The following is a 57,671-nucleotide window of genomic DNA, read 5'->3' as shown; positions in this document are numbered from 1 at the left end:
CCATCCTTTGGGTGGCGCAGTCCGGTGCCTCGGTGCCGTCGGCGACCTGGCAGTGGCAGGCTGACCTGTTGCCGCTCATCGTGCTCACCGGCTGTGTGCTGTTGTCGGCTTTCGCGTTGGCGCGGGTGCTACGCAGCCCATGGGGTGGGGCCGGGTTCATCGTGGTGCTGGTTGTTGCCGGTGTGGCACGTCCTGTGCCCCTTGGGTGGCCGGGCCAGTGGAGCGTGGCGTTCTGCGATGTGGGCCAGGGGGACGCGACCGTGGTGCGCGCCGGTCCGGGAGCCGCGATTCTGGTGGATGCGGGCCCCGAGCCAGGGCCGACCATCGACTGCCTGGCAGGCCTTGGCGTCCGAGCAGTTCCCATGGTGGTGTTGACGCACTATCACGCGGATCACGTCGGGGGAGCAGCCACGGTCATAGCGAGGTTCAAGCCGAAGCTGGTGCTCGTGCGCGGAGGCGAGATTCCGACCTGGCTGCTCGATGCGGTGGGGGAGGTCGGCGGTGAAGTGCGGTCGGCGGCGCCGGGCGAGGTGCTGCAGGCGGGTCTGGCGAGTTGGACGACGGTCTCGGCGCCGACGACCTCCACGGTCGATTCGGAGAACGCCGATGCCGAGGGCCCTGCCGAGAACAACGCTTCGGTGGTAGGGGTGGCGACCTCGGGCGGGATCGGTGTCCTCTTGGCAGGCGATGCGGAGCCGTCCGGCCAGTCGGCTGCCCTGCGTTCAGCCGTCGGGTTGGGGCTCTCGTTGGAGGTGGATGTGCTGAAGCTGCCGCATCACGGGTCATCGAAGCAGGAGAGCCGGTTCTTCGACGCGTCAGGAGCATCGCTTGCCGTTGCCAGTGCCGGGTTGGACAACGACTACGGACATCCGGCGAGGGCGACGCTCGAGTTAGCCGAAAGCTTGGGTATGGCAATGGCCCGAACCGACCTGCAGGGCACGATCGCGGTTTCGCGGACCGGGGAGGGGATCGCGGTGCGGACCCAGCGCTGATTCGGCGCCTCGCTCTACTCAGCTTCCACATGGGCGTGATGCGACTACAAGCCCTTCTGCGCCAGGGCGGCGGTGGCGTCGCCGTCTGGGACGTAGGCTGCTGCCATGCCGCGCCACGGACGACTCAACGAGCTTGCCTTGCTCCGCAGAGCCCGAGATGCGATGGATCGCCGATTCGCCGAGCCGCTCGACATCGGAGCCGTGGCCGCCCAGGCTTACATGTCGAAGGCCCACTTCACTCGTCGTTTCAAGGCTGCCTACGGGGAGACGCCCTACTCGTACCTGATGACGCGGCGCATCGAGCGTGCGCAGTGGCTGCTGCGTGGCGGCGGCCTTACCGTCACCGAGGTGTGCATGGCGGTGGGTTGTACGTCGCTGGGGTCGTTCAGCGCGCGGTTCACCGAACTGGTAGGCAGCACGCCTACTGCCTACCGGGCTGGGGATCACGCGGCGCTGATCGGCGTCCCAAGTTGCGTGGCGCGGTTGGCCACCCGACCGAGCAGGAATCGAGAAGCGCATCGGGGATCGCTCGTTTAGCGTTGCGGACATGGACATCAGACTCTCCACCTGTCTCATCACCGTCAACGACCCCGATGCCGCCTTGGCCTTCTACCGAGATGTGTTGGGCCTCGAGGTTCGAATGGACGTACCCAACGGCGAGTTTCGCTGGATCACGATCGGTTCCCCGGCACAGCCCGACGTCGGGATCGTGCTGTCGAATTACGTCGACGGCTCCCCCGAGGACGTCGAGTTCATCCGCGCGCTCGTCGCCAAAGGCGGCATGAACGCCGCCCATTTCACCGCCGACAACGTCGATGCGGTGTTCGCCAGCGTCAAGGAGGCCGGGGCGGAGATCGTGTCGGAGGTTGCCGACCAGCCCTGGGGCGTTCGGGACTGCGCCTTCCGCGACCCCTCCGGCAACCTCGTGCGTGTGGACGGCGGCACAGCCTCGCAATAGTCAGCCTCCGATCCGCTGACCCGGGTCGGGCTGCGCGATGCGGTGGGATCGGCACCGCCGTCGATCAGGTCCCGCGTGCCAAGGTCCTCGGCGGTCGCCTCCTCATACGGTGGTTCGCGCCGGCGATCCCCTCTGGAACCGGCCTCACAAGGCCATCAATGCTTCCGACCAACTGATCCATGCCCTGGATCTGTGGGAGGCAAGGGGGTTGCCCAGGGCCAGGAATCTGTGGCAGGCTGGTCGGCGGCGCCATGGATGGCGCCGCATCCGAGAGGCACAGACCATGACCGCACAGCCACGTCGCCAAGCGACGCCACCGCTGTGCCCGTCGGTCGCCGTCGAGCCCAGCTTTGCGCATCAGCGCTGAAGCTGCGGGGTACCTGACTCCTTTCGCTAACCAGACACATCCGCCCATCGCCCGTTGACCGGGAGGGCCGTCGGTTACCCCTGTCACCCATCCACACAGGAGGAACCACCATGTCCATCTACCCGGTGCCGCTGACCGGCACCGACAACACCCTCATGTGGGCCGACGAGGCCGGCATCGAGGAGCAGGCCCGCGGCCAGCTCCGGAATGTGGCGAGGCTGCCGTGGACCCACGGCGTGCGCGTCATGCCCGACGTCCACTATGGGCTCGGCGCCACCGTCGGCTCCGTCATCGCCATGAGCCAGGCGGTCGCCCCGGCGGCCGTCGGCGTCGACATCGGCTGCGGCATGACCGCCGTGCGCACCACGTTGCGGCCCGACCAGCTGCCCGACGACCTGGCCGCCATCCGGCACGGCATCGAGCGGGCGGTCCCCGTCGGCTTCGCCTCACACAACGACGAGCCTCGCACCTTGACCAGGCACGACGACCTGGCCCGGCGGTACCGCGACACCATGAGCGGGTTCGGTCAACTGCGCGCGGCCGAGCTGACCCCGTCGGCGAGGTCGGCGAAGGCGGAGCGGAAGGCTTCGGTGCAGGTGGGGACGCTGGGCGGCGGCAACCACTTCATCGAACTGTGCGTCGGCGACGACGACCGGGCCTGGGTGACGCTGCACTCCGGGTCGCGGGGGACCGGCAATCAGCTGGCGCAGGTGCACATGCGGGCGGCGCAGGCGCTGCCCCACAACCAGGGCCTGGTCGACAAGGACCTTGCGGTGTTCCTGGCCGGCACGGCGCAGATGGACGCCTACCTGCACGACCTCTGGTGGGCGCAGGCGTATGCGCTGCTCAACCGCGACGTGATGCTCGCGGCAATCTGTGATGAGCTCTCGCACCGCATTCCGGGAATCGGGTTCGAGGCGCCGATCCGCTGCCACCACAACTACGTGGCGGTGGAGGCCTACGACGACGTCGAGTTGATCGTCACCCGCAAGGGTGCGATCCGGGCCGGGCTGGGGGATCTGGGTGTGATCCCGGGCTCCATGGGCACAGGCTCCTACATCGTGCGCGGCCTGGGCAACCCGGCGTCTTACCAGTCGGCGTCACACGGCGCAGGACGGCGGATGTCGCGCAACGCGGCACGGCGTCAGTTCACCGCGGCCGACCTCGCCGAGCAGACGGCGGGCATCGAGTGTCGCAAGGACGAGGGCGTGGTCGACGAGATCCCGGCGGCGTACAAGGACATCAACGAGGTCATCGCCGCCCAGTGTGACCTCGTCGACGTCGTCGCGCGGCTGCAGACGCTGCTCTGCGTGAAGGGATGACGCGGCGGTGGGAAGGCCAGCCAATCGGGCGACTGACTTCCTTGTAGTTGTAGTGATCGACGCAGCGCCTCCGCCATCGCCGAGCCCCAGGTGGAGATGGCTAAACTGCCCGCAGCGACACAGCGAGGAGGACGGAAGATGACTGCGGTGGAACTGGTCCAGGCATCGGCCCCCGTGACGCTGGTGGTGATCTACGCGATGCTCGGCTGGGTCGCCGAGGTCGTCTTCTCCGCCGTCACCGAAGGCGAGGTCACAAACCGTGGGTTCCTCGCCGGGCCATACTGCCCGATCTACGGGTTCGGGGCGCTCGCGATGACCGCGCTCCTGCTCCCCGTCGCAGACAACCCGATCCTCGTGTTCCTCGGAGCCGCCCTGTTGGCCTCGCTCTTGGAACTGGTCACGGGGTGGGTCCTTGAAAAGCTCTTCCACCGGAGGTGGTGGGACTACTCAGACCGTCCATTCAACATCGGCGGCTACATCTGCCTCCAGTTCTCGTTGATGTGGGGCATCGTCGGCGTCCTGCTGATCGATGTGCTGCACCCGCTGATCAGCCGCTTCCTCGACTGGCTGAATCCCTGGGTCGTCATCGTCGCCCTCGCGGTCATCGCGACGACGATGCTGGTCGACCTCGCGGCCACCGTCTCCTCCACCTTGAAGCTGGACGATCAGCTCAAGGCCCTGAAGGAGGCCGACGAGAAGCTCAGAGCGTCGACCACCCAGTTGAGCACCTCACTGGGCGAGCACGCGCTGGAGCTCAAGGAAAAGGCCGACGACTCACTTGAACAGCTGAAGGATCGACGCGAGGTGCTCAACGACAGGCTCGAAGCGTTGCCGAAGCTGAGCCTCACCACCCGACGGCAGTTGCGCGCCTTCCCGCAGTTGCGCTCCACCCGATACCCGGAACAGTTCCGGCAACTGGCCCAATCGGCTGGAGACCGGTCCGCCCAACCAAAGAAGCGGGACGGCGCCTGAGTACCGGATTGTCGGCCCGGGCTGGCAAGCTTTACCCATGCCCGCCTTCGGTTCCTCCCTCCTGATCACCGGCCCCGAGACGCTGCTGGCCCAGCGGCTGGTGGCGGCCACGGTCGCGAAAGCACGCAAGGAACAGCCCGACTCCGACCTCAACGAGATCTCTGCGTCGGAGCTGGAAGACACCATGCTGTCTGAAGTGGTGGGCGGTTCGTTGTTTTCCAGCAACATCATCGCCGTCATCGACGACGTCGGCGCCTGCCCCGCCGGGGTGGTCGACCAACTGGTCGAGGTGGCCAGGAACCCGTCGGAAGATCTCTGCCTCATCCTGGTACACGCTGGCGGCAACAAGGGGAAGGGCCTGATCGACAAGCTCAAGAAGGCGAAGGTCCCCACCGAATCAGTGGCGACCGTCAAGACCTGGGAGCTGCCTAAGTTCGTCGTCGAGGAGGCCAAGCGGCAGAAGATGCGGATCTCGCAGGATGCCGCAGGCGAGTTGGTCTCCGCCGTCGGGAATGACCTGCGCGCCCTCGCCGCTGCGGTTTCCCAGCTCGCCGCCGACTCCGATCAGGAACAGATCGACTCAGACCTGATCAGGCGCTACTTCGCCGGCAGGGCTGAGGTGACGTCCTTCGCCGTCGCGGACGCCGTGCTGGCCGTCAACGCCACCGTCGCGATGGAACGGCTCCGATGGGCGTTGAGCACAGGGGTGGCACCGGTGCTGGTGACCAGCGCCATGGCGGGTGCTTTCCGGGGAATGGGAAAGTATATCGACGCGCAGGGGAGCCGCATCAGCAGCAACGACCTGGCGCGCCAACTGGGCCTGCCCCCTTGGAAGATGAAGGACTACGCGCGCACGTCACGCTATTGGGGGCCCGGCTCGGTCGCCGGCGCCATCCAGCTGATCGCCGTGGGTGACGCCCAGGTCAAGGGCGCGGCCACGGACCCGGCGTTCGCGCTCGAGCGGATGGTGCTGGGGGTGTTGGCGTTGGCGCGTCGCTGATTCCAGCGTCAGTCGCGGCCGTAGATGTCGCGCGTGTAAACCTTGTCCGCGACATCGTCCAGGTCGGACGACTGCCGGTTGGTCACGATCACATCGGCGCGGCGCTTGAACTCCTCAAGATCGGCTATCACCTCAGAGCCGGAGAACGTCTCCTCCGTGAGCCCAGGCTCGTAGATGATCAACGTCACCCCCTCGGCACTCAAGCGCCTCATGACCCCCTGCACCGAGGATGAGCGGAAGTTGTCCGAGCCGGTCTTCATGGTCAGACGGTAGATGCCGACGACTTCGGGGTTGCGGGAGAGGATGTCGCCTGCGATGAAATCCTTGCGCGTACGGTTGGCGTCGACGACCGCGACGACCAGGTTCTGCGGCACTTCGGAGTAGTTGGCCAACAGCTGTTTGGTGTCCTTCGGCAGGCAGTACCCCCCGTAGCCGAACGAGGGATTGTTGTAGTGCGACCCGATCCGCGGGTCGAGCCCAACCCCTTCGATGATCTGCGCGGTGTCCAATCCCCGGACCGCAGCGTAGGTGTCCAGTTCGTTGAAATAGGCCACGCGCAGCGCCAGGTAGGTGTTGGCGAACAGCTTGATCGACTCGGCTTCCGTCGAGTCCGTCAGCAGCACGGGCACGACGTCATCGTCGGCGCCTTCGACCATTAGATCGGCGAACCGTCGCCCGACAGCGGAGCGGTCACCGACGACGATGCGCGAAGGGTGGAGGTTGTCGTAGAGCGCGCGCCCCTCGCGGAGGAACTCAGGGGAGAACATGATGGTCGCGCCCGGGTGCCTCTGACGCAATTCCTCGGTGAAACCGACCGGGACCGTGGACTTGATGACGATGTTTGCGCCAGGGCTGTAGGTCAAGGCCGTGGCGACGACGAGCTCAACGGAGCTGGTGTCGAAATAGCTGGTCTGCGGGTCGTAGTCGGTAGGGGTGGCCACCACGACGAGGTCCGCAGCCGTGTAGGCCAGCTCTGGATCCGTCACCGCTTCCAGATGCAGCGGACGGTTGGCGAGATACTCGGTCAGCTCGGGGTCGTCGATCGGCGATACCCGCCTGGTGATGAGTTCGATCTTCGCGGCATCTGTGTCGATGGCGGTGACGTGGTGGTGCTGCGCGAGGATGACCGCGTTTGACAGGCCGACGTACCCTGCTCCGGCGACGACGATCTTCATGTTCTGCTCTCCTGAGGCTGTGACCCACGACGGGGACATTGTGGCACGAGAGGCAGCTTGTCTGTGGTTGCCGTGGGGTGAATCAGGGGTGTGCGCTGCGGCGCTCGGCCCAGGAGTTGGAGCGACTCACCTCAGGGGCGCGACATTCCGGCCGCACCCGCCGTCGATGGAGGGTACGCAAAACAGCGCCTTGATGACCGAGGGCCAAGGCGCTGCTTCGGTAGAACAGTTGGTCTCGGCCGGCTCAGAGAGCGGCGACGGAGAGCGAGATGGCCGACTTGCGGTTCGCGGCCTGGTTCTTGTGGATGACGCCCTTGCTCACGGCCTTGTCGAGAGCGCGGTTGGCGGCCCTTGCGGCCTCATTGGCCTGGACCGAATCGCCGGCCGCAACGGCAACACGCACTGCACGCACGTGGGTGCGGAGGCCCGACTTGACGGCCTTGTTACGCTGACGCGCGATCTCGTTGGTCTTGTTGCGCTTCTTCTGGGACTTGATGTTCGCCACTTGGCAAGCCTCTTTATCACTATGTTGGTTGACTCGGTCATGCGTTTGCACGCGACGATCAACCTTACCTGAGGCCGGCACGCCAGGCCAAATCAACCAGTTAGCCCGCCCCGCCGATCCGTGAGAGACTTGGTGGTCGACATCGTCAGCCACAAGGATATTGATGCCAGCTCCGCGCCCAGGTAAGACCGATCCGGCGATCATCCGCAACTTCTGCATCATCGCCCACATCGATCACGGCAAGTCGACCCTTGCCGACCGCATGCTCCAGCTAACCGAGGTGGTCGATGCGCGTCAGATGCGCGCCCAGTACCTCGACCGGATGGACATCGAACGCGAGCGCGGCATCACCATCAAGTCGCAGGCCGTGCGGATGCCGTGGGCCAAAGACGGCGTCACCCACATCCTCAACATGATCGACACGCCTGGGCACGTCGACTTCACCTACGAGGTGTCCCGCTCGCTCCAGGCCTGCGAAGGGGCCATCCTCCTGGTCGACGCGGCGCAGGGGATCGAGGCCCAGACCTTGGCGAACCTCTACCTGGCGCTCGAGGCCGACCTGCAGATCATCCCCGTGCTGAACAAGATCGACCTGCCGAGCGCGAACCCTGAGAAGTACGCCGAGGAACTGGCCGGCATCATCGGGTGCTCACCAGACGAAGTACTCAAGGTATCCGGCAAGACCGGCGCTGGCGTCCGCGAGCTTCTCGACGCCGTCGTCGAGCTGATCCCGGCGCCGGTCGGCGACCCCGCCGCACCCGCGCGTGCGCTCATCTTCGACTCGGTCTACGACACCTACCGGGGTGTCGTCACCTACGTCCGCGTGGTCGACGGTGAACTCAGTCACCGCGAACGCATCCGGATGATGTCGACCAAGGCGACCCACGAACTGCTGGAGGTCGGCGTCATCTCGCCTGAGCCGGTCAAGTCGGACGCCCTGGGCGTCGGCGAAGTCGGCTACCTCATCACCGGGGTGAAAGACGTGCGTCAATCCCGGGTCGGCGACACCGTCACACTCGAGAACCGGGCTGCGGTACAGGATCTCGGGGGTTACCGGTCGCCCAACCCCATGGTCTACGCCGGCCTCTATCCGATCGACGGTGACGATTTCAACGAACTGCGGGAGGCCCTCGAAAAGCTTCAGCTCAACGACGCCGCGCTGACCTACGAACCGGAGACCTCCGGGGCGCTCGGCTTCGGCTTCCGCATCGGGTTCCTCGGCCTGCTGCACATGGAGATCGTCCGCGAACGGCTGGAGCGCGAGTTCAACCTGGACCTGATCTCCACCGCCCCAAACGTGGTCTACCGCGTCATCATGGAGGACGGTTCCGAGCACGTCGTCACCAACCCGTCGGAGTATCCGGAGGGCAAGATCGCGGAAGTCTACGAGCCGGTCGTGCGCGGCACCATCCTCGCCCCGGCGGAGTACATCGGCACGATCCTGGAGCTGTGCCAGACCCGCCGCGGCATTCAGCGCGGGCTCGACTACCTGAGTGAGGACCGCGTCGAGATCCGCTACACCCTGCCGCTGGCCGAGATCGTCTTCGACTTCTTCGACGCGCTCAAGTCGCGCACCAAGGGCTACGCGTCACTCGACTACGAGCCCGACGGTGAGGAGGCCTCCGACCTGGTGAAGGTCGACATCCTGCTGCACGGCGACCCCGTCGACGCGTTCTCCGCGATCGTGCACAAGGACAAGGCTTACAGCTACGGACTGCAGATGGCCTCGAAGTTGAAGGAACTCATCCCGAGGCAGCAGTTCGAGGTGCCGATCCAGGCCGCGATCGGGTCGCGGGTCATCGCCCGGGAGACGATCCGCGCCATCCGCAAGGACGTGCTGGCCAAGTGCTACGGCGGCGACATCTCGCGTAAGCGGAAGCTGCTCGAGAAGCAGAAGGAAGGCAAGAAGCGGATGAAGATGGTCGGCCGGGTCGAGGTGCCCCAGGAGGCCTTCGTCGCGGCGCTGTCGACGTCTGAGGCGCCGAAGAAGTAGGTCGCCCGGTTGGGGCGCACCAGCGGTTCTCGGCGACACCAGCGCTATTGCGCGACACCAGCGATCCGGACCCGACACCAGCGCTATTGCACGACACCAGCCGTATACCCCTGGTATCCAGCCATTCCCCTGGTAACGCGACCCCTCCCTCGTGACCAGAGAATCCCTCGTGACCGCGATCAACCTCGACGCTTCGTCCGCGCCGTTGCAGGCGCCGTCCACGGGTCTTCGGGCCACGGGTGCCTCGGGTAGCGACCGCGCATCTCCGAGCGCACCTGCGCATACGGCCCCGACCAGAACGACGCGAGGTCCCCGGTGATCGCCAGCGGACGACCGGCGGGGGACAGCAGGTGGAACACCACCTCCACCCGACCGTCGACCAACCTTGGCGACGTCGCCAACCCGAAGCACTCCTGCAACTTGACGGCGACGACGACCGGTCCATCCGCGTCGTGAGGCGGGTACTCGAGCCGGATCCTCGACCCGCTCGGCACCTGGAGTCGCTCCGGTGCCAACTCGTCCAGCCGACCGGCCTCCGGCCAGGGCAGGAGCCTGCGCAGCGGCGTCGTCAGGTCGATCCCTGCCAGCGCCCCGGTGTCGGCCGCGGCCCGCAACTCGGGTGCCAGCCAGTCGTCGAGCCTGGTCAGGAGCGCGTCGTCGCCCACATCCGGCCAGCGTCCGCCGATGCTGCGGTGCAGCAGGGCCATCCTGCGACGCAGCGCATCGGCCGACTGCGACCAGCCGATCACGCCCAACCCGTGAGCCGCCACGACGTCGCGGACGGCGTGGGCCCCGAGTTCCCGGGCGGGCACCGGTGTCGAGGAGAGCTCGATCGCGCCGAGGGCGACCACCCGACGGGCGCGGAGCCTGCCGTCGACCAACTCGCCCCGAGTCTCCTCAACCAGGAGTTGCCCGGCCAGCCGGGCCGTCGGCTCATCTATGGGCGCGGCCGAGCGGATCACCGCACCGGTACCGGCCGCGCTCACCCCACCTGCCCTGGTCACCTCGGCGACGGCCAGCCAAACGTGTCCTGCGAGCTCAGGCGGAGCGGCGGCGCGGGTGCCTGAGGCCAGGAGGTAGGTGCCACCCACCTTCCTCGCCACCCGCTCCGGGAAGGCCAAAACGACGACGGCACCAGGCAGGGCACCCGTCCCGGGGGCGGCGTCGATGAGGCGCGCGAGCCGATCGGCCTCTGCCTTCCACCGCCTCGCCTCGGGGGTTCCACCGCGCCGGAGGGCGATGATCTCCCGGCCCAGGTCGCCAGAGACGCCCGACTCCACCGCGGCGACCGTCTCGGCCGCCGTCCGCGAACCGACCAGGGCAGCACCGTCGACGAGCGCCCTCGCCCAACGCGGTGAGGCGGGGATGGAGGCGAGTCGACGCCCGTCCTCGGTGATGCGGCCAGTCGTATCGACGGCGCCGAGCGAGCGCAGCACGGCCTCATCCTCGGCGACGGAGGCGGCCGGCAGCGGCGAGGGCAGCCGCATCGTCGCACCGCGGGGCGACCCCCAGGCTGCGAGCGTCAGCAGGGCGCCGGTCAGGTCCGTGGTCTGCGATTCCGGGGTCACCTGCGGGCGAAGCCCCGCGTAGGTTTCCTCGTCGTAGCAGCGCCAGACCACACCCGGGCCCTGCCGGGCGGCGCGACCTGCGCGCTGGTCGGCTGACGACCGGGCACACCGGACGGTGACCAGGCCGGACATTCCGCGGGCGGAGTCGCGCCGGGGTTCCCGCGACAGCCCGGCGTCGACGACGACGCGCACCCCTGCGACGGTCAGCGAGGATTCGGCGAGGTTGGTCGAGACCACAATCCGGGGCGGCTCGCCCGGCCGCCTCCCCGAGATCGCCCTGTCCTGTTCCCGGGCCGGGATCTGCCCGTGCAACTCGAGCACCTCTGCCGGGACACTGCCCCTCAGCAGGTCGGCCACGACGCGGACCTCGCGCGCCCCCGGCAGGAAGACCAGGACGTCGCCGTCGCCGGGACGCTCGTCGAACGCGGCCCTGGCAACCGTCGCGACGTGGGCGAGGAACTCCCTGCTCACGCCCCTGGCGTCGAGCGGCAGCGGGCCGGGGCAGTAGCGCGCCGTCAGAGGGTGGAGGACGCCGGGCACGCCGACCACCGGTGCGGGCGCCGTGTCACCGAGCAGCCCGGCCAACGTTTCGGTGTCGGCTGTGGCCGACATCGCGATCACCACCAGATCGGGGCGCAGCTCGCGCACCTCGACCAGCAGCCCGACCAACAGGTCGGTGTCCAGGCCCCGTTCGTGGACCTCGTCAAGGATGACGGCGCCGGTCCCGTCGAGGCCGGGGTCGCGCAGCAGTCGACGTAGCAGCACTCCGGGTGTGAGCATCTCGACTTTGGCGTCGGCGCCAAGCACTCTGTCGCCGCGCACCGTGTAGCCGACCAGTTCACCAACGGGCGTCCCGGTCAGGGCGGCGAGCCGACGGGCGGCCGCGCGCGCCGCGACCCGCCTTGGCTGGGTGACCACCACCCTCCCCTCGACCAGGCCGGAAATGATCGGCGGCGCGAGGGTGGTCTTGCCCGTTCCAGGCGGCGCCTCGACGACGGCCGCGCCGTGCGCCCCGACCGCCTCCCGCAGCGCCTCCGCGGCAGCGGCGAATGGCAGGCCGCAGCCGTCGGAGACGAGTTCGGCGAGGGTGGGCACCAGCCAAGTGTGCCCGATCCGCCCTCTATCGAAGCCCGGAGGTGGTCAGCCCCTGAACCAGGTAGCGCTGCAGGAACAAGAAGACGAACAGCATCGGAAGCACCGCCACCAACGTGCCCATGAACAGCTCCGGATAACGCACCCCCTGGCTGGTCATGAACTGGCTCAGCGCCACCTGGACGGTGCGGGTCGCGTCGCGGCCGATCAGGGTCGGCCACAGGAACGCGTTCCACGAGCCGATCAGGACGATCGTGCCGACCGCGGCGATGATTCCCGTCGAGTTGGGCACCACTATCCGCCAGAAACTGGTCCAAGGGTTGCAGCCGTCGATCAGTGAGGCGTCCTCCAGCTCGACGGGGAAGTCGAGGAAGAACTGCCGGAACAGGTAGGTCGCAAACGCCGAAAACATGCCGGGGATCACCAGGCCCCGGAAGGTGTCGATCCAGCCGAGCTGGGCCGTGATGATGAACATCGGCAGAAACGTGGTCGCCGCGGGCACCATCAGCGTGAACACGGTCAGGCCGAGCAGCACCCTGGCGACCCGGTGGGTGTAGCGGGCCAGCGCGTAGCCGGCCAGGAGGCTGACGGTGACGGTGCCGGCGGTCTGCAGCAGCGACATGACCGCCGAGTTGCCCATCGCGCGGACGATGCCGATCGAGTCGTTGGCCAGCAGCGAGTGCAGGTTGGTCAGGTTCGCCTGGTCAGGCAGCCAGTTCCAGCGGGCCGCGGTGATGTTGGCGTTGGTGGAGAAGGCGTTGCGGACGATGACGTAGAGCGGCAGCAGGAAGAGCAGCGCCAAAGCGGAGGCGACACCGTAGCGCAGCGCGAGACCCACCTTTCCCGTCTTCATCGATCGGCCCGTTCGCCGCGGTTGAGGACCCGGTTCTGCAGGACTCCGAAGGCGACGATGATCGCGGTCAGGATGACGGTGCCCGCTCCGCCGACGCCGAGGTCCTGTTTGCCGCCGCCCAGCGCGATCAGGTAGAGGTGCACCAGCGGGGGCCGGCCGTACGGTGGGTAGGAGCCGATCGAGCCGAGCATGTTGTAGAACTCGTCGAAAGCCTGGAACGCGTTGATCAACAGCAGCATGACCACGGCGACGCTCGTGGCCCGCAGCTGGGGAAGTGTGATCCAGCGCAGCAGCTTCCAGCCGGACGCGCCGTCCAGGGCGGCCGCCTCATACGTCTCGACCGGGATCTTGTTCAGGCCGGCGATGAACAAGATCATGTAGAAGCCCACCTGCAGCCATAGGCGCACGGAGACCAGCGCGATCCAGTACAGGTTGTTGCCGCCGCCCAGCCAGTTGACGGGGTCGAAGCCCCAGGAGCGCAGCCATGAGTTCAGCAGCCCGAACCTGGCGCCGTTGAAGAAGCTGAACCGCCAGATGATCGCGGCGATGACGTATGAGACCGCCGTCGGGATGAAGAACACCGACCGGAAGAATGCCCGGCCCCAGCGGAGCTTGTCGAGCAGAAGCGCCAGGCCGAGCGAACAGGCGTAGGTGAGCGGCACGATGAACACCGCGAATGCGACGAACACCAGCAGCGAGTTGCGGAACAGGTCGTCGCCCAGGAGGTAGAGATAGTTGTCGAACCCGACGAACTTGGTCGGCGTGACGGTGTTGCGCGCCTCGAAGAACGAGAGGTAGGCACTCCACGCGATCGGCACGTAAACGAAGACCAGCAGGCCGATGAAGAAGGGGGCGACGAACAGCGCGAACCAGAGGTTGCGGCCTTGCCGCCCCCGCACGCGGTGCCACAGCCCCCGTCGGGGCTGGGTGGGGGCTGTGGCGCTCGTCATCAGCTTTGCAGCTTGGCCAGCTCGGTCTTGGCGGTCGCCTCGAACGCGGCGAACTCCGTCTTCGGATCCTTGCCGTCCTTGATCACGTTGCTGACCGCGGTGGAGTAGGCGTCGCCCAGGGCGCCCGACCACATGATGTCGTTGGCGAAGCCGTGATCGGAGACGAACTGGGCTGCGTCCTTGCCCGGGCCGTCGGCGAGCTTGTCCGCCTGGGCGACGAGCGACGGCTTGGCCGGGATGTGGGTGCCGTAGGAGTTGGAGAAGTCCACCTGGAACTCTTCCTGGTCGATCCACAGCCACTTCGCGAAGGCCTTCGAGGCGTCGACGTTCGCACCCTTGGCCGCGACGCAGGACCCGAACGCGCCGAAGGGGACCGCTGGGCGCCCGTTGGCCCCGATCGCCGGGAACGGCAGCACCGCGACGTCGTCGCCCCAGGCCTTCTTGATGTCGGGCAGCGACCACAGGCCACCCCACTGCATCGCGGCCTCGCCGTTGACGAAGGCGGCCCCGTCGTACCATTCGGCCGAGGCGGCCTCCAGCACCCCGCCGGATCGCAGGAAGTCGCGGTAGGAGGTCAGCGCGGCGTAGAAGTCGTCGTTGAGGAATGCGACGGCGCTGCGGTCCTCGGTGAGTTGGTCGCTGCCCGAGGCCCAGATCAGGATCGTGCCGAGCACGCCGATGCCGCCGTCGTTGCCGGCGAAGAAGCCGCCGATGTCGGCCGACTTGACGGCATTTGCCGCAGCCACGAGCTGTTCGAAGGTGGTGGGCGGTTCCACGCCCGCGGCTTCGAGCAGCGAGGGCCGGTAGTACAGCAGCTGCATGTCGATCGTCTGCGGAATGCCGTAGATCTTGTCTTCGAACGTGAACCGCTTCATGACGGCGGGGTTGAAGTCTGCGGCCTGGTCGCCGATCAACTCGGTCAGGTCCTCGAGCTGACCGGCGCGGATCATGTCGAGCGAGCCGCCCTGCTCGTATTCGAAGACGTCAGGGATGTCGTTGGTGAGCAGTTGCGCGGCGAGGATCGAGGAGTAGTCGCCGGGGGTCCACTTCACCTCCACCGTCGCGTTCGGGTAAGCGGCCGCATACCTTTCGACCGCCTCCTTCACGCCGGCTTCGCCGTACTCGTGGTACCACTGCTGCAGCGTCACGTCGCTGGCCGAGCCGGAGGCGGAGGTCGAGCCGATCGGCGTCGGGGAGGAAAGGGGATTGTTGTTGCCGCACGCGGCCAGGGTTGCGGCTGCAGCCAGGCTGCCACCCGCGAGCAGAAGGGATCGTCGGGAGATATTCATGGGGCTTACCTTGGCACGGATCGGCCCGCCTGGTGGGCGAGGCTACGACGATTGCGCCGTAAGCTGACGAGGTGGCCCAACTTCCCGAAGGCGATCCGGCTCCGCTGGACGGATCGCTACCCTCCGCCGCGCGGTCATCGTCTGCGCCGTTTTCCATCTACGTCCACGTGCCGTTCTGCCGGGTGCGGTGCGGATACTGCGACTTCAACACCTACACCCCGGGCGAGGCGGGCGACGGCGCGTCGGCGTCCTACCTGGAGGCGGTGCGGGCAGAGCTGGACCTGGCGGCCCGGGAGTTGGGACCGCGCCGGGTCGAGACGGTGTTCTTCGGCGGCGGCACCCCGACGTGGCTGCCCGAGCCGGACCTCTCAGGCATCCTCGGCGCGATCGCCGACCGGTTCGAGCTGGCGCCCGACGCCGAGGTGACGACGGAGGCCAACCCTGAAACCGTCACGCCCGAATACCTGGCGAGGCTGCGGGAACACGGCTTCACCCGCATCTCGCTCGGCCTGCAGTCGGTCGTACCGCACGTGCTCAAGGTGCTGGAGCGCGAGCACAGCCCGGAACGCGGGTTGGCGGCCGCCGGCTGGGCGCGGGAGGCGGGCTTTGAGCACGTGAGCCTCGACCTGATCTACGGCACCCCGGGGGAGAGCCTCGCCGACTGGCGGGCGAGCCTGGACGCCGTCACGGGCACCTCCGTCGACCACGTCAGCGCCTATTCCCTGATCGTGGAGGAGGGCACGAGGCTCGCGATGCAGGTGCGCCGCGGGGAGATTCCGATGCCGGACGATGATGACCTGGCCGACAAGTACCTGCTGGCCGAAGAGGCCCTGGCGGCGCTCGGGTTCGATAACTACGAAGTCAGCAACTGGGCGCTCCCGGGCGGCGAATGCAGGCACAACCTGGCCTACTGGAAGGGCGCCGACTGGTGGGGGACCGGCCCGGGCGCCCACTCCCACATCGCAGGGGTCAGGTTCTGGAACCGCAAACACCCGCGCAGCTACGCCGCGGCCCTGGCCGAGGGGCATTCGCCCGCCTTGGCCAGGGAGGTGCTCGACGCCGACCAGCGCAGGGTCGAGCGGGTGCTGCTCGAGTTGCGGCTCCGCGACGGCCTGCCGGTCGACGTCCTGACGCCTTCCGAGGCGGCACGGCTGCCCGACCTTGAGGATCGGGGCATGGTCGAGCGGGTGGGCGAACGCGTCCGGGTGAGCGCCGGGGCACGCCTCCTGGCCGACGGCGTGATCCGCGACCTGCTCGACTGAGCTTCGGCCAGGATCCCCGGGTTGAGCAGGATCCGCAAGTCAAATCCCTTCCGCTGGCATCGTCAGCAGACAATGCGCCCGAGCCCCCAATGAGCAGTGGATCCTGCTCAAACTCATGCCTCGCCCAGCTTTGAGCAGGGATCCGCAAGTCAAATCCCTTCCGCTGGCATCGTCAGCAGACAACGCACCCAAGCCCCCAATGAGTAGTAAATCCTGCTCAAACTCCTGCCCCGCCCAGCTTTGAGCAGGGATCCGCAAGTCAAATCCCTTCCGCTGGCATCGTCAGCAGACAACGCACCCAAGCCCCCAATGACTAGCAAATCCTGCTCAAACTCCTCACCCAGCCCGCGCCCCCAGCCCTTGACCCGCACACACCTTTGTCCTATTGTATTAAGTACCTAATACAACAACACAAGGCGGTGAGTCGTGGAGTTCGACCCGAGCAGCCCCATCTGGCTGCAACTCGTCGGCGAGTTCACCCGCCGCATCGCCGTCGGGACATGGCCACCGGGCGACCGGATCCCCGGCGTCCGCGAACTGGCCCTCGACCTGAGGGTCAACCCGAACACCGTCCAACGCGCGCTGGCCGAGCTGGACCGACAAGGCCTCAGCCGATCGGAGCGCACCGCCGGACGGTTCGTCACCCTCGACGCCGCAGCAATCGACCAGGCGAGGGTCGACCTTGCCTCGGAGGTCGCCACCGAATACGCCAGACGCGCGCAGGGGCTCGGGATGAGCCTCGACGCAGCCCGGGAACTCCTGGGCGCCCAGTGGCGAGACGCCACGGAAGGAGAACAGTCATGAGCGCCATCTCGATCAGGGGCCTCACCAAGGACTACGGCAAGTTCAGAGCAATCAACGGCCTCGACCTTGAGCTTCCACCCGGACAGATCGTCGGTCTGCTCGGCGAGAACGGCTGCGGCAAGACGACGCTGCTGAAGGTGCTGGCCGGTGCGCTGACCCAGTACGGGGGAGAAGTGTCGATCCACGGCCACCGTCCAGGGCCCGAGAGCAAGGCGATCGTCTCGTTCCTGCCGGACGCCAGCTTCCTGCCCGACTCGGCCACCATCGACTTCTGCATCCGCATGTACGACGATTTCTTCGCCGATTTCAGCCGCGAGCACGCGTCCGACCTCATCGGCTTCTTCGGGCTCGACCCGTCTCGCAAGCTCTCGACGCTGTCGAAGGGCATGCGCGAGAAGGCCCAGATCGCGTTGGCCATGTCGCGGCGGGCGAAGGTGTACCTGCTGGACGAGCCGATCTCCGGCGTCGACCCGGCCGCGCGCGACATCCTCCTCCAGGCCATCATCCGCGACCTGCCGCCCGAGGCTCTGGTGCTCATCTCCACCCACCTCATCCACGACCTCGAACCGATCCTCGACGGCGTCGCGTTCATGCGCTACGGCCAGGTGCTGCTGACCGGGGACGTCGACGACCTACGCACCCAGCACGGCGTCTCCATCGACGCGCTCTTCAGGAAGGTCTACCGATGATCCGCACCTTGTTCAAGCATGAGCTCCTGCGCACCTGGCGCCCGTTCGCCCTGGTCACGCTCGCGGTGACCCTCGTCGTCGCGACCTTCTCGGGAGCGGCCATGCTGCTGCCTGCGCCGCTGAACGTGTTGTTCGCCGTCCTGGCCGTCTTTGCCGCGGCCGGGTACATCGTGGCCGTCCCGCTGTTGATCTCGCTCGACTTCTACCGTTCGACCTACTCGAAGACCGGCTACTTCACCGCAGCCATCCCCGCAGCGGGGTCGACGATATTTACCGTGAAGGCCGCCTACGCCTACCTCGCCACGCTCCTGGCGCTGGCGATCGGGTTCCTCCTCCAGATTCCGGCCAACATCGCCACCGGCGCGACCAGCGGGGTGGCGCCCCGGGAGACGCTGGCGATGCTCGGTCGCGCCCTTGAGGCGATCGGTGAGCTGCCCGCGTGGCTGCTGGCCGTCTTCGTCGTCACGGTGCTGCTCTACCCGCTCGTGATGATCACGCCGTTCTTCTTCGCCGCGACCGTCGGGAGCGAGGCCTGGATCAACCGGTCGGGCTTCGGCGGCGTGGTCCTGACCTGGTTCCTGTACTACGTCGCCACCCAGATCCTCGGCGTCCTCTCCCTGTTCATCCCCCCGTCGCTGGATCTCAGGCGGTTCCCGGACATCGAACTGCTCTGGGACCCAATGGCGATCTTCAAGATCGGCGACAACGCCCCGGTGCTCCCCGTCGCCGTGTTCGTCGTGCTCTTCGGGGTAGCGATCGTCGCAATCGGCTGGGCGAAGGTGTCGTACAGCCGCAGGCTGGAGTTGCGCTGATACCGTCGATGCCCGTGGACCGATACTCGAAAGACGTGCTGACCCCCGGCTGGCAGAAGGCACACCTCAAGAAAACCTCCGACGTGCAGGTCGAGCTCGACCTCGTGGTCGAGTTCGACGACTTCTGCGGCGCCGTCGTCGGCTGGGAGAACGGCATCGTCCTGCTCGAGGACCGTAGGGGCAAGCGGCGGGGCGCCCCGTTCGGCCCCGGATTCCTGCTCGAAGGAAAGCCGGTGGCTCTCCGACCTCCACTCCGGGGCGGTTCGACAAAACCGAAGTACACCGCTTCCGGGTCCCGCGCCTCAACCGAACCGGCCAAGGCGAAGGTGGCGCTGCCGAGCCGGATCTACGTCGAGGGCCGCCACGACGCCGAACTGATCGAGAAGGTCTGGGGCGCGGACCTGCGCCACGTCGGCGTCGTCGTCGAGTACCTCGGAGGCATCGACGACCTGCCTGCCATCGTCGCCGAGTTCGCCCCCGAACCCGGACGGCGCCTCGGGGTCCTCGTGGACCACCTGGTGCCCGGCAGCAAGGAGTCCCGCATCGCAAAGCAGGTCTACCAGGGCGGATACCGCGACACCGTGCTGATCGAAGGGCACGAGTTCATCGACATCTGGCAGGCCGTCAAGCCGCAGCGGATCGGCAGGAAGGCGTGGCCGTCGGTCCCGAGGGACGTCGACTTCAAGCTAGGCACCCTGGAGGCCCTCAACCTCCCACACGCCGACCAGGCCGACATCGCCAGGGGCTGGCAGGCCATCCTCGCCCGCGTCTCGTCATGGCGCGACCTTGAACCACAGCTCAACACCAAGGTCGAGACGCTGATCGATTTCGTCACCCAGGACCACCTGGCCGACGACTGAAGCCCCCGGTCCCCACCACTAAGCTGAAAGACATGGACACCGACGACATCCTCGCGCTTCTCAGGCAGACGGCTGCCGAGGTGATCACCCCGAGGTTCCACCGCCTGCGCGACGGCGAGGTCGAGGAGAAGCGCCCGGGCGACCTGGTCACCGTCGCCGACCTCGAGGCCGAGGCCCACCTCACCCGGGCGCTGAAGGGCGCCTTCCCCGGCGCCGTCGTGATCGGCGAGGAGGCAGTGTTCGCCGACCCCGGCCTCCTCAAGGGCATCGGCAACGCCGACCACGCGTTCCTGATCGACCCGATCGACGGCACCCGCAACTTCGTGCGCGGCAAGGACGAGCATGGCGTGATGCTGGCCGAGGTGCGCGCAGGCGTTACGACCCGAGGCTGGATCTGGCAGCCGATGACGGGCCGCGGCTATGTGGCCGAGCGCGGCGCCGGGGCACGGATGAACGGTGAACCGATCGTCCGGGTGCGGCACCAGCGGCCACCGCTCGGCGCGACCGCCCACCACCGACTGCTCGGCTTCGACGCCGACGGCAGGCTGAGTCCCGTGGTGCGCAGCCACTTCTGCTGCGCCTTCGACTATCCCGCATTGCTCGACGGCGACATCGACTTCATGTTCTACCGCACCACCTACCCGTGGGATCATCTCGCCGGTTCGCTCATGGTGACAGAGAACGGCGGGGTGAGCCGCACGCTCGACGGCCTCGCCTACACGGTGCAGTCCAACTCGAGCGGTCTGCTGGTGGCAGGGGACACGCTGAGCTGGATGACCGCTCAACATCTCTGGCCGGTCGACTGAGATGCCGAAGGCCCACGACAAGCCGTCCATCCGCGATGTCGCGGCCGTCGCCGGGGTGTCCTACCAGACGGTCTCGCGGGTCCTGAACGAACCCTCGCTCGTGCGCAGGGAGACGGCCGAGCGCGTCCATTCCGCCATTGAGGAACTCGGCTACCGTCCGAGCAAGGCGGCCAGGTCGCTGGCGACCAACGATTCGATGACGATCGGGGTGGTCTCGGTGCATGCCGCCCTGTTCGGCCCGAGCCAGACGGCGCTGGCGATCGATGAAGGCGCCCGCAGCAGGGGCTATTCGACGGCGTCGGTGACGGTGCGAAACGACAACCCTGACGTGTTGAACGAAGCGAGGGAGCACCTCCTGGGGCTCGGTGTCGACGGCGTCGTGGTGATCGCATGGTCGGAAGCCTCCCTGGGGTTGGCGGAACGGTTCGCCGGCCACATCCCTACCTCCGTGGTGGCGGAGGGACCCGTACCGCAGGGGTTGGCCCGGGCAAGGGGCGACAATCACGGCGGGGCCGAACAGGCCGTGGCCGCACTACGGGAGTCGGGCCGACGTTGCATCGCCCATCTGGCTGGCCCCGACGAGTGGCTCGAGGCCAGGGCGCGACGCGACGGCTGGGCCGAGGCGGCTCGTGAGGCACCCGGGCCGGTGGTCACGAGCGGCTGGGATCCGGCAGGCGGATACCGCGGCGTCGACGAGTTGCTCGCGTTGGCGCCCGAGCTCGACGCGATCTTTGCAGCCAACGACCACGTCGCGGTCGGGGCGCTCAGGCGTCTTTCCGAACTGGGCTGCGCAGTGCCGGGCGACATCGCGCTGGTCGGCTACGACGACACGGACGTCGCGCCCTTCCTCAGCGTCCCGCTGGCGTCCGTGCGACAGCCGTTCACCGCCGTCGGATCGGCCGCGATCGACCTGCTGTTCGACCTGTTCGACGGTCGCCCGACGGGGGAGCGGCTGCTTCCATCCCGCTTCGTCTGGCGCGAGTCGGCGGGCTCCCCGGTGGTCGCTTGACCCCATGGCCTTGACTCCCAATCTGGCACGCGGTAATCTGACGTGTGACCGGTCACATTGATTTGGTGATTGCTACGGTGCGTGAACCGGGCCGGCCCCCGAAGCATGGAGGATGCGATGACGCTGACGCTTACCGATCTACCAGCCGACGTCCAGGACGAGGTCTCCAAGACCCGCCGGATCGTCGCAGACCTGCATGCGGAGCTGCCGCGCTGGGAACTGGTCGTCTGGACCGCCGGAAACGTGTCCCAGCGGATCAGGTGCGCCGACCAGATCGGCGAGGACCTGTTCGTGATCAAGCCGTCTGGCGTCTCCTACGACCAGCTCGGGCCCACTCAGATGGTGGTGTGCACCCTCGACGGTGCCAAGATCAACGACGGCACGCCTGACCGGCTCCAGCCCTCCAGCGACACCGCTGCCCACGCGTACGTCTACACCCACATGGACCACGTCGGCGGCGTCGTACACACCCACTCCACGTACGCCACGGCCTGGGCAGCGCGCGGCGAGGAGGTCCCCTGCGTGCTGACCATGATGGCCGACGAGTTCGGGGGCCCGATCCCGATCGGCCCCTTCGCGCTGATCGGCGATGACTCCATCGGCCGCGGCATCGTCGATACGCTGAAGGATTCGCGCAGCCGCGCCGTCCTGATGCAGAACCACGGGCCCTTCACGATCGGCAAGGACGGCCGGGATGCGGTCAAGGCCGCCGTGATGTGCGAAGAGGTCGCGCGCACCGTACACATCTCCCGCCAGCTCGGCGAGCCGCTGCCGATCGCCCAGGAGAAGGTCGACTCGCTCTTCGACCGCTACCAGAACGTCTACGGACAGCCCAAGAAGTAAGGATCTGAGAAGCACATGGAATCCCCGTTCGCGAACCGCAAGATCTGGTTCCTCACCGGATCGCAGGACCTCTACGGCCCCGAGGTCCTTGACCAGGTCGAGGCGCAGTCGAAGCAGGTCGTGGCCGACCTGAACGCCGCAGATGAGATCCCCGTCGACATCGAGTGGCGCCCGATCCTGAAGGATCGCGTCTCCATCGAGCGCGCGATGCTCGAAGCCAACGCCGACGAGTCCGTGATCGGCGTCATCGCGTGGATGCACACCTTCTCCCCGGCGAAGATGTGGATCCTCGGCCTCGACGCCCTCGCCAAGCCCATGCTGCACCTCCACACGCAGGCTAACCAGGCGCTGCCGTGGGACTCCATCGACATGGACTTCATGAACCTGAACCAGGCCGCCCACGGCGACCGTGAGTTCGGCTACATCGTCAGCCGCCTCGGCAAGCAGCGCAAGATCGTCGTCGGGCACGCCACCAACGCCGACGTCCGGCACAAGGTCGCCGTTTGGGCACGGGCCACCACGGGCTGGGCCGAGCTGCGCACCCTGCGGCTGACCCGTTTCGGCGACAACATGCGAAACGTCGCCGTCACCGAAGGCGACAAGACCGAGGCCGAGCACAAGCTGGGCGTCTCCGTGAACACGTGGGGCGTAAATGAGCTGGTCGCCGCAGTCGAAGCGGTCTCCGAGGCCGACATCGACGCACTCGTGGCCGAGTACGAGGAGCTCTACGAGGTTGCGGCCGAGCTGCGCGCGGGCGGGGAGCGCCACGAGTCCCTGCGCTACGGCGCCCGCCAGGAACTGGCGCTGCGTTCCTTCCTCGACGAGGTCGGGGCCAAGGCGTTCACCACCACATTCGAGGACCTCGGCGGTCTGAAGCAGCTACCCGGCCTCGCCGTGCAACGGCTGATGGCCGACGGCTACGGCTTCGGCGCGGAAGGCGACTGGAAGACCGCGGTTCTCGTGCGCCTCGCCAAGGTGATGGGCCACGGCCTGCCCGGTGGCGCGTCGCTGATGGAGGACTACACCTACGAACTCACCCCCGGCAAGGAGAAGATCCTTGGCGCCCACATGCTGGAGGTCTGCCCGTCGCTGACCACCTCGAAGCCGACGCTTGAGATCCACGAGCTCGGCATCGGTGGGCGTGAGGATCCGGTGCGTCTGGTGTTCAACACCGATGCCGGCGCCGGCATCGTCGTAGCTCTTTCCGACCTGCGGGACCGGTTCCGGATGACGGCCAACCTGGTCGACATCGTCGAGCCCGATCAGCCGCTGCCGAACCTCCCGGTGGCCCGCGCCGTCTGGGTTCCGCAGCCGAACCTGCCTACCTCGGCGGAGTGCTGGATCGCGGCCGGAGCCGCCCACCACACCGTCATGTCGACCGGTGCCGGCCTTGAGGAGTTCCAGGACTTCGCCGACATCGCCGACATCGAGCTGGCGCTCATCGACGATTCGACCACGACTCGCGGTTTCCTCAACGAACTGCGCTACAACGCGGTCGTACACAAGTTCACCGACGGCCTCCGCTGAGGACGCGTCAGGTGGGCTGAGCAGCGCCCACCACAGGACCCCCGGTGGCCATCCGCCGGGGGTCCTGTGTGTCCGGCCCGCTGAAACCCACCTCGAACCAGCCCCTGGGAAGGGCTGCTAGCGTGGAGGAGAACAGGAAGGTAGGACATGTCCGAACAAAACGTTCACCCCAGCCTCGAGCAGCTGCTCGACCTGGCCCGCCCCCACGAGACGGCCGTCACGATCTATGCGAGCACGAGCCCGGAAGACCGGGACAAGAGCAAACTGGTGGTCAAGGCCGCATTTGACGAGGCCATCCGCGAGTTGCGTGTCGGCGGCGTCTCCCGCTCGACGGAGGAGGAACTGCGAAGGCGCTGGGCGCAATACGAAGACAGCCTCCTCTGGGGCAAGCTCTCATCGTCGATCGTGCTGCTGCTCGCCGACGACGTCGACGAGTTGTTCGTACTGCCGAACCGGTTCGAGGACCGCGTACAGGTCGGGACCTACTTCGACCTGAGCCAACTCGTCCGGGCCGCCACGACGCCCCAGGAGGCGTTCGGGCTCACGCTGTCCCAGAACGGCTGGAACCTGTGGCACGGCACCGCAACCCGACGGGCCGAGGAGATGGTCCTGGCCGGGGAGCACCCGACAGACGTGGCAGACGCGACGAACCGCGCGACCGTCCGCGACCGCGGATATGTCGGCCGCCTCGTCGGGGATGAGGGGCGCACCGTCCTCCTCGAGACCTATGCGTCCCGCGTCGCGGAGTCCGTGGTCTCCGAACTACCCGCAGGCAACGGGTCTGCTCCGCTGTTCGTCTTCGCCACCTCACCGCTGCTCGAGCTCTATCTCTCTGCCGACCGGACCGGTCGCACGCTTGTCGTCTCGGAGGGCTCGCCCGATGCGCTTGGGGCGCACGACGTCGACGCCGCGATGCGCGCCGGGTTGCCCACCGTCAACGCCGACGTCATCAATGACCGGCTCGACCGGCTGGGGGATGGCATCGCGCACGGCACGGTCGCGCGGGACCTGGCAGACATCGCGAAGGCCGCCTCCCTCGGCGCCGTCGAAACCCTGATCTACGACGTCACTTCTGACGTCACCGGCGAGGTGGACCTGGTAACCGGCGCCCTGAGCTACTCCGACGACGGCTACCACGTGCTTTCGCGGCTGGCCCTCCAGGTGTTGGACACGGGTGGGCAGGTCTTCGCCGTCCGTCCCGAAGAGATCCGATCGGCCACCTGGATCGCACCCGCCGTCGCGGGGTTGCGGTTCGCACTGGCCTGAGTCTCGACAAGGTCGGCTGGCCCGTCAGGTCATCGTGACAGACCTGGGCCGGTGCTGTTGCGCGGGCTCACTCCACGTAGAAGGGCATCTCTGCGGCTTCTGCCTGGGTCGCGACGACCGGCCAACCGTCGCGCCAAGCCAGGGTGCGAAGGGCCAGGGTCGGCGCGCCACCTGCCTCGGCGTCATAGAAGTGGAACGCGATCCTGTCGCCCACCACGGACTGCCCTCCCGGGCCGATCTGGTCGCCGACGCTCTCAAGCAGCATGGTGCCCCCGCCGTCGGCCAGGTCATTTCCCGCCTTGTCGAGATAGGGCCCCTCGGGCGTCTCCGAGCGACCGACGTTGATGTTGTAGGTGCTCGACGTGCCGGAACAGCATTTGTCGAAGGAGACGAAAAGGAAGTAGTAGCCGTCGTGGCTGATGAGAGAAGGCGCCTCGATGGCGTTGGTACTGGTGCCGCGGCTCGCGATCGTCACAGGTTGCGCCCCAGCTTCAAGCCCGCCTGACGGGAAGTCGAGCGCGACCAGCTGGACGCCTCCCCAGAACGAGCCGAATGCCAGCCAGCCGTTGCCGTCGGTGTCGAACAGGACCGACGGATCGATCGCATTGAAGTTGTCTTCGCCCGTGCTCTGTACGACCAGGCCGCGATCCACCCAGCCGTCCCCCGGGTTGTGCGGGTCGAAGGCGGTATTGGTCATCAGCGCGATCACGGAGGTGTTCGAGCCGAAGGTCGAGGCCGCATAGTAGAGGTACCAGGTCTCTTCGACCCTGACCAGCTCCGGCGCCCAGAAGTTGGTGACGCCGGGCACGATCTCCCGGATCCATTCTGGTTCGGTGGCCGGTGTCCAGGCCTCACCGGTGTGTTCCCAGGTCGCACCTCCGTCGTCGGAGGTGCGGATCTGGATCGCGCCCAACCCGATGCGTTCGTCGCCGGTGGACGCGATGACCCAGGGGAGGCCCTCGTCGTCGAGGGCCAGGCCGGGGTCGTGCACGTTGATGTCCCCCGAGACCTCGATGGGCTCTGCCCACTCGGGGTCGGCCGAACATCCGACCACCGCAAGCACGGCGGCGAGGGCGAGCGCGATCCAGCGTCTCATCGCGCCGCCAGCCGGACCATGGTCCAGGAGGCGGGTGGGAGGGTGAGCTCCACCAGGGCCCCGTCGAGCTTCACAGACCGGTTTGGCAGCGGGACGACCGTGTCGTCGTCCTCCGCGCTGGCCTGGTAGCGGGGGTCGTCGTTGCTCAGCGTCAGGGCCTCGATCAGGTCGTGCTCCTGACCGCGCAGGTCTAGCGAGGTGGTGACCGACTCGTCGAGGGAGCGGTTGACCAGGAACACCGTGAGGTTGCCGTCGCCGGACGTGGCGACCGCGTCGAGGGCAGGGATCGTGCCGAACTCCGTGGTCGGCAGCTGCGGGGAATCGAGGTGGACGCGGAGGACCTCGCCGGAGGCGTGGCGGGCGGTCAGTGCGAACGGGTGGAAGATCGTCTGCTTCCACGCCTTCCCGCCTGGCACCGTCATGATGGGGGCGATCACGTTGACAAGTTGAGCCAGGTTGGCGGACCAGACGCGGTCGGTGTGTCGCAGAAGGCTGATCAGGAGGTTGCCCACGACGACCGCGTCGGCTACGGAGTAGTTGTCCTCCAGCAGCACCGGCGCAACCGGCCAGTCGTCGCCTGTCGGGGGCTTTGATTCGGCGCGATCCTGGTACCAGACGTTCCACTCGTCGAAGCTGATGCCGATCACCTTTTCCGACTTGTTCGCGGCGCCAACAGCGTCGGCGGTGGCTGCGACCTGTTCGATGAAGCGGTCCATGTCGACGGCGCTGCCGAGGAAGCTCTGGAGGTCATCGCCCCGCTCCCAGTAGTACGCATGCGCCGAGACCATGTCGACGAACTCCCACGCCTGCGTCAGCACGGTGCGCTCCCACTCGCCGAAGGTCGGCATCGCCCGTGACGACGAACCGCAGGCGACGAGCTCGATCGAGGGATCCATCATGCGCATGGCGCGTGCGGTCTCGGCCGCGAGTCGCCCATACTCGTGGGCTGTCTTGTGGCCGATCTGCCAAGGGCCGTCCATCTCGTTGCCGAGGCACCACATCTTGACGCGATAGGGCTCATCGGCGCCGTTGGCGCGGCGGCGTTCGGCGATGGCCGAATCTGCCGGAATGTTGCAGTACTCCAGCAGGTCGAGCGCGGCCTCTGTCCCGCGCGTGCCGAGGTTGACGGCCATCATCGGCTCGATGCCTGCCTTGGCCGCCCATTTCATGAACTCGTCGGTGCCGACGGTGTTCGGGTCCATCGAATGCCAGGCCAGATCGAGGCGGCGGGGACGCTCCGCGACGGGTCCGACCCCGTCCTCCCAGCGGTAGCCCGAGACGAAGTTCCCACCCGGGTAGCGGATGGTGGAGACCCCGAGCTCGCGGGTCAGGGCCAGGACATCCTCGCGGAAGCCGTCCTCATCAGAGGTCGGGTGACCGGGCTCATAGATGCCCGTGTAGACGCACCTTCCAAGATGCTCCACGAACGACCCGAAGGTCCGACGGCGCACGGGGCCGACGGTGAAGGCGGGGTCGACTACTAGTGAGGCTGAACGCATGATCTTCTCCTGCTGGCTACAATGCCTACAACGATGTACAACAATCTTCCCTCACCGATGATCTCCAGTCAATAGCGGATTGACTAGGCTTGCTGCTAGCCTTCTCGCAAACCTGTTGACGAACGCCATTCATCGTAGTAATAATTCTCTGAGGGATGACCTGGAGGCAGAGCAAGGATGCTCACCGGGGATCCACAGAAGGAGACAGAGATGAACATTCGTCGACGCAGCTTCCTCCTCGGAACTGGTGGGATCGCCATGACCGCCGGGTTGAGCGCCTGCGGCAATTCCAGCCAGCCGGGTGGCACGACATCGGACGGGCGCCCGGAACTGACCTACATGTACCGGGGCGGCGAGGACGAGCGCGCCGCCTACAACATCGCCATCAAGGCGTTCGAGGAGGCCAACGACTGTTCCGTCAAGGTGATCGTCACCGACGCGGACCAGTACACGACCAAGCTTCAGGCTGCCATCACCGGCAACCAGGTGCCCGACGTCTTCTACCTTGAGCAGGGTTCGGTGATGGCGTTCGCCACCAACCACGTGGTGCGCGACATCACCGCCGAGGTCGAGGCCTCCGGCGTCGACCTGGACAACGTCTGGGCCTACGGCGTCAACTCATACCGCTTCGACGGTGAACGGGTCGGCCAGGGTGCGATGTACGGCATGCCCAAGGACATCGGCCCGTTCTCGTTCGGCTATAACCGGACCATGTTCGAAGCGGCCGGAATCCCGCTGCCCGATCCCGAAAAGCCCTACACCATGGACGAGTTCCGGGCCGTCGCCAAGCAACTGACCACAGACACCAACGGCGACGGCGAACTGGACCAGTGGGGGACGGGGCTAAACGTGACCTGGAACCTCCAGGCGTTCGTATGGTCCAATGGCGGCGACTGGGTCGATGAGGCGAAGACGACGGTCACCGTCGACAAGCCCGAGTTCGTCGAGGCGCTGCAGACGTTCGCCGACATCCAGAACGTGGACAAGTCCACCCCCTCGATCGCCGAGGCGCAGACCCTCGACACCTATCAGCGCTGGATGAAGGGCGAGATCGGCTTCTTCCCCGTCGGCCCCTGGGACGTGTCGACCTACACCAAGCTCGACTTCGACTGGGACCTGATCCCCTATCCCGTCATGGGCACGGGGGAGACGGCCACCTGGGTCGGGTCGCTCGGTATCGCGGTGGCACAGAGCACCGACCACCCCGACCTTGCGGCAAAGCTCGCCGTGTACCTCTCCACGAACGAGGAGGCCCAGCGGCAACTCTGGAAGGCCGGAGTCCAGGTCCCGAACCTCATCGACATGGCCACGAACGAGTTCGCAACGAGCGAAGGCATGCCGGAGAACAAGGCCGAGTTCCTGAACATCATCCAGGAGACCGGACGGGCGCTTCCGGCCGCTACCACATGGAGCGGTGAGTGGTACGACGAGTTCTGGGTCGGAATCCAGCCCGTGCTGGACGGGAAGAAGAGCGCTGCGGACTACTGCAAGGAAGTCCAGCCGCGCATGCAGGAGAAGTTGGACGCCGCCAACCAGCAGGCTGAACAGAACCGCTGATCGATCGGCCGGTGCGGGTCCACGCGACCTGCACCGGCCCCCGAGCAGGTATCCAGAGGATCCACATGACCACGACCGCCCTGCCGCGCACCAAGAGCCGGCTTTACCGCACCGAGCACCGCGTCGCGCTGCTCTTCGTCGCCCTACCGCTGATCGGGTTCGCGCTGTTCACGGCGTTCCCGCTCGGCTACTCCATCTACGCCTCGCTCACCAACATGAACGGCCTCGGAGTACAGGATTGGGTGGGTTTCGACAACTACACGAGGCTGCTGAAGGACCCCTACTTCTGGCAGGCGATGGGAAACACCTTCTTCTACATGATCGGCATCCCGATCGGTCTGGTTCTCTCGCTCGTTCTGGCTCTGGCCATGAACCGGAAGATGTTCGGAAGAAGCTTCTTCCGGGCCATCTACTATGTTCCTGTGGTCTCGTCGCTCGCCGCGATCGCCATCTTGTGGCAGTGGGCCTTCAACGGTGACTTCGGGCTGGTCAACCAGATGCTCGGGTTCTTCGGGATCGACGGCCCAAACTGGCTGCAGGATGCCGCCTGGTCAAAGCCTGCGATCATCATCATGTCCGTATGGAAGGGCCTCGGCTATTCCATGCTGCTGTACCTGGCCGCCATCCAGTCCGTTCCCCGGAGCCTCTACGAAGCGGCCGCGATCGACGGGGCGAACTCGTGGCGGCAATTCTGGAGCATCACGCTCCCGATGGTCAGGCCCGTCACCTTCTTCCTGGTGGTGACCAACATCATCGGCGGGGCGCAGATCTTCACCGAGATCAACATCATGACGCCTACCGGTGGCCCGGAATGGAGCACGGCCTCGATCGTCTGGTACATCTGGCAGAAGGCCTTCAAGAACCTCCAGATGGGCTACGCATCCTCGATGGCGGTCGTGCTGGGGATCATCATTTTCATCGTGACGTTGATCCAGTTCCGTCTCAATGCCCGCAACCAGGTGGAGGTCGACTGAGATGGCCATGTCACGCAAGTCCAAGTACGCAACTGGCAACATCGTCGTCTCGATCCTGCTGGCGCTTGGCGGCATCATCATGGTCGCGCCGCTGGTGTGGATGCTGTCCACCTCTCTCAAGACCAAGGAATCGGTGTTCGCGCTCCCGCCGGAGTGGATCCCACGACCCGCACAGTGGGAGAACTATCTGCGGGTCTGGGAGGCCGGTCCGCTCGCATCCGGTATCGCAAACTCGATGATCGTGAGCTTCTCCGTCACCATCATCGGCACCATCGCCTCCACCATGGCCGCCTTTGCTTTCGCGAAGCTGCGCCTCCCCGGAAAGAACGCCATCTTCATCGGGTTGCTGGCGGGGTTGATGATCCCCATGCCCACGCTGCTGATTCCGCAGTTCATCATGTTCTCGACCATCGGATGGGTCGATACGCTGCTGCCGCTGATCATTCCCGGGTTGTTCGGAAACATCATGATGATCTTCTTCCTCCGGCAGTACCTGGCCTCAACGCCCGACTCGGTCATCGAGGCTGCCAAGATCGACGGCGCAGGGTACGTGAGGATCTTCACCACGATGATCCTGCCCCTGATCCGGCCGGCCATAGCCGCACAGTTCATCCTGTGGTTCATGGCCGTCTGGAACGACTACATCGGTCCTGTCATCTACCTCAACAGCCCAGAGAAGATGACGTTGCAGCTCGTGATCGCCAACTTCAACGCGGCGTACGCGATCCAGACCGACTACCCGTTGATCATGACCGCATCGGTGATCGCATTGGTGCCGATCTTCGCGATCTTCGTTGCTTTCCAGCGTCAGATCATCGAATCGGTCGCTCTGACCGGGACAAAGGGCTGACATGGAACCCGATTACCTGAGACGCGCCGTCGGCACCGCCCATTGGGTCGATCCTGGCCTGGACGGCGCGCATGATCCGACCATCGTCCGTGACCGGGACGGTGGCTACGTGATGGTCTCGACAGACACGGCCGTCGGTGGGCCGGGCGTCGGCGCGCAGTTGCGGCTCTCCGACGACCTGATCACGTGGCGCTGGGGTGGGCATGCCTTCGACGGCGTGCCCAGGCAGGCCGCCGACTGGAGCGGAGCCGAGGGCCTTTGGGCCCCCGAGGTGGTGCGGCGAGGTGATGAGTTCCGGATGTACCATTCGGCCTCCACCTTCGGGTCGCGGACCTCGGCCATCTCGTTGGCCACGGCCCCGAGCGCCAGGGGACCATGGGTCGATCAGGGGGTGGTGGTGCGGACCGAACACCACACGTCGGAGGTCAACGCCATCGACGCCGCGGTCACCACAGACTCCGAGGGCCGGGACTGGTTGTTCTTCGGGTCCTTCTTCGGCGGTCTGCGGGTACTTCCCCTCGACGCCGACGGCAGGCCGGTGCGCACAGACGATCTCGGCGTACCGGTCGCCCAGCGGGCAGCGTCCATCAACGGCGCCATCGAAGGTGCCCACGCGCTGTGGAACCGGGACCACGGTCACTACTACCTGTTCAGCTCCTTCGACTCGCTCTTCGACACCTACCACGTGCGCGCGGCCAGGAGCCGGGCCATCACCGGCGAGTATCGCGACGCCCAGCAGCGCTCCATGATGCACAGGCAGGAACCACCGGAACCGACCGGAAACCTGCTTATCGGCAGCCATGTTGACGTCGAGGGTCGGACGTGGGTGGCCCCTGGGCACAGTTCGCATCTCCTCGACGGCGAGCGTGCATTCCTGGTTCACCACGTCCGATACGGGGCCGATCCGGATAGCCACTGCGCCCAGATCCGCCAGCTTGCCTGGACGAGAAGCGGCTGGCCGGTCGTCTCTCCCGTGGTCTTCGGCGGGCAGCCCGACTCGCAGGCCGAGCCCCCCGCGAGATGGGTGGCGACCCGGTTCATCGACGGCGTCACCGACCCTGTCGAGCCGACGCCGACCACCGTCGAGCTGGGCGTCATCGATCGACAAGGGCGGGTTCGCGTCGTCGTAGACGGGGTGAGCCTGGTCGGCGTCGCGTTCACCGACCTATCCGCGGAAGGCCCCGTCCTGAGCGTCTCGGCGCTCGACCGGTCGGGGCAGGCCGTCTGGTTACAGGGGGAGCGATGAGCACGGCCGCCAAGTCGGAGGGGGGCGGTTGGGCCGTCACCGTCATGCGGTGGCTCGGTTGGCTGACCGCACCGGTAGAGATCGGCTTGGCGTTCCTGCTCGGCCTGTTGGCGGGGGGAGTGGTCCTCGGTTTCGCCCCCGCGTGCCGCGCGGCCGTGGCCATGTCGAGGGCACAACTGACCCCGGAAGGCGACGGGACTCCCTGGCGCGACGCGGTCACCGCCTGGCGATCATCCTTTTGGAGCTCACAGCGTCGATTGGCCCCTTGGGGCCTGGTCGCGCTGGTCCTGTCCACTGAGATCATCCTCGCATTCCTCGGCGTGTTGCCCGGCGGCTGGGTCGTGTCGGTACCGCTCCTGCTCTTCGGAGGCTACTTCGTCCGTGCCCTCGCGCTGCGGGTCGTGCTGATGGACCCCCCGCGAAACGCACTGCCGGTCGAGGTCCCTTGGCGCGCCGCCATCGTGCTTCCCGCGGTGAAGGTGGGTTCGACCCTGATCCTGTTTCCCGTCTGCGTGGCCGTCCTACTGCTCCTGCTCGCCCAGCCTGCGATCGGTATCACCTTCGGCCCGGGCCTCGTGATGCTCACCGCCACCTGGCTAGCGGTCCGAGACCTGGAGACCCTTGGCCCTCGCATAACTGAACACCACCATAAGTAGGTGGGCAGTCGTTCTTCGGCGAGGCGGTGGTGGGGCTCACTGGTCGTTCGTCCCTTGGGAGCGCGGGGGCTGATGATCCTCGCGGACACCAGCGGTGTTGCTCGATACCAGCGGTATACGCCTGGTGACGAGCTATTCCGTTGGCGTCGACGCCATTTCCCTGGTGTCGAGGCCTTTTCCCTGGTGTCGACGCCACATCGCTGGTGACAAGCCATCCACTTGGTTGCGATGTCATTTGAAGAGTCAACTATCCACGCAGGCCGGGCCTCGTTCTCCATAACGCCGAACACCTCGGGAAACCGACGCGGGACGTCGATGGATCAAGCAGGCAAACCGGTGGACTCCCGGACGATCAACTCGAACTCCGCGTCGACCCTGACAAACCGGTCGGGGTCGTCGGAGCCATCGGCCCGGGCCTCGATCCGCTTGGCTAGCAGGTCGACGGCGCGCTCAGCGATCTGCTCTCGTCCAGGGGAGATCGTGGACAGGGTCGGCGAGGTGTATGCCGCATCCTCGATGTCGTCGAAGCCGATCAGCGCGACGTCCCCTGGGATCGACCGGCCAGCCTCGTGCAGCTCATGCAGGCAGCCGATCGCGAGCGCGTCGTTGAGGGCGAACACGGCGTCGAACGGGGTCCCTGATGCGAGCAGGTCATGCATGGCGGCGGCGCCGGTGGCACGGTGCCAGAGCCCGGTTTCCCGGATCAGTGCCTGATCGACAGGCAGACCGGCCCGGATGAGGGCCTCCATGTAGCCGCGTTGCCGCAGTGCGGCAGATCCGACCACCTCGCCCGCATGGCTCCCGACAAGAGCAATCCGAGTACGCCCCCGGTCGATCAGATGCGTGGTGGCGGCGCGGGCCGCCTCGACGTTGCTCATGGTCACGTGGTCGTTGCCATGGTCGAAGACCCGCTCTCCCAGGACCACCAGCGGGTACTCGACCCGCAGTTGGCGCACATCATCCTGACCGAGCGCCAAGGGCGAGAAGATCAGGCCGTCCAGAAGGTGACGAACCGAGCCGTGCAGCACATCGATCTCGCGTTCCCGCTGCGAGTTCGTCTGCTCGATCAGCACCCGCAGGCCCCGCTTCTCCGCGGCGACGATCACCGAGTCGGCGAGTTCGGCGAAATAGGGCAACTTCAGTTCCGGCAGCGCCAGCCCGATGAGTCCGGTGCGACCGCGACGGAGGTTACGGGCCGTCAGGTTCGGCTCATAGCCGAGTTGCGCGATGGCCTTCTCGACCTTTGCCCTGGTCCCGGCGCTGATGTGCGGATAGTCGTTCACGACGTTCGAAACGGTCTTGATGGACACCCCGGCCAGGCGCGCCACATCCTGCATCGTCGTTGCCACAGGCACTCCTCCAGATCGACTTGCGATGCACCAGACGGTTCATCTTCACCGGGTTCCAACTCGTCGGTGGTCAGGCTATACCCAGGAGGTGCCGAAGGGCCCCGATAGGGTGGCCGGGGGTGGCCCGTGTCCCATCCCGGAACGCGGGCAAGAGAAGCCGAGGCGCGATATGCATCAGGCCGCTGATCGTGGAGGTGTGAGATGACCAGACCACCGCTTGGCTGGAACTCGTGGGACTGCTTCGGCGGGTCGGTCACAGAGGCAGAGGTGCTGAGCAACGCCGAGTTCATGGCTGCGCACCTGCTGCCCCATGGCTGGGACCATGTGGTCGTCGACATCCAATGGTATGAGCCGGACCCGGGCTTCAACGACTACCGGGTGCGGTCGTCGGCGATGCTCGATGCCAACGGTCGGCCGCAGCCCGCGATCAACCGTTTCCCCAGCGCAACGGACGGTAGGGGATTCACGTCTCTCGCCAACCGGATCCATTCCCTTGGGCTCAAGTTCGGAGTCCACCTCATGAGGGGCATTCCGCGCCGTGCGGTCGCCGCCGACCTGCCGATCGCGGGCGCTCCGTACACGGCACGCGAGATCGCCGATCAGGAAAACCGGTGCCCCTGGAATCCCGACAACGACGGGGTGGATGCCTCCCATCCGGGCGCCGCGCAGTGGTACGACTCCCTGATCGCCATGCTCGCCGACTGGGGGGTCGACTTCATCAAGCTGGACGACGTCCTCTACCCGCCGGTGCAACGCGCCGAGATAAAGCTCATCTCGGAGGCCATCGGGCGCACCGGGCGAGACATCTCGCTCTCGTTGTCCCCGGGCAGGGAACTGTCCCTCGAACAGCTCGACTTCCTGCGTACGCACTCGGCGATGTGGCGCGTCTCGGACGACCTTTGGGACGACTGGTCGGCCGTGCTGGAACAGTTCCAGCGGGCCGCCCGCTGGGCCCCGTTCCAAGGCGATGCGGGGTTTGCCGACCTCGACATGCTGCCCCTTGGCCGAATCGGGCTCCGGGCCCATGTGGGCACCGAGCGGGACTCGAACCTGACCCCTGCCGAACAGCGCACCATGGTCACGCTGTGGTCGATCGCACGCTCTCCCATGATGTTCGGCGGGCACCCGCCGTACTCGGCTCAGGAGACGGTGGACCTACTCACCAACGACGCGGTGCTCGCCGTGAACCAGCGCTCCGACCACAACCGCGAGATCATCCGCGACGGCGACCTGATCATCTGGGCGGCAACCCTCGACGGCGACCAGGTTCGCGCCGTGTTCTGGCTCGGTGACGAACCGACGACCAGATCGATGCACCGCTTCGACCTCGGGGTCGCAGACACCGACCATGCCATTGACCTGTGGTCGGGTGCCCGGATTCCCGTGCGGTCCGGATGGCTCAGTGTCGACCTCGAACCACATGACGCGGTCCTGCTGCGCCTCTCCTGACAGATCGGGTGGTCGATTGTGGCGACCCGGAGGCTCAGATGTTGAGGATTGGCAGTTGGGTGCGAGGTTCGACACCCTTCGCTGCAAGTTCCGCGTAGGCCTTCGGTAGCGCCACTGCGAGCATCTCAGCGCTGAACGGCCACTGGGTCGCCGCGGCGGCGTCCCCGACCTTCACCCCCTGCTGGATCAGCATCTCGGTCTGGCTGTAGATCATCGCGATCTCTGCTCGCTGCACGAACGCGAAGTCGCGGTCGACGACCTTGCCGTGCCCGGGCACGAAGCGGGTCGCGCCGGTGCTGGCTCCAAGGGCACCGTCGAGGACGGTTGGCCAGTTGCTCAACGAAGTCGTGTCGTCGACCTGAGGGTCGCCACCCTCCTCGAGCAGGTCGCCGGCAAAGATGACACTTTCGCCAGGGACGAAGACGAGCACGTCGCTTCGGGTGTGTGCCTCACCGAAGTGGATCATCTCCACCCGCTGGCCTCCAAGGTCCACAGCCACGGCCATCGAGAATTGACGCGTTGGGGCGAACGCCTCGAGGTTCTCGTGCGCGATGCTCGTCACCTGACCCATCCCGGCGACCCCTCCGCTGTGATCGTCGTGGTCATGCGTGACCACGACGTGCGAAACTGGCACGCCCGCCAGTTCGGCGGCCGACTCGATCAGCTCACGACCCTGTTCGGGGGTGTTGCCAGAGTCGACCAGCAGGGCCGAGTCGGCCCCGACGACCAACCCGACGTTTACCCCATGGGGTTCGACTCTGGTTACGAAGACGCGATCGGTGACAGGGGTCCAGACAGGGGTCATGCGTTCCATCGTAGAGGGACTACACTGGCACTCGACATTTGAGAGTGCCAGCAGCCGAGCGCGACAGGAGGTGCCATGCTCGACGACCGCAAACTTGACGTTCTGAAGGCCATCGTCACCGACTATGTCGCCAGCCGGGAGCCCGTCGGCTCGAAGGCTCTGGTGGAGCGGCACCAGCTGAAGGTTTCGGCCGCGACCGTCCGCAACGACATGGCCGCTCTGGAGGAGGAGGGCTACATCACGCAGCCCCACACCAGCGCCGGCCGGATCCCCACAGACAAGGGCTACCGGCTCTTCGTCGACCGGCTGGCACAGATCAAGCCGCTGTCCCAGGCCGAACGCGTCGCGATCACGAGCTTCATGAACGGCACCGCCGACATCGACGACCTGGTCGGACGCACGGTGCGCCTGCTGGCTCAGCTGACCCGTCAGGTCGCGATCGTGCAGTACCCGGTGGCGCAGCGTGACGAGGTCCGTCACGTCGACCTCGTGCCGCTGACCCTCGACCGGATGCTCGTGATAGTCGTGTCGTCGTCTGGGCGGGTCGACCAGACGATGGTCGAGGGACCGGTTCTGGCCGAGCAGTCACTGACCACCCTCCGCCAGCAGGTCGCGGCGGCCGTGGTCGGCCGTTCCACCGCCGACGCTGCCACCGCGCTTTCCGGGTTCCTCGATTCGATGGCCCCGATGGATCGGGCGATCATCGCTCCGATCATCGCCTCTGTGCTTGAGACCATCGCGGCCAAACCCGCCGCACACGTCCTGGTCGCGGGGGTGCCGAACCTCGCGGGCGCCGAGTTCGAAACCAACCTCCGCCCGCTGCTCGAGGCATTGGAGGAGCAGGTCGTCCTGATGCGGCTGCTGGGTGAGGCCGCGGGCGACGACGTGACGGTCCGGATCGGGCAGGAGAACACCACCCTCGGATTCCACGCGACCAGCCTGGTCGCCGCCGGCTACGGCTCCGATCTGCAGGCCAGCCTCGGAGTCGTCGGCCCGACCAGGATGGACTATCCATCCACCATCGCCGCGGTGCGTGCCGTGGCGCGTTACGTGAGCAGATTCCTCAACGAAGGCTGAAGACCGAAGAGATTATGAGCAAGGACTACTACGACATCCTCGGCGTGGAACGCGACGCCACCCCCGAGGCGATCAAGAAGGCCTACCGCCGACGCGCCATGAAGGTACACCCGGACGTGGCGCCGGACGATGCCGAAGCGGCCGAGAAGTTCAAGGAACTCAGCGAGGCCTACGAGGTGCTGAGCGACGCCAACAAACGTGCGGTCTTCGACCGGGGCGGCGACCCCATGTCCGGCATGGGCGGTGCCGGCTTCTCCGGCTTCGGCGGGGGGTTCCCCGGCGGTTTCGATTTCACGAACCTGGTAGATGCCATGTTCGGGGCGTCCTCCAGCCGTGGCCCACGCTCCCGCGTACGTCAGGGCCAGGACGCCCTGGTCGGCATGCGGCTCGAGTTGTTCGAGGCCGTGTTCGGCGCTACCAAGCCGATCAAGGTGCAGACGGCGGTCGTTTGCCCGAAGTGCTCCGGCAACGGCGGCGAGCCCGGCTCGGAGCCCGTCAACTGCGGCACCTGCAACGGTTCGGGCGAGGTGTCGCAGATCCAGCGCAGCTTCTTCGGTGACGTGCGCACCACGCAGGCATGCCCCACCTGCCGCGGCTACGGCACGATCATCCCGAACCCGTGCGGGGAGTGCTCCGGCGAGGGCAGGGTGCGAACCACCCGCACGCTGCAGGTAAAGGTGCCCGCGGGCGTCTCCACGGGAATCCGCATCCATCTTGAGTCGCAGGGCGAGGTCGGCCCCGGCGGCGGGCCGGCCGGCGACCTCTACGTCGAACTGAAGGTGGAGGACCACGAGACGTTCCGCCGCGACGGCGACAACCTCGAGATGGTCGTCAAGCTCCCGATGACCGCGGCCGCCCTCGGCACCACGGTCGACGTCGCCACCCTCGAGGCTGAATGGGCCGACTCAGCGGTCGAGGACCGCCAGGTCGCCGTCGAGGTTCCGGCCGGCACGCAGTCCGGAACCCGGGTCTCACTCAAGGGCCGAGGGGTACCGAAGTTGCGCGGCGGCGGCCGCGGCGACCTCGGCGTCACGCTGCTGGTACAGACCCCGACGAAGCTGGACGACAAGCAACGGGACCTGCTGCGGCAGTTGGCGGAGGCCCGCGACGAATCCCGCCCGGCAGCGGTCGCCGCCAAGGGACACAAGGGAGTGAGAGGCAAACTCTCCGAGTGGTTCTCATGACCAGTGCGCTCTTCCTCGCCGAGTTCGGCGAGGTTGGCCCTGGAGATGTCGTCACCATCATCGGTGACGAGGCGCACCACGCCGTCGCCGTCAAGCGGGTTCAGGTGGGCGAACCCGTGATCGTCTGCGACGGTCGCGGCACCGCGCTGGATGGCAGGGTCGAGTCGATCGGTCGCCGGGAGTTGGGCGTGCGGGTGGTCGAGATTTTCGCCCCCGCACCGGGGAGGCTCACCTGGGGGGTCGTCCAGGCCCTCGCCAAGGGCGACCGCAGCGACATCGCCGTCCAGACCGCTACCGAGCTCGGGGCGCGCCGCATCCTTGCCTGGCAGGCCTCAAGATCCATCGTGCGCTGGCAGGGGGAGCGCGGCGAGAAAGCTCTCGAGAAGTGGCGTGTCACAGGCCGCGAGGCGGCCAAACAGTCCCGCCGCTTCTACGTGCCCGAGGTCGGTTTCGCCACCACGGGCGACGTGGTCGAGGCCATCCGGGGTGCCGCGATCGCCTTGGTGCTGCACGAAGACGCCACGGCGCACATCGCCCAGATCGAACTCCCCGAGGCGGGCGAAGGGCTGGTCATCGTCGGGCCCGAGGGCGGGATCGCCCCGGATGAGCTAGGCGGTTTCCTGACGGCCGGAGCCCTCGCGGTCAGCATCAGCGACGGCGTGCTGCGCACCTCGACCGCCGGAGCTGTGGCGCTCGGCCAGCTGGATGTGCTGGCGAGGATCGGATGAGTTTCTCCTTCGACGTCACCCATCGACTGGAGACTTCCCCGGGACGTGCCGGGGTCATCCACACCCCCCACGGGTCGATCGAGACCCCCGCATTCATCGTCGTGGGGACCAAGGCGAGCGTCAAAGCCGTCCTGCCCGAGGCCGTCCGTGACCTGGGCGCGCAGGCCGTGCTCGCCAACGCCTACCACCTCTATCTGCAACCAGGTTCCGACCTGATCGATGAGGCCGGTGGTTTGGGGCGGTTCATGAACTGGCCGATGCCGACGTTCACGGATTCGGGCGGATTCCAGGTGATGAGCCTCGGAGCCGGGTTCAAGAAGGTCCTCGCGATGGACACCGCCGGGCTCCAGAACGACGACGTGATCGCCGAAGGCAAGACCCGGATGGCCCACGTCGACGAGGACGGGGTCACATTCAAGTCGCACCTCGACGGTGACAGGCACCGCTTCACGCCCGAGGTGTCCATGCGGATCCAGCACGAACTCGGTGCCGACATCATGTTCGCGTTCGATGAGCTCACCACGCTGATGAACACCCGCGGGTACCAGGAGTCGTCGGTGGAACGGACGCACCGATGGGCGGCCCGATGCCTTGGCGCGCACGCCGAACTGACCAGGCAGCGGGCGGACAAGCCCTACCAGGCGTTGTTCGGGGTGATTCAGGGCGCCCAGTACGAGGACCTGCGTCGGCGTGCCGCACGCGGTCTGGCGGAACTCGAGGTGGACGGGCAGCGGTTCGACGGGTTCGGGCTCGGTGGGGCCTTGGAGAAGGAGAACCTCGGCACCATCGTCGGATGGATGGTCGATGAACTGCCTGAAGACCGGCCGAGGCACCTGCTCGGCATCTCGGAGCCCGACGACTTCTTCGCCGCCGTGGAGATGGGGGTCGACACATTCGACTGCGTCAATCCCTCACGGGTAGCAAGGAATGCGGCGATCTACACCGCTGACGGCCGCTACAACGTAAACACCGCCAGGCACCGTCGCTCCTTCATCCCCCTGGAGGATGGCTGCGACTGCTACACCTGCCTGCACTACACCCGCGCCTACCTTCATCACCTGTTCAAGGCGAAGGAGATGCTGGCCTCGACGCTGGCGACGATCCACAACGAACGCTTCACCGTGCGGCTGGTGGACAACATCCGGGCGGCGCTGGTCAGCGGAGACTTCCATGCGTACCGCGACGAGTTCCTCGGGCGCTTCTACTCCGCGTAGCTGGGTTCGCGAAGCTTCACATGCCTGATCACTTTGTAGGTGACGGGCAGGAACAGCGCCTCGATCGCCACCTTGTAGACGTACCCGACGATGATGTAGTTGATCAGCGTGCCTCCGGTGATGATCCCGGCGAACGCGATGATGCAGAACAGCGTCGTGTCGGCCGCCTCGCCCACCAGGGTTGAACCGAGCAGCCGCGCCCACAGCGACCCCTCCTTCGTCCTTGCCTTCAGCCGGACAAGGACCCAGGCGTTCAGCAACTGCCCGACCGCGTAGCCGATCAACGACGCCACGACGATGCGGGGCACGAACCCGAGGATCGCCACGTATGCGTCCTGGTTGCCCCAATCAGCAGCCGGGGGCATGGCGCCGACCGCGAGGAAGGTCAGCGACGCCACCACGGATGTGGCGAACCCGATGGTGATGGCGCGCCGCGCCCCCCTCCAGCCGTAGACCTCCGCAAGGACGTCGCCGAGCACGTAGGTCAGGGGAAACAGCAACGCCCCGCCGTCGGTGATGACCGGGAGCACCGGGAAGCCCCAGACCTCAACATCGGGGCCGAACTGGATCAGCTTGACCGCGGCGACGTTCGAGATCAACAGAAGGCAGCAGAAGAGGGCGAGCACCACGTCATAGACGCCGGGCGGGCGGGTCGCGAAGCGTGGCTGAGGTGGGGCTTCGAGTTCGGTTTGCACCGGGGCATTCTACGCCGACGCAGATCGGCCCCTTCCCCTGCGCGTTGTCCCACCCGGTCGGCAAGGGGCGTGGCAGTATTTGGTTATGAGTGAACAGGAGTTTGACGGTGTCCCTGAGGAGTCTGAGCAGCTGGATCAGCTGCAGGAGGCAGACTCCTTGATCAACCGGGGCGTCAAAGACGTCCTCGACGAGGGCTTCATCGCCCCCGACCACTGGTCGCCTGCCCAAGGCTTCGGAAACACGCCTTCAGAGATGCGTCAGGGGGAGACTCTCGAGATGCGCATCAAACAGGAGGAACCCGAACGCACGGAGGGCGCCGCCGAGTGGAACCCGCACCGCGAGGCCCGACAGGTCGGCTCCGAGCGCGCCGGGCGACTCATGTCGGTGCAGGGCAGTGGCCACGAAGACACTCTGGGCGTCGACGTCGGGATCAGCGGCGGCGCCGCCAGCGCCGAGGAGGCGGCGATGCACATCATCTCGGACGACGAGGATGACGCCCCGCTGGAAGACTGAGCAGCGAGAGTAGACTTGCCTGGTTTCCATTTTCATCGCAAGCATCCAAGGACCAGATCCTGACCAGCCAATCGTTGCCCCAGCAGCCTGCCACCCGAACCGTCGCCGTGCCGACGTCGATCGACATGATCAACCTCCTCGGCCCCCGTGACGACTTCCTACGGATCCTCGAGTCGCACCTCGACGCCGACCTTCATGTCAGGGGCGGGCAGATCACCCTCTCCGGTGAGGCCGGGCAGGTCGCCAAGGCCGCCGAGATCCTCACCGAGCTGATTGCCATCATCCGGACGGGTCAGGGTCTGACCGCGGAGACGGTCGAGCGGGTCATCCAGATGAGCGAGGACCCGACGGCGAATGCCGCGGAGATCCTCACCCAGAACATCGTGAGTTCCAGGGGTCGCACCGTTCGCCCCAAGACCTTGAACCAGAAGCGTTACGTCGATGCGATCGACCGGCACACCGTCGTGTTCGGCATCGGGCCTGCCGGCACCGGCAAGACCTACCTGGCCATGGCGAAGGCCGTGCAGGCTCTGCAGGCGAAGGAGGTCAGCAGGATCATCCTCACCCGTCCGGCCATCGAAGCGGGGGAGAGGCTCGGGTTTCTGCCTGGCACCCTCAACGACAAGATCGACCCTTACCTGCGCCCGCTCTACGACGCGTTGCACGACATGGTCGACGCGGACTCCGTGCCGAAGCTGCTCACCTCAGGCACCGTCGAGGTCGCCCCCCTGGCTTACATGCGCGGCCGGTCACTCAACGACGCGTTCATCATCCTCGATGAGGCACAGAACACGTCGATGGAACAGATGAAGATGTTCCTGACCAGGCTCGGGTTCGGTTCGAAGATGGTGGTGACCGGCGACATCACGCAGATGGATCTGCCCGGTGGGGTGGCCAGTGGCCTGCGCGGTGTCCAGGGGGTCCTCGACGGGATCGACGACATCGCGTTCTGCACACTCACGGCCCGCGACGTGGTGCGCCACAAGTTGGTCGGCCGAATCGTGGCCGCCTACGACCAGTTCGAGAGCCTCAACCAGGGCCGGAGGGCCAGCAGATGATCGACGTCAACAACGAGTCCGGCATGGAGGTCGACGAGGTGGCACTCATCGCACTTTCACGATATGCGCTCGACCTGCTGCGCATCCATCCGCTCGCCGACCTTTCAGTCCTGCTGGTCGACGAGGAGACCATGACCGAAAAGCACGAACGGTTCATGGATCTGCCCGGCCCTACCGACGTCATGAGCTTTCCGGATGAGCCGCGCTCCGTGGGGGACGACACCGAGATGGTGCTCGGACGTCTGGGTGACATCGCGATCTGCCCACAGGTCACATCCCGTCAGGCCGCCGAGAACGGCCGCGATCAGCAGGGAGAGATTGAGTATCTGCTCATCCACGGGCTCTTGCACCTGCTGGGGCACGACCATGCCGAGCCGGAGGAGAAGGCCGTCATGTTCAACCTGAACGACCGGATCATTGCCGGGTGGGAGTTGACGCGCTCCGCCGCGAACTGAGGCAGGAACAGGGCCTGGGCTACAATTCCCGGGTACAGTCATCGAGTCGAGCGAGTTGATCAGGTTCCCGTGTCCCAGTCCGAGTGGATTGAGCTTGGCATCGCGCTGTTGTGCGCCGTCGGAGCTTCTGTAATGGCGGCCGTAGAGACCGCGCTCAGCGTCATCACCAAGTCTCGTGCGGAACGGCTGGTCGAGGAGGGGGAGCGCGGCGCCGAACGTATCCGTCTGATCGCGCAGGACCCGGCGCCTTCGATAAACGCCGTGATGTTTTCTCGGATGGCGCTGGAGATCACCGCGATCGTGGTGGCGACCATCGTCATGTTCACCCAGTTCGAGGCCGACTGGACGCGCGCACTCGTGACCATCTGCATCATGCTGGTGATCTCCTTCATCCTCTGGGGGGTCGCCCCCCGAACGCTCGGAAGGCAGAACCCGGAGCGGACGCTCTTGATGTTCCAACCGCTGATCAATGGCCTCACCACCGTATTCGGCCCGATCGCGCAACTGATGATCCTCATCGGCAACGTCATGACACCTGGCCGCGGCTACACCGACGGCCCATTCGCCACAGAGGCGGAACTGAGGGATCTGGTGGACATGGCGGAGGCCAACGAGCTGATCGAGGCCGGCGAATCCAAGATGATCCACTCCGTCTTTGAACTGGGCGACACCATCGTCAAAGAAGTGATGGTCCCGCGCACCGACATGGTCTATATCCAGAAGCACCGCACGCTTCGGCAACTCCTCTCCCTCGCGCTTCGCTCCGGATTCTCCAGAATCCCGGTGGTCGGCGAGGACCTGGATGACGTGCTCGGCGTCGTCTACCTGAAAGACGTGGCCAAACGCATCTACGACTTCCCGGACGCCGAGCGGCGCGAGCGGGTCGAGGAGATAATGCGCCCGGCCACCTTCTGCCCCGATTCGAAACCCGTCAGCGAGTTGCTGCACGACATGCAGCTGAGCCATTCCCACATGGTGATGGTCATTGACGAGTTCGGCGGCACGGCCGGCATGGCGACCATCGAGGACATCCTTGAGGAGATCGTCGGCGAGATCGTTGACGAGTATGACCATGACCTGCCGGCCGTCACCGAGCTGGGGGAGGGGAGGTACCGTGTCTCGTCAAGGCTGCCCATCGACGAACTGGGTGCCCTCTTCGACCTCGACCTGGACGACGACGACGTCGACACGGTCGGCGGCCTGATGGCCAAGCAACTCAATCTCGTGCCCATCCCCGGGTCCCGCGCCCTGGTCGGTAGCATCGAACTGATCGCGGACCGTGCAATCGGGCGACGACACCAGATCGGCACGGTGCTCGCCCGCCGACTCTCCGATGAAGAACTCGCTGATGAGGCAGACCGGGAAAAGGATGACGACGATGAATGAACCTCGATTCCACTCGGGTTTCGCGTGCTTCGTGGGCCGACCAAACGCAGGCAAGTCGACGCTGACAAACGCGCTTGTCGGGCAGAAGATCGCGATCGCTTCCAGCAAGCCCCAGACCACCAGACATGCGGTGCGCGGCATCGTCACCCGTCCGGATGGTCAGCTGATCCTGATCGACACCCCCGGCCTGCACCGCCCCCGCACGCTCCTTGGCCAGAGGTTGAACAGCCTGGTGTTCGAGACGTGGGCCGAGGTCGACGTCGTGGGCGTATGTCTGCCGTCCGACCAGCGGATCGGGCCTGGCGACAAGTTCATCATCGGTGAACTGGCGAAACTGGACCGCAGGCCGCTCCTCGTGGCTCTGGCGACCAAGACCGACCTGGTCTCCAAGGAACGTCAGCTCTCGCACCTGGTCGACGTTGCAGCGGTGGCGGAGGAACTGGGGATCGAGTGGGCCTCAGTCGTGCCGTGTTCGGCCACCAGCGGGGACAACGTCGACCTCGTTCGCGACCAACTCGTCTCGCTCCTGCCCGAGGGCCCCATGTTCTACCCCGACGGGGAGATCACCGACGAGCCCGAGGAGACGCTGATCGCGGAGCTCATCCGCGAGGCCGCCCTAGAAGGAGTGCGTGACGAACTGCCCCACTCCATAGCCGTCACGATCGACGAGATCCTTCCGCGGCCCGATCGGCCTGAGGACAAGCCTCTGACCGACATCTTCGCCTCCATTGTGGTCGAACGCGATTCCCAGAAGGGCATCATCATCGGCCACCGGGGCGAACGGCTGCGTGAGATCGGCGCGACCGCAAGGGAACAGATCAACCGTCTGCTCGGCACCCGCGTGCACCTGAACCTCCATGTGAAGGTCTTGAAGGAATGGCAACGCGACCCGAAGCATCTGAACCGTCTCGGATTCTGAGCGGCAGCCTGATCGAAACCCACGCTGCCACAGCAGGCAAGGGAGGGACCACTCACTCCACAATGAGCGATTCCTTCATTTGTTTCCTATCACCACCAACCGGGTCAAGCGTAAAACGAACACTTTGACTGAGCGACTGGCCTGCGTCGGTAACTATTCGGTTACGACGCCGGGCTGGCTGTTCACAAACGTCCCAGTTCGTTTCTAGGATCACCGCATCAGCCAGGTTCTGGTTGCCCTTGACCCGTAAGGAAAGGAACGCACGTGAAGAAGCGTGTCTTCAAGATCGGCGCCGTCGCTCTCGTCAGCGCATTCGCGCTGTCCGCCTGTGGCGGAACCACAGAGTCCCCCTCGAACGAGGGAAGCAACGGCAGTGCCCCTGCGGCCGTCGATCCTGCAAACCTCGAAACCGAGATCAGCATCCTGGCGCCGTCGTACGCCGACTCATCGAAGTCCGACTGGGACGCGATCATCGCCAAGTTCAACGAGACCTACCCCAAGGTCAAGGTGAACCTGCAGATCGAGGGTTGGGACGGATTCGCTGAGAAGATCTCGGCACGGATCCAGGCCGGTGACTACCCGGACATCCTCAACGACAACGCCTTCGCGGCATCGGCCGATGCCGGACTCCTGTACCCGATCGACGAGGTCGTCAGCGCAGACACCATCGCCGCCATCGAACCGTCGCTGCTGGCCAACGGCGTCGGCGCCGACGGCACCCAGTGGGCGGCCCCTGACATCGCCAGCGCCCGCATGCTCATCTACAACACCGACCTGTTCGAGAAGGCCGGTATCGCTGCCGCGCCGAAGTCGTGGGCCGAGATGGAAGACGCCGCCACCAAGCTGGTCGCCCTCGGTGACGGCACGGTCGGCTACGGAATGCCGCTTGGCAGCGAAGAGGCCCAGGTCGAGTCCTCGCTGTGGCTCTGGGGCGCCGGTGGCACCTGGGTTGACGGCGAGAACCTCGTCGCCGACACGCCGGAGGCCGTCGAGGCATTCACCGAGATGAAGAAGCTTCACTCGGAGGGCCTCACACAGCCAAAGCTGGAGGACAACCGTCAGGATGTCGCCAACCTCATGCACGCCGGCAAGCTCGGCATGATCGTCGGGCATTCGCAGATCGTCGCCGACGCCGAGGCCCAGGGCATCAACGTCGCCCTCGCCCCGGTCCCTGACAAGGCGGGTGGCGACGGCGTCACCACCGGTGTGACCGACTTCATCGTCGCGTTCAACAACGAGGACGCCGACCGTAAGGCCGCCACCGGTGCGCTACTCGACCTCATGTACTCCGACGCGATGTACGAGGGCTGGTACAAGGGCACCAAGCTGCTGCCCGTCACCACGTCGATGATCGAGAAGGCCAAGGCCGATGCGACCACCGACAACGAGAAGGGCTTCCTCGAAGCACTGTCGATCGTGAAGTTCCTGCCCGTTGGCAACACTCAGTGGGATGCACTGCAGACCTCTCTCCAGGGCAACGCCTACCGGGTCGGCACCGACGATCCCGCCGCGCTGCTGAAGGAGATCCAGGCTCAGGTCGACGCTCAGAGCTGAGACAACTCACTTCATGACTGACGGGAGACGCACCCACCGGGGCGTCTCCCGTCAGTCGGGAGTGCGGCTCCGGAAAGGTATCCCGTGTTAAAGAAAGCCCGCGCCGCGACCACGGTGGGTAGGCCAAGGGCAGGCCGGGGGCGTGCGACCCTCGTCGCGCTGCCCTGGCTGCTGCCGACCTTGCTCCTGATAGTCGGGGTCGTGTTGTACCCGGCCGGTTTGATGGTCTACACCTCGTTCTTCAAGTACAACAAGCAGGGCATCCGGCGAAGCGACGATCCGATCGGGCTCGACAACTACATCGGGCCGGCCGGTGCGCTCACCTTCCCAGGGGTCCCGATCGGCCGCATCCTCCTCAACACGGTCGTCTGGGTGGTCGTGGTCGTCATCATCACGGTGCTCCTGTCGCTGCTCATCGCCCAGTTCCTGAATAAACCGTTCCGAGGGCGCAAACTCCTGCGACTGTTCATCATTCTCCCCTGGGCCTGTTCCGTCGTCATGACGGCTACCGTGTTCCGCTACGGGCTGCAGGAAAACGTCGGCCTGTTCAACAGGCTGCTCGTCGATACAGGAATCCTCGAGGTCGGAAGGGCCTGGACCAAGGACCCGACCAGCGCATTCTGGATCGCGGTGTTCGTCGCGATCTATGTCTCTCTTCCGTTCACGAGCTACACGATCCTCGCAGGTCTGCAGGCGGTGCCGACAGACGTTCTTGAAGCCGCCCATGTCGACGGAGCCACCGCAACTCAGCGCTACTTCCAGATCGTGCTGCCGCTGCTGCGCCCAGCCATCGCCACCGCTGCTCTGATCAACATCATCAACGTGTTCAACTCGCTGCCGATCCTGCGGATTCTCCAGGAGACGCCCGGCTACCACACCGGGCATATCACCACGACCTTGATGTACGAATATCAGCGCGCGCTCGGCCCCGGTGTCTCCTCGGCGCTGTCGGTGCTCAACTTTCTCTTCTGCTTGGTGATCATCGCGATCTATCTAGTGGTGGTCCGGCCCACGAAGGAGGTGGACTGACATGGCGAAAAGACAAAATGGCATTCAGAAGACGCCTAATCCGTGGCTGGTCGTCATCGGTGCATTGGCCATCGTGGCCTTCTTCGGCTTCCCGTACGCCCTGATGTTCATCACCTCGCTGAAGACGCGGCTGGAGGTGACCGAGATCCCACCGGCCTATTTCCCGGCGAATCCGCAGTGGAGCAACTACCTGTCGGTGTGGTCCTCGGAGGTCAACCCCGCCGCATCGCTGCTCTCCACCGTCGTGATCGCCTTCGGCGCGACGCTGCTGGTGCTGGTCGTGGCCACACCGGCCGCGTACTACGTGGCGAGGTTCCGTTTCCCGGGTCGCCTGGTGTTCCTGCTGCTGGTGCTGATCACCCAGATGCTGCAGCCCACTGTCCTCGCGGTCGGCCTCTACCAGGAGTTTCGGGGCTGGCAGGGCTATGCGGTCTGGGGTGCACTGATCCTGATCAACGGCGCCTTCAACCTGAGCTTCGCGATCTGGATCATGCAGGCGTTCTTCGCGTCCGTCCCGAAGGAGATCGATGAGGCGGCCCTGATCGACGGCCTCGGCAGGCTCCAGACGATGTTCAAGATTTCGCTGCCGCTGGTGTGGCCGGGCATCGTCACCGCGATCGTGTTCGTGTTCGTGAACTCGTGGAACGAGTATGCGGCCGCCCTGATCCTGGTGCAGGACCAGAACCTCCAGCCGCTGACGGTGTCGATGCCACGATTCCTCGGGCTCTACATCCAGGATTGGCAGTACCTGTTCACCGTCGCACTGATCGCGATCGTGCCAGTCGTGATCCTGTTCGGCATCATCGAGAAGCGCCTGATCGGCGGTCTCACCGCTGGCGCGGGCAAGTAGGCCCATCAAGGGGCCATTCCCCCGGCCCACAATCAGTCGCTGCCCCGTGCCAGGTTCTGGCACGGGGCAGCGGCGCGTCACGCTGCCGCATCCGGGCCTAGGCTGTCCAAATCTCGAAAAGCCCTTGTGTCGCTGCCCCTTCTATGGCTACTGTGGCGCTCGTGGCATGGCGCACCCTTCTCCTTGGCCGCCGCAGCGAGGCTCAATAACTCCTGAGCCGGAACCCTCGCTGCGGTGCATCTGCGCGTCTGGCAAAGATCGGCAACCAGCCAAGGAAGACTCCGATGACTCAGTTCAACACCCGCACCCAGCCCGTCCCCACCCAGCAGCCCACACCGATGCCGGTGCATCGCTACACCCCGTTCATCCCCGTCGATGTGCCGGACCGCACCTGGCCGACCAAGAGGATCGAGAAGGCTCCCCGCTGGCTCTCGACCGACCTGCGCGACGGCAACCAGGCCCTGATCGACCCGATGACGCCGGCCCGCAAGATGCGGATGTTCGAACTGTTGATCTCGATGGGCTACAAGGAGATCGAGGTCGGCTTCCCGTCGGCGTCGCAGACCGATTTCGACTTCGTACGCCAACTGATCGAGCGCGGCAAGGTGCCTGACGATGTGACCATCTCGGTGCTGACCCAGGCCCGTGAGGATCTCATCGAACGCACCGCCGAATCGCTGATCGGTGCGCACCGCGCCACGATCCACATGTACAACGCCACCGCGGAGCTGTTCCGCAAGGTGGTGTTCCGCATCTCGGAGCAGCAGTGCGTTGACCTGGCGGTACGGGGCACCGAACTGGTGATGAAGTACGCCGACCAGCACCTGCGCGACGTCGAGTTCGGTTACCAGTACTCACCCGAGATCTTCACGCAGACCCCCACCGACTTCGCCATCGAGGTCTGCAACGCCGTCTCCGACGTCTGGCAGCCGGGCGCCGACCGCGAGATCATCTTCAACCTGCCTGCCACGGTGGAGCGTTCGACACCGAACACGTACGCCGACCAGATCGAATACTTCTGCCGCAACGTTAAGAACCGGGAATACATCGCCGTGTCGCTGCACCCCCACAACGACCGTGGCACCGCGGTCGCGGCGACGGAGCTGGGCCAGATGGCTGGCGCAGACCGGGTGGAGGGTTGCCTGTTCGGGCACGGCGAGCGCACCGGCAACGTCGATCTGGTGACCCTGGCGCTGAACCTCTACACGCAGGGCGTCGACCCGCAGATCGACCTGTCCGACATCGACAACGTGCGCCGCACCGTCGAATACTGCACCGGCCTGCCCGTGCATCCGCGGCACCCCTATGCCGGTGATCTGGTCTACACCGCGTTCTCCGGGTCTCACCAGGATGCGATCAAGAAGGGTCTGGAATACCTGGAGGACGTCGCGGCGGAGGCCGGCACCACCGTCGGCGAGATGCACTGGGAGGCGCCCTACCTGCCGATCGACCCACACGATGTCGGCCGCACCTACGAGGCCGTCATCCGCGTCAATTCGCAGTCGGGCAAGGGCGGCATGGCCTACCTGATGAAGAACGAGTTCAAGATGGACCTGCCGCGCAGGCTCCAGATCGAGTTCAGCCGCGTCGTGCAGCAGCACACCGACGTCGCCGGTGGAGAGGTGACGGCCGAGGAGATCCACCAGATCTTCAGTCACGAGTACCTGGGGGAGAAGCCCTGGGTGCTGCAATCGGCCGGCTCGACGTCCAGCAACGGCCAGTTCCACGTCACGGCGTCTGTGGACGGGCCCACCAGGAAGGCCGTAGCGCTCGAGGGCGAAGGCAACGGCCCGGTTTCGGCCTTCGTCGATGCCCTGTCCCGGGAAGGCGCGCACGTCAAGGTGCTGGACTATGCGGAGCACGCCCTGGAGGCCGGCGGTGACGCAAAGGCCGCGGCCTACGTCGAGTGTGAGATCGGGGAAGGCGACGACGCGCAGGTTCTCTGGGGCGTCGGGGTCGACCCCAGCATCACGAGCGCCTCGATGAAGGCGATCCTGAGTGCGCTGAACCGGGCCGAGGCCTTCCATGCGGCAACCCGGAACGCGGTCTGACAGGGTACTTGCGGGTGGTTGGCGCGGTTCAAGCCCGTCGACCGTTGTCTGCTCCTGAGGCTCCGCCTCGGCGAAGACCATGGCTCCGGCGGCTCGCTTTTGTGGCGACGGCTGTCCTGCTGGTCGGGGTGTTGACGGTGTGGCGCGCGACGTGGGAGGTGCGTCACACCAAGCTCAATGAGACGACCTATGCCTCGGCCGAGCTGAGCGGTGAACTGAGGGTGCTTCAGATCACCGACTTCCACAATCTGCCGCGCGCGGGCCAGGTCGACTCGATCGTCGACCTGGCACGCGGCGCCGAACCGGACCTGATCGCACTCACCGGTGACCTCATCAACACCCACAACGAGACCCTCGACCCGGTGCGCCAACTGCTCGACGGTCTGGCCAGGATCGACGCGCCCCGGTTCTACGTCGACGGCAACCACGATCATTGGTCGTCGGATCAGCAGGCGCTGCACGCCCTACTCGACGAATATGGCGTGACGGTGCTGGTCAACGAGTCCCTGATCTTCGACGGCGACTTCGGCCGGGTCCAACTCGTCGGGGTCGACGACTACTTCAGCGGCCATGGAGATCTTGCTCGCGCTGTCAGCGGGCTTCCACAGGAAGCCTTCCGCCTGGCCCTGACCCACTCACCCGACCTCCTGCCCGTCCTCGACGACGCCGGTGTCGACTACGCACTGTGTGGCCACACCCACGGCGGCCAGGTTCGGCTGCCGCTGCTCGGGGCGCTGTACCAGCCGGGTGGCGACTGGTTCCCGAAGATCAGCAAGGGTCCTTACACCGAAGGGGGTTCGACGCTCTACGTCGACAGCGGCGTCGGGGTGACCGGCCCGCCATTCAGACTGTTCAACCAGTCGCAGGTGACCCTCCACCGGATCGGCTCCGGGCTGTGACCCAGTATGGTGAATGGCATGCTGAAGCTCACCGACCGCGTCTCCGGTGACGCCGACACCCTCTATGAACACTTCAGCGCATGGGCGCTCGAGCAGGGGATCTCGCTCTACCCGCACCAGGATGAGGCCGCTATCGAGCTGTTCTCCGGCAACAACCTGATCCTCGCGACGCCCACCGGTTCCGGTAAGTCGCTGGTCGCGCTTGCCGCCCACTTCGCGGCGTTGGCCACCGACCGAGTCAGCTTCTACACGGCCCCGATCAAGGCACTGGTCAGCGAGAAGTTCTTCGCGCTGTGCCAGGTGTTCGGTGCTGAGAACGTCGGCATGGTCACCGGGGACGCCTCCGTCAACGCGGATGCCCCAATCATCTGCTGCACCGCGGAGGTGCTCGCCAATATCGCTCTGCGTGAGGGTGAGGGTGCCGACGTCGGCATGGTGATCGCCGACGAGTTCCACTTCTACTCTGAGCCCGAGCGGGGCTGGGCGTGGCAGGTGCCGCTGCTCGAACTGCCGCAGGCGCAGTTCCTGCTGATGAGCGCCACGCTCGGCGACATCTCCGCGATGGCGGCCCAGCTCTCTGAACGGACCGGCCGTCCGACCAGCCTGATCGACGACGCCGAACGCCCCGTTCCCCTGCTGTTCGAGTGGTCGATGACCCCGATCCAGGAGAAGGTCGTCGACCTCGTCCATGAGATGAAGGCACCGGTCTACATCGTGCACTTCACACAGGCGGATGCGCTGGAGCGGGCCCAGGGGCTGCTGAGCGTCAACCTGATCACCCGCCACGACGCCGACCGGATCGCCGAGGAGATCGGTGCCTTCCGCTTCGGGCCAGGCTTCGGGAAGATCCTTTCAGGGCTGGTGCGCCGCGGGATCGGCGTACACCACGCCGGAATGCTGCCCAAGTATCGGCGCCTCGTTGAGCAATTGGCCCAGACCGGGCTCTTGAAGGTGATCTGCGGCACCGACACGCTCGGCGTCGGCATCAACGTGCCGATCCGGACGGTGCTGTTCACCGGCCTGTCGAAGTATGACGGGACCCGCGTGAGGAAACTGCGTTCGCGCGAGTTCCACCAGATCGCCGGGCGGGCGGGCCGCGCGGGCTACGACACCGTCGGCTTCGTCGTCGTCCAGGCGCCCGAGCACGTCATCGAGAACGAGCGGGCGTTGGAAAAGGCCGGGGATGACCCGAAGAAGCGTAGGAAGGTGGTTCGCAAGAAGCCGCCTGAGGGGTTCGTCGGCTGGACCGAGGAGGGCTACGAGAAGATCATCGTCGCCGAACCCGAGAACCTGACCAGCCGGATGCAGGTTACCCACGGCATGCTCCTCAACATTGCGCAGCGGCAGGGCAACAGCTACGAGGCGATGAAACGGCTGATTGAGACCAGCCACGAGGGCAGGGACAGGCAGCGGACGTTGAAGCGTCGGGCGCTCGCACTCACCCGCGGGTTGTTGAGCTCCGGCGTGCTCGTCAAGTTGACGGAGCCCGATAAGTACGGCGGTTGGTGCGTGATGGCTGACTCCGTCGGCCAGGATTTCGCACTCAACCAGCCGCTGGCGCCTTTCGCCGTCGCGTCCCTTGAGCTGCTCGACCGCGATTCGCCGACGTACCATCTCGACGTCGTCTCCGTCATGGAAGCCGTGCTCGAGGACCCGTTCCAGGTGGTGTTGGCTCAACAGTTCCAGGCGCGCGGCGAAGCCGTGGCGCAGATGAAGGCCGACGGCATCGAATACGACGAGCGGATGGAGCTGCTGGAACAGGTCACCTGGCCCAAGCCGCTCGCCGAACTGTTGGAGCACGCGATCGGGATCTACGCGCAGTCGCATCCGTGGGTCGATCCGTCGTCGCTTTCCCCGAAGTCCGTGGTGCGCGACATGTGGGAACGTGCCATGAATTTCACCCAGTTCATCTCGTTCTACAAGCTGCAGCGCAGCGAGGGCACCGTGCTTCGCTACCTCTCCGACGCTTACCGGGCACTGCGCCACACGGTGCCGGACAGCTTCCGCGATGAGAGCTTCGACGACCTGGTCGAGTGGCTGGGGGAGACCGTCCGTCAGACGGACTCCTCGCTGCTCGACGAGTGGGAGGCGCTCACCGACCCGGACAAGGTAGCGGCCGCCGCCGAACTCGCGGCTCAAGGGGCGCCGCCCCCGCCGCCGCGCCCCGTCACCGGCAACGAGCGCGCTTTCACCGCCATGATCCGCACGGCGATGTTCCGCAGGGTCGAACTGGCCGCGCTCGACCGCTGGCGGGAACTGGGTGAACTGGAGACGGCTGCCGCGCACTTGGTCGATCCGCCGCTTGAGGTCGTGATGACCGCCCATGCCTGGGATGAGGCCCTGGCCGACTACTGGGACGAGCACGACGACATCGGCACAGGCGGGCAAGCGCGAGGGCCCCGCATGTTCGAGATCGACAAGGGCAAAGATCACTGGAGGATCACGCAGATCTTGGACGACCCGGCCGGCAACCACGACTGGCGGATCATCGCCGATGTCGACCTGCCTGCCAGCGACGCCGCCGGCTCGGCCGTCGTCCGGGCGACGTCCGTCGAACGCCTCGATTAGCGCTGTGGTAGATCAGGCGTTGAGCACTATCCCGGGTTCGTTTGCCCAAGCGACGCCCAGTTGCGGCGTGTCGTCGATCGAGTCCGGGATAGTGCTCAACGCCCAACTCACGCCGAGCCGAAGCGACGCTCCCGCTTCGCGTACTGCTCGACGGCCGCCCAGAGGTCGCGACGGTCGAAGTCCGGCCACAACCGGTCGAGGAAGATGAACTCGGCGTAGGCCGACTGCCACAGCAGGAAGTTCGAGGTGCGCTGCTCACCGGAAGAGCGCACGAACAGGTCGACGTCTGGGATCTCCGGCTCGTCCAGGAACTTCGCGAACCTCGCCTCCGTGAGCCGATCCGGGTCGAGCCTTCCCGCTGCTGCCAGCCGGGCGATCTCGCGGGCCGCGTCGACGATCTCGGCGCGGCCGCCGTAGTTGACGCAGAACTGCAGCGTCAGGGTGTCGTTGCTCTTGCTCATCTCCTCTGCGACCTCGAGCTCCCTGATCACCGAGCCCCACAACCTGGGGCGACGCCCGGCCCAACGGATCTTGACGCCTAGGTCGTTCAGCTCGTCACGGCGTCGGTGGATCACGTCGCGGTTGAAGCCCATCAGCCAGCGCACCTCATCGGGGGAGCGCTTCCAGTTCTCGGTCGAGAAGGCGTAGGCCGAAAGATACTCGACCCCGAGTTCGATGGCGCCGTGGATCACATCGAGGAGTGACGCCTCGCCCATCGCATGGCCCTCGGTGCGTTTCAGCCCTCGCTCCTTCGCCCAGCGACCGTTCCCGTCCATCACGATGGCGACATGGCGCGGTATCGCCTTGGCGGGGATCTCAGGCGCGGTGGCACCGCTTGGGTGTGGAGTGGGGCGACGGCGAGGCTCAGGCACCCCATCAGGGTAGCCGCCTAGAATCGGGTCCGTGCCCACCTACCGTGACGAAGCCGTCGTGCTGCGGACCCACCAACTGGGTGAGGCCGACCGCATCATCACGCTGCTGACGCGCACCCACGGGAAGGTGCGGGCCGTCGCGAAGGGGGTCCGTCGGACCTCGAGCAAGTTCGGTGGGCGGCTGGAACCATTCAGCCACGTCGACATCCAGTTCGCTGAGGGACGCGGATCGCTCGAGGTCGTCACGCAGGTCGAGGCTTTGCACTCCAGTCGCCTGGCTGCGGATTACCCGCGGTTCACCGCCGCCGAGGTGCTCGTGGAGACCACCGACCGGCTCGTCTCGGAGGAAGGCACCCCCTCCTTACAGCAGTACCTGTTGCTGCTGGGAGCCATCCTCGCGCTGGAGCGGGGCGACCTTCCGGCGCCGTTGATCGTCGACTCGTTCCTTCTGCGAGCCCTAGCCGTGGCTGGCTACGGTGTGTCGACACTCCAGTGTGCGGGCTGCGGGTCGGCTGAGGTGCGGTGGTTCTCGCCTCAAGGCGGAGGCGCCGTCTGCGGCAACTGCCGGACGCCGGGCTCGGCCACCCTCGAAAGCGAAGACTCGTTGCATCTCGGGGCCTTGCTGTCCGGCGACTGGGAAGAGGCGCTGGCCTCACCGCGGAATATCGCCACGAGGGTCGACGGCATGGTCGTGGCGTACGCGACCTGGCACCTTGACCGCGCCCTCAGGTCGCTGCCCTACTTCGAGCGTTAGTGGGTGTCCGATCCGTCGGTTGGTTGAGCCTGGCGGCGCGTCTGTTGAGCCGGGGGCGCGGCGGTTGAGCCGGGCTTGCGCGTCGGTGGAGCCGGGATTGCCGCACGGTCGGTTGAGCCGGGCTTGCGCGTCGGTTGAGCCGGTCCCACCGCGCGAAGCGCCGGGGACCGTGTCGAGACCATCGTGAGGTTTCCGTGGAGTCCTTCAAGAACCTGCGGTCGGGTGTCTGCACCGTGTACCAGGTGGTAACGACCACGCCTGGCTCGTTCCTCACCAGGCGGCTCAACCGACGCGCTGGTTGAGCTGGTCCCGCCGCGCGGAGCGCCGGGGACCGTGACGAAACCATCGTGACCATCTCCGCAGAGTCTCTCAGGATGCTGTGGCCAGGATTCTGCACCGTGTGCCAGGTTTCGTCACGCCTCGTTCGTTCCTCACGAGGCGGCTCAACCGACGCGCGGGGCCGGGCTCAACCGACGCGCCAGGCGGCTCAGCCGACGCGCGGGGCCGGGTTCAACCGGCGGCGGGGTCTATCCGGCTCGGGGTTCGGCTGGTCCCCAAGCGTGCGGGTGCCAGGGGTCGTCTTCGGGTTCAAAGGCAACGGTGCAACGCTCGTCCCGGTCGTCGGTGTGCTCGGGCGACTCTGCCCACGTCGGGGGCGAGGATGTGTCCTCCCAGCCGGAGGGCCTGGGTGGTTGGCCCCAGTCATCGGTGGGTCCAGGCGAGTCGTCCTCGGCTGGCGGCTCGGGTTGCTGATCCCAGACCGAGGGCTCGGGTGGCTGGTTCCAGTCGAAGGGCTCGGGTGGCTCTGCCCACGGTGAGGGTGTGGGTGGCTGGTCCCAGGCGGAGGGGTTGGGTGGTTGGCCCCGGTCGTCGGTGGGTTCGGGCGGCTCGGCCTCGTCGGGTTGCGGCTCGGGTGGCTCGTCCTTGGCTGGCGGCTCTGGTGGTTGGTCCTGGTCCGATGGCTCGATGGGTTCGTCCCAGGCGGAGGGCTCTGGTGGCTGGTCCCAGACCGAAGGCTCGGGTGGCTGGTCCCAGACGGATGGGCGAGTTTCGGCGCTCTTCTCGGGTCTGCCGGTCTCGGGTCTGCCGGTCTCGGGTCGGCTGGTCTTTGTTGTTGTGGTGGTCTTGCTGGCCGGGTGGGGGCTGGTGGGGTTGTTGAGGATGTCTGGGACGCGGTGCTGGCGGTGTTGTCTGGGGGTCTGGGTTGGGTCGATGTGGGTTGGGGGGATGAAGCTGGCTCGGCCGGTTTCGGGGTCGAGGAATGCTTCCCATTGCGAAGCATGGGATTGTTCGGGGTCTGGCTCGACGAGTCGGTGGTGGAACGGGCATAGCAGCATCGTGTTTGCGACCGATGTTGCGCCTCCGGCCCACCAGGGTTGGATGTGGTGCGCTTCACAGGCGGCCGGTGCCACGCCGCAGGATGGGAACACGCAGCCTTGGTCTCGTGCGGTCAACGCGGCCCGCAACTC

Annotated in this window: 51 protein-coding genes (1 of these 51 running past the window's edge); 39 read left to right on the top strand and 12 right to left on the bottom strand. The window is 66.2% G+C overall.

The window, feature by feature from the left end:
* From BUC15_RS04135 to holA, 6 genes are all read left to right on the top strand, one after another.
* Nucleotides 1–992, top strand: the 3' portion of a protein-coding gene (locus tag BUC15_RS04135; RefSeq protein ID WP_084189351.1) for a ComEC/Rec2 family competence protein. 1,306 nt of this gene lie to the left of the window's left edge; 992 of the gene's 2,298 nt are visible here — the last part of the coding sequence; its start codon lies beyond the left edge, outside the window; it ends in the stop codon at nt 990–992.
* Between the two features lie 105 nt (nt 993–1,097).
* Nucleotides 1,098–1,529, top strand: a complete 432-nt coding sequence (locus BUC15_RS04130; protein WP_073186286.1) for a helix-turn-helix transcriptional regulator — start codon at nt 1,098–1,100, stop codon at nt 1,527–1,529.
* Between the two features lie 10 nt (nt 1,530–1,539).
* Entirely contained in the window at nt 1,540–1,950 is a 411-nt protein-coding gene (locus tag BUC15_RS04125) for a VOC family protein (RefSeq protein ID WP_073186285.1), read from the top strand.
* Nucleotides 1,951–2,427: 477 nt separating this feature from the next.
* The gene (locus BUC15_RS04120; protein ID WP_073186284.1) at nt 2,428–3,639 is read left to right on the top strand and encodes an RtcB family protein; all 1,212 of its coding nucleotides are present in this window, start codon (nt 2,428–2,430) and stop codon (nt 3,637–3,639) included.
* Between the two features lie 138 nt (nt 3,640–3,777).
* Nucleotides 3,778–4,611 (top strand): putative ABC transporter permease, encoded by an 834-nt coding sequence (locus tag BUC15_RS04115; protein ID WP_073186283.1) that lies wholly within the window; start codon nt 3,778–3,780, stop codon nt 4,609–4,611.
* 37 nt (nt 4,612–4,648) lie between these two features.
* Nucleotides 4,649–5,611 carry a DNA polymerase III subunit delta gene (gene holA, locus BUC15_RS04110; protein ID WP_073186282.1) on the top strand — a complete coding sequence of 321 codons (963 nt, stop codon included), beginning with the start codon at nt 4,649–4,651 and terminating at the stop codon, nt 5,609–5,611.
* 8 nt (nt 5,612–5,619) lie between these two features.
* Here the strand turns inward: holA and BUC15_RS04105 are convergent, their stop codons facing one another.
* Together BUC15_RS04105 and rpsT are read right to left on the bottom strand one after the other, a co-directional pair.
* On the bottom strand, nt 5,620–6,786 hold the full coding sequence (locus BUC15_RS04105; protein ID WP_073186281.1) for a nucleotide sugar dehydrogenase: 1,167 nt from the start codon (nt 6,784–6,786) through the stop codon (nt 5,620–5,622).
* Between the two features lie 244 nt (nt 6,787–7,030).
* The gene (gene rpsT, locus BUC15_RS04100; RefSeq protein WP_073186280.1) at nt 7,031–7,291 is read right to left on the bottom strand and encodes a 30S ribosomal protein S20; all 261 of its coding nucleotides are present in this window, start codon (nt 7,289–7,291) and stop codon (nt 7,031–7,033) included.
* Between the two features lie 163 nt (nt 7,292–7,454).
* Here rpsT and lepA point away from each other — a divergent pair, with 163 nt between their 5' ends.
* Nucleotides 7,455–9,284, top strand: a complete 1,830-nt coding sequence (gene lepA / locus BUC15_RS04095) for a translation elongation factor 4 (RefSeq protein WP_073186279.1) — start codon at nt 7,455–7,457, stop codon at nt 9,282–9,284.
* Nucleotides 9,285–9,463: 179 nt separating this feature from the next.
* Here the strand turns inward: lepA and hrpB are convergent, their stop codons facing one another.
* Genes hrpB through BUC15_RS04075 form a run of 4 tightly spaced genes read right to left on the bottom strand, consistent with a single transcriptional unit; the run spans nt 9,464 to nt 15,036 of the window.
* Nucleotides 9,464–11,947: an ATP-dependent helicase HrpB gene (hrpB, locus tag BUC15_RS04090; protein WP_245787882.1), complete on the bottom strand. Its 2,484-nt coding sequence runs from the start codon at nt 11,945–11,947 to the stop codon at nt 9,464–9,466.
* Nucleotides 11,948–11,972: 25 nt separating this feature from the next.
* Nucleotides 11,973–12,797, bottom strand: coding sequence for a carbohydrate ABC transporter permease (locus BUC15_RS04085; protein WP_073186277.1), 825 nt, complete (start codon nt 12,795–12,797; stop codon nt 11,973–11,975).
* Nucleotides 12,794–13,747, bottom strand: a complete 954-nt coding sequence (locus BUC15_RS04080) for a carbohydrate ABC transporter permease (protein WP_073186276.1) — start codon at nt 13,745–13,747, stop codon at nt 12,794–12,796. Before BUC15_RS04080 ends, BUC15_RS04085 begins: the two co-directional genes overlap by 4 nt.
* On the bottom strand, nt 13,747–15,036 hold the full coding sequence (locus BUC15_RS04075) for an ABC transporter substrate-binding protein (RefSeq protein WP_084189349.1): 1,290 nt from the start codon (nt 15,034–15,036) through the stop codon (nt 13,747–13,749). The genes BUC15_RS04080 and BUC15_RS04075 overlap by 1 nt, the downstream gene beginning before the upstream one ends.
* A 71-nt stretch (nt 15,037–15,107) precedes the next feature.
* Between BUC15_RS04075 and hemW the strand changes: the two genes are divergently transcribed.
* The 10 genes from hemW to BUC15_RS04025 all read left to right on the top strand — a co-directional run bounded on the left by hemW (nt 15,108) and on the right by BUC15_RS04025 (nt 24,914).
* On the top strand, nt 15,108–16,298 hold the full coding sequence (hemW, locus tag BUC15_RS04070; protein ID WP_073186275.1) for a radical SAM family heme chaperone HemW: 1,191 nt from the start codon (nt 15,108–15,110) through the stop codon (nt 16,296–16,298).
* Nucleotides 16,299–16,724: 426 nt separating this feature from the next.
* The gene (locus tag BUC15_RS04065) at nt 16,725–17,102 is read left to right on the top strand and encodes a GntR family transcriptional regulator (RefSeq protein ID WP_073186274.1); all 378 of its coding nucleotides are present in this window, start codon (nt 16,725–16,727) and stop codon (nt 17,100–17,102) included.
* On the top strand, nt 17,099–17,791 hold the full coding sequence (locus BUC15_RS04060) for an ABC transporter ATP-binding protein (protein WP_073186273.1): 693 nt from the start codon (nt 17,099–17,101) through the stop codon (nt 17,789–17,791). Before BUC15_RS04065 ends, BUC15_RS04060 begins: the two co-directional genes overlap by 4 nt.
* Nucleotides 17,788–18,603 (top strand): hypothetical protein, encoded by an 816-nt coding sequence (locus BUC15_RS04055; protein ID WP_073186272.1) that lies wholly within the window; start codon nt 17,788–17,790, stop codon nt 18,601–18,603. The genes BUC15_RS04060 and BUC15_RS04055 overlap by 4 nt, the downstream gene beginning before the upstream one ends.
* 14 nt (nt 18,604–18,617) lie before the next feature.
* Nucleotides 18,618–19,463: a DUF3097 domain-containing protein gene (locus BUC15_RS04050; protein WP_425443329.1), complete on the top strand. Its 846-nt coding sequence runs from the start codon at nt 18,618–18,620 to the stop codon at nt 19,461–19,463.
* Nucleotides 19,464–19,495: 32 nt separating this feature from the next.
* Nucleotides 19,496–20,269, top strand: coding sequence for an inositol monophosphatase family protein (locus BUC15_RS04045; protein WP_073186270.1), 774 nt, complete (start codon nt 19,496–19,498; stop codon nt 20,267–20,269).
* Between the two features lies 1 nt (nt 20,270).
* Entirely contained in the window at nt 20,271–21,278 is a 1,008-nt protein-coding gene (locus BUC15_RS04040; RefSeq protein ID WP_073186269.1) for a LacI family DNA-binding transcriptional regulator, read from the top strand.
* A 117-nt stretch (nt 21,279–21,395) separates the two neighbouring features.
* The gene (locus BUC15_RS04035) at nt 21,396–22,121 is read left to right on the top strand and encodes an L-ribulose-5-phosphate 4-epimerase (RefSeq protein WP_073186268.1); all 726 of its coding nucleotides are present in this window, start codon (nt 21,396–21,398) and stop codon (nt 22,119–22,121) included.
* Nucleotides 22,122–22,136: 15 nt separating this feature from the next.
* Nucleotides 22,137–23,648: an L-arabinose isomerase gene (gene araA / locus BUC15_RS04030; protein WP_073186267.1), complete on the top strand. Its 1,512-nt coding sequence runs from the start codon at nt 22,137–22,139 to the stop codon at nt 23,646–23,648.
* Between the two features lie 147 nt (nt 23,649–23,795).
* Nucleotides 23,796–24,914 (top strand): baeRF11 domain-containing protein, encoded by a 1,119-nt coding sequence (locus BUC15_RS04025; RefSeq protein WP_073186266.1) that lies wholly within the window; start codon nt 23,796–23,798, stop codon nt 24,912–24,914.
* Nucleotides 24,915–24,981: 67 nt separating this feature from the next.
* Here the strand turns inward: BUC15_RS04025 and BUC15_RS04020 are convergent, their stop codons facing one another.
* Nucleotides 24,982–26,010, bottom strand: coding sequence for an arabinan endo-1,5-alpha-L-arabinosidase (locus tag BUC15_RS04020; RefSeq protein WP_073186265.1), 1,029 nt, complete (start codon nt 26,008–26,010; stop codon nt 24,982–24,984).
* Entirely contained in the window at nt 26,007–27,509 is a 1,503-nt protein-coding gene (gene arfA, locus BUC15_RS04015; RefSeq protein ID WP_073186264.1) for an arabinosylfuranosidase ArfA, read from the bottom strand. The genes BUC15_RS04020 and arfA overlap by 4 nt, the downstream gene beginning before the upstream one ends.
* Nucleotides 27,510–27,719: 210 nt before the next feature.
* Between arfA and BUC15_RS04010 the strand changes: the two genes are divergently transcribed.
* The 5 genes from BUC15_RS04010 (at nt 27,720) to BUC15_RS03990 (ending at nt 32,792) form a co-directional block, all read left to right on the top strand.
* Complete coding sequence (locus BUC15_RS04010; RefSeq protein WP_073186314.1) at nt 27,720–29,066, top strand: ABC transporter substrate-binding protein; 1,347 nt, start codon at nt 27,720–27,722, stop codon at nt 29,064–29,066.
* Between the two features lie 65 nt (nt 29,067–29,131).
* Nucleotides 29,132–30,040: a carbohydrate ABC transporter permease gene (locus BUC15_RS04005; RefSeq protein ID WP_073186263.1), complete on the top strand. Its 909-nt coding sequence runs from the start codon at nt 29,132–29,134 to the stop codon at nt 30,038–30,040.
* A gap of 7 nt (nt 30,041–30,047) precedes the next feature.
* Nucleotides 30,048–30,890, top strand: coding sequence for a carbohydrate ABC transporter permease (locus BUC15_RS04000; RefSeq protein WP_084189355.1), 843 nt, complete (start codon nt 30,048–30,050; stop codon nt 30,888–30,890).
* Between the two features lies 1 nt (nt 30,891).
* Nucleotides 30,892–32,136 carry an arabinan endo-1,5-alpha-L-arabinosidase gene (locus BUC15_RS03995; protein WP_073186261.1) on the top strand — a complete coding sequence of 415 codons (1,245 nt, stop codon included), beginning with the start codon at nt 30,892–30,894 and terminating at the stop codon, nt 32,134–32,136.
* Nucleotides 32,133–32,792: a DUF624 domain-containing protein gene (locus BUC15_RS03990; RefSeq protein ID WP_073186260.1), complete on the top strand. Its 660-nt coding sequence runs from the start codon at nt 32,133–32,135 to the stop codon at nt 32,790–32,792. Before BUC15_RS03995 ends, BUC15_RS03990 begins: the two co-directional genes overlap by 4 nt.
* 320 nt (nt 32,793–33,112) lie before the next feature.
* On the opposite strand, the gene BUC15_RS03985 is transcribed toward BUC15_RS03990, so the two are convergent.
* The gene (locus BUC15_RS03985) at nt 33,113–34,141 is read right to left on the bottom strand and encodes a LacI family DNA-binding transcriptional regulator (protein WP_217652105.1); all 1,029 of its coding nucleotides are present in this window, start codon (nt 34,139–34,141) and stop codon (nt 33,113–33,115) included.
* A 201-nt stretch (nt 34,142–34,342) separates the two neighbouring features.
* Here BUC15_RS03985 and BUC15_RS03980 point away from each other — a divergent pair, with 201 nt between their 5' ends.
* Nucleotides 34,343–35,590 carry a glycoside hydrolase family 27 protein gene (locus tag BUC15_RS03980; protein ID WP_073186259.1) on the top strand — a complete coding sequence of 416 codons (1,248 nt, stop codon included), beginning with the start codon at nt 34,343–34,345 and terminating at the stop codon, nt 35,588–35,590.
* Nucleotides 35,591–35,624: 34 nt separating this feature from the next.
* On the opposite strand, the gene BUC15_RS03975 is transcribed toward BUC15_RS03980, so the two are convergent.
* A complete protein-coding gene (locus BUC15_RS03975) occupies nt 35,625–36,395 on the bottom strand; it encodes an MBL fold metallo-hydrolase (protein ID WP_175558242.1) in 771 nt (256 codons plus the stop codon).
* 75 nt (nt 36,396–36,470) lie between these two features.
* On the opposite strand from BUC15_RS03975, the gene hrcA reads away from it, so the two are divergent.
* From hrcA to tgt, 4 genes are read left to right on the top strand one after another with little or no spacing between them, the layout of a single operon-like run.
* Nucleotides 36,471–37,472 carry a heat-inducible transcriptional repressor HrcA gene (gene hrcA, locus BUC15_RS03970; protein ID WP_073186257.1) on the top strand — a complete coding sequence of 334 codons (1,002 nt, stop codon included), beginning with the start codon at nt 36,471–36,473 and terminating at the stop codon, nt 37,470–37,472.
* 14 nt (nt 37,473–37,486) lie between these two features.
* Nucleotides 37,487–38,656: a molecular chaperone DnaJ gene (gene dnaJ, locus BUC15_RS03965; RefSeq protein ID WP_073186256.1), complete on the top strand. Its 1,170-nt coding sequence runs from the start codon at nt 37,487–37,489 to the stop codon at nt 38,654–38,656.
* Entirely contained in the window at nt 38,653–39,384 is a 732-nt protein-coding gene (locus BUC15_RS03960; protein ID WP_073186255.1) for a 16S rRNA (uracil(1498)-N(3))-methyltransferase, read from the top strand. The genes dnaJ and BUC15_RS03960 overlap by 4 nt, the downstream gene beginning before the upstream one ends.
* Nucleotides 39,381–40,598 (top strand): tRNA guanosine(34) transglycosylase Tgt, encoded by a 1,218-nt coding sequence (gene tgt, locus BUC15_RS03955; protein ID WP_073186254.1) that lies wholly within the window; start codon nt 39,381–39,383, stop codon nt 40,596–40,598. Before BUC15_RS03960 ends, tgt begins: the two co-directional genes overlap by 4 nt.
* Here tgt and BUC15_RS03950 read toward each other — a convergent pair.
* Nucleotides 40,586–41,293 (bottom strand): queuosine precursor transporter, encoded by a 708-nt coding sequence (locus BUC15_RS03950; RefSeq protein ID WP_073186253.1) that lies wholly within the window; start codon nt 41,291–41,293, stop codon nt 40,586–40,588. The two genes, tgt and BUC15_RS03950, sit on opposite strands and share 13 nt — an antisense overlap.
* A gap of 85 nt (nt 41,294–41,378) precedes the next feature.
* On the opposite strand from BUC15_RS03950, the gene BUC15_RS03945 reads away from it, so the two are divergent.
* The 11 genes from BUC15_RS03945 to BUC15_RS03895 all read left to right on the top strand — a co-directional run bounded on the left by BUC15_RS03945 (nt 41,379) and on the right by BUC15_RS03895 (nt 54,576).
* On the top strand, nt 41,379–41,807 hold the full coding sequence (locus BUC15_RS03945) for a DUF5709 domain-containing protein (RefSeq protein ID WP_073186252.1): 429 nt from the start codon (nt 41,379–41,381) through the stop codon (nt 41,805–41,807).
* 125 nt (nt 41,808–41,932) lie between these two features.
* Complete coding sequence (locus BUC15_RS03940; protein WP_084189354.1) at nt 41,933–42,865, top strand: PhoH family protein; 933 nt, start codon at nt 41,933–41,935, stop codon at nt 42,863–42,865.
* The gene (gene ybeY / locus BUC15_RS03935) at nt 42,862–43,320 is read left to right on the top strand and encodes an rRNA maturation RNase YbeY (protein WP_073186250.1); all 459 of its coding nucleotides are present in this window, start codon (nt 42,862–42,864) and stop codon (nt 43,318–43,320) included. The genes BUC15_RS03940 and ybeY overlap by 4 nt, the downstream gene beginning before the upstream one ends.
* Before the next feature lie 69 nt (nt 43,321–43,389).
* Entirely contained in the window at nt 43,390–44,706 is a 1,317-nt protein-coding gene (locus tag BUC15_RS03930; RefSeq protein ID WP_073186249.1) for a hemolysin family protein, read from the top strand.
* Nucleotides 44,654–45,625, top strand: coding sequence for a GTPase Era (gene era / locus BUC15_RS03925; protein ID WP_084189347.1), 972 nt, complete (start codon nt 44,654–44,656; stop codon nt 45,623–45,625). Before BUC15_RS03930 ends, era begins: the two co-directional genes overlap by 53 nt.
* 264 nt (nt 45,626–45,889) lie before the next feature.
* Complete coding sequence (locus BUC15_RS03920; RefSeq protein ID WP_073186247.1) at nt 45,890–47,179, top strand: ABC transporter substrate-binding protein; 1,290 nt, start codon at nt 45,890–45,892, stop codon at nt 47,177–47,179.
* A gap of 84 nt (nt 47,180–47,263) precedes the next feature.
* Nucleotides 47,264–48,208: a carbohydrate ABC transporter permease gene (locus BUC15_RS03915; RefSeq protein ID WP_073186246.1), complete on the top strand. Its 945-nt coding sequence runs from the start codon at nt 47,264–47,266 to the stop codon at nt 48,206–48,208.
* Nucleotide 48,209: 1 nt separating this feature from the next.
* Nucleotides 48,210–49,058 (top strand): carbohydrate ABC transporter permease, encoded by an 849-nt coding sequence (locus BUC15_RS03910; RefSeq protein WP_073186245.1) that lies wholly within the window; start codon nt 48,210–48,212, stop codon nt 49,056–49,058.
* A gap of 284 nt (nt 49,059–49,342) precedes the next feature.
* On the top strand, nt 49,343–51,109 hold the full coding sequence (gene leuA / locus BUC15_RS03905) for a 2-isopropylmalate synthase (protein ID WP_073186244.1): 1,767 nt from the start codon (nt 49,343–49,345) through the stop codon (nt 51,107–51,109).
* A gap of 101 nt (nt 51,110–51,210) precedes the next feature.
* Nucleotides 51,211–52,008: a metallophosphoesterase gene (locus BUC15_RS03900; protein ID WP_073186243.1), complete on the top strand. Its 798-nt coding sequence runs from the start codon at nt 51,211–51,213 to the stop codon at nt 52,006–52,008.
* A gap of 18 nt (nt 52,009–52,026) precedes the next feature.
* On the top strand, nt 52,027–54,576 hold the full coding sequence (locus BUC15_RS03895; protein ID WP_084189345.1) for a DEAD/DEAH box helicase: 2,550 nt from the start codon (nt 52,027–52,029) through the stop codon (nt 54,574–54,576).
* A gap of 107 nt (nt 54,577–54,683) precedes the next feature.
* Here the strand turns inward: BUC15_RS03895 and BUC15_RS03890 are convergent, their stop codons facing one another.
* Nucleotides 54,684–55,448, bottom strand: a complete 765-nt coding sequence (locus BUC15_RS03890; RefSeq protein WP_073186241.1) for an isoprenyl transferase — start codon at nt 55,446–55,448, stop codon at nt 54,684–54,686.
* A gap of 31 nt (nt 55,449–55,479) precedes the next feature.
* Between BUC15_RS03890 and recO the strand changes: the two genes are divergently transcribed.
* Entirely contained in the window at nt 55,480–56,202 is a 723-nt protein-coding gene (recO, locus tag BUC15_RS03885) for a DNA repair protein RecO (RefSeq protein WP_073186240.1), read from the top strand.
* The last annotated feature ends 1,469 nt before the right edge of the window (nt 56,203–57,671 follow it).

This window comes from Tessaracoccus bendigoensis DSM 12906, from assembly GCF_900141915.1.
Lineage (GTDB): Bacteria > Actinomycetota > Actinomycetes > Propionibacteriales > Propionibacteriaceae > Arachnia > Arachnia bendigoensis.
The sequence above is the reverse complement of the archived record's forward strand: the minus strand, read 5'-3'. Positions and strand labels throughout refer to the sequence as shown.

Bases quoted from the DNA above. Each gene is read 5' to 3' on its own strand.
- BUC15_RS04130 (WP_073186286.1), top strand. From the start codon at position 1,098: ATGCCGCGCCACGGACGACTCAACGAGCTTGCCTTGCTCCGCAGAGCC.
- BUC15_RS04125 (WP_073186285.1), top strand. From the start codon at position 1,540: ATGGACATCAGACTCTCCACCTGTCTCATCACCGTCAACGACCCCGAT.
- BUC15_RS04120 (WP_073186284.1), top strand. From the start codon at position 2,428: ATGTCCATCTACCCGGTGCCGCTGACCGGCACCGACAACACCCTCATG.
- BUC15_RS04115 (WP_073186283.1), top strand. From the start codon at position 3,778: ATGACTGCGGTGGAACTGGTCCAGGCATCGGCCCCCGTGACGCTGGTG.
- holA (WP_073186282.1), top strand. From the start codon at position 4,649: ATGCCCGCCTTCGGTTCCTCCCTCCTGATCACCGGCCCCGAGACGCTG.
- BUC15_RS04105 (WP_073186281.1), bottom strand. From the start codon at position 6,786: ATGAAGATCGTCGTCGCCGGAGCAGGGTACGTCGGCCTGTCAAACGCG.
- lepA (WP_073186279.1), top strand. From the start codon at position 7,455: ATGCCAGCTCCGCGCCCAGGTAAGACCGATCCGGCGATCATCCGCAAC.
- BUC15_RS04085 (WP_073186277.1), bottom strand. From the start codon at position 12,797: ATGAAGACGGGAAAGGTGGGTCTCGCGCTGCGCTACGGTGTCGCCTCC.
- BUC15_RS04080 (WP_073186276.1), bottom strand. From the start codon at position 13,747: ATGACGAGCGCCACAGCCCCCACCCAGCCCCGACGGGGGCTGTGGCAC.
- BUC15_RS04075 (WP_084189349.1), bottom strand. From the start codon at position 15,036: ATGAATATCTCCCGACGATCCCTTCTGCTCGCGGGTGGCAGCCTGGCT.
- BUC15_RS04060 (WP_073186273.1), top strand. From the start codon at position 17,099: ATGAGCGCCATCTCGATCAGGGGCCTCACCAAGGACTACGGCAAGTTC.
- BUC15_RS04055 (WP_073186272.1), top strand. From the start codon at position 17,788: ATGATCCGCACCTTGTTCAAGCATGAGCTCCTGCGCACCTGGCGCCCG.
- BUC15_RS04045 (WP_073186270.1), top strand. From the start codon at position 19,496: ATGGACACCGACGACATCCTCGCGCTTCTCAGGCAGACGGCTGCCGAG.
- BUC15_RS04040 (WP_073186269.1), top strand. From the start codon at position 20,271: ATGCCGAAGGCCCACGACAAGCCGTCCATCCGCGATGTCGCGGCCGTC.
- BUC15_RS04035 (WP_073186268.1), top strand. From the start codon at position 21,396: ATGACGCTGACGCTTACCGATCTACCAGCCGACGTCCAGGACGAGGTC.
- araA (WP_073186267.1), top strand. From the start codon at position 22,137: ATGGAATCCCCGTTCGCGAACCGCAAGATCTGGTTCCTCACCGGATCG.
- BUC15_RS04025 (WP_073186266.1), top strand. From the start codon at position 23,796: ATGTCCGAACAAAACGTTCACCCCAGCCTCGAGCAGCTGCTCGACCTG.
- BUC15_RS04020 (WP_073186265.1), bottom strand. From the start codon at position 26,010: ATGAGACGCTGGATCGCGCTCGCCCTCGCCGCCGTGCTTGCGGTGGTC.
- arfA (WP_073186264.1), bottom strand. From the start codon at position 27,509: ATGCGTTCAGCCTCACTAGTAGTCGACCCCGCCTTCACCGTCGGCCCC.
- BUC15_RS04010 (WP_073186314.1), top strand. From the start codon at position 27,720: ATGAACATTCGTCGACGCAGCTTCCTCCTCGGAACTGGTGGGATCGCC.
- BUC15_RS04005 (WP_073186263.1), top strand. From the start codon at position 29,132: ATGACCACGACCGCCCTGCCGCGCACCAAGAGCCGGCTTTACCGCACC.
- BUC15_RS04000 (WP_084189355.1), top strand. From the start codon at position 30,048: ATGTCACGCAAGTCCAAGTACGCAACTGGCAACATCGTCGTCTCGATC.
- BUC15_RS03995 (WP_073186261.1), top strand. From the start codon at position 30,892: ATGGAACCCGATTACCTGAGACGCGCCGTCGGCACCGCCCATTGGGTC.
- BUC15_RS03990 (WP_073186260.1), top strand. From the start codon at position 32,133: ATGAGCACGGCCGCCAAGTCGGAGGGGGGCGGTTGGGCCGTCACCGTC.
- BUC15_RS03980 (WP_073186259.1), top strand. From the start codon at position 34,343: ATGACCAGACCACCGCTTGGCTGGAACTCGTGGGACTGCTTCGGCGGG.
- BUC15_RS03975 (WP_175558242.1), bottom strand. From the start codon at position 36,395: ATGACCCCTGTCTGGACCCCTGTCACCGATCGCGTCTTCGTAACCAGA.
- hrcA (WP_073186257.1), top strand. From the start codon at position 36,471: ATGCTCGACGACCGCAAACTTGACGTTCTGAAGGCCATCGTCACCGAC.
- dnaJ (WP_073186256.1), top strand. From the start codon at position 37,487: ATGAGCAAGGACTACTACGACATCCTCGGCGTGGAACGCGACGCCACC.
- BUC15_RS03960 (WP_073186255.1), top strand. From the start codon at position 38,653: ATGACCAGTGCGCTCTTCCTCGCCGAGTTCGGCGAGGTTGGCCCTGGA.
- tgt (WP_073186254.1), top strand. From the start codon at position 39,381: ATGAGTTTCTCCTTCGACGTCACCCATCGACTGGAGACTTCCCCGGGA.
- BUC15_RS03945 (WP_073186252.1), top strand. From the start codon at position 41,379: ATGAGTGAACAGGAGTTTGACGGTGTCCCTGAGGAGTCTGAGCAGCTG.
- BUC15_RS03940 (WP_084189354.1), top strand. From the start codon at position 41,933: ATGATCAACCTCCTCGGCCCCCGTGACGACTTCCTACGGATCCTCGAG.
- ybeY (WP_073186250.1), top strand. From the start codon at position 42,862: ATGATCGACGTCAACAACGAGTCCGGCATGGAGGTCGACGAGGTGGCA.
- era (WP_084189347.1), top strand. From the start codon at position 44,654: ATGAAGAACTCGCTGATGAGGCAGACCGGGAAAAGGATGACGACGATG.
- BUC15_RS03910 (WP_073186245.1), top strand. From the start codon at position 48,210: ATGGCGAAAAGACAAAATGGCATTCAGAAGACGCCTAATCCGTGGCTG.
- leuA (WP_073186244.1), top strand. From the start codon at position 49,343: ATGACTCAGTTCAACACCCGCACCCAGCCCGTCCCCACCCAGCAGCCC.
- BUC15_RS03895 (WP_084189345.1), top strand. From the start codon at position 52,027: ATGCTGAAGCTCACCGACCGCGTCTCCGGTGACGCCGACACCCTCTAT.